This window comes from Streptomyces sp. NPDC037301 (assembly GCF_055602785.1).
In genome coordinates, this window is record NZ_JBVJWD010000005.1 from 1 (window position 1) to 54,568 (window position 54,568).

At 69.5% G+C, this 54,568-nt stretch carries 55 protein-coding genes and 2 pseudogenes (1 of these 57 cut by a window edge); 29 read left to right on the forward strand and 28 right to left on the reverse strand.

From position 1 onward, the window contains the following. The first annotated feature begins 115 nt into the window (after positions 1-115). The 8 genes from ACZ7IB_RS10555 to ACZ7IB_RS10590 all read left to right on the forward strand — a co-directional run bounded on the left by ACZ7IB_RS10555 (position 116) and on the right by ACZ7IB_RS10590 (position 6,994). Positions 116-760 (forward strand): HAD family hydrolase, encoded by a 645-nt coding sequence (locus tag ACZ7IB_RS10555; RefSeq protein ID WP_093898517.1) that lies wholly within the window; start codon positions 116-118, stop codon positions 758-760. Between the two features lie 42 nt (positions 761-802). Next, positions 803-2,008, forward strand: a complete 1,206-nt coding sequence (locus ACZ7IB_RS10560) for an MFS transporter (RefSeq protein ID WP_470911193.1) — start codon at positions 803-805, stop codon at positions 2,006-2,008. Continuing rightward, positions 1,977-3,149, forward strand: coding sequence for an acetoin utilization protein AcuC (locus ACZ7IB_RS10565; protein WP_470911195.1), 1,173 nt, complete (start codon positions 1,977-1,979; stop codon positions 3,147-3,149). The genes ACZ7IB_RS10560 and ACZ7IB_RS10565 overlap by 32 nt, the downstream gene beginning before the upstream one ends. 122 nt (positions 3,150-3,271) lie before the next feature. Beyond that, complete coding sequence (locus tag ACZ7IB_RS10570; RefSeq protein WP_470911197.1) at positions 3,272-4,087, forward strand: phosphatase; 816 nt, start codon at positions 3,272-3,274, stop codon at positions 4,085-4,087. Positions 4,088-4,215: 128 nt separating this feature from the next. Next, complete coding sequence (locus tag ACZ7IB_RS10575) at positions 4,216-4,428, forward strand: helix-turn-helix domain-containing protein (RefSeq protein ID WP_014046653.1); 213 nt, start codon at positions 4,216-4,218, stop codon at positions 4,426-4,428. Positions 4,429-4,538: 110 nt separating this feature from the next. Beyond that, on the forward strand, positions 4,539-4,637 hold the full coding sequence (locus tag ACZ7IB_RS10580; RefSeq protein WP_003948845.1) for a 30S ribosomal protein bS22: 99 nt from the start codon (positions 4,539-4,541) through the stop codon (positions 4,635-4,637). Between the two features lie 188 nt (positions 4,638-4,825). Then, complete coding sequence (locus ACZ7IB_RS10585) at positions 4,826-5,920, forward strand: NAD-dependent epimerase/dehydratase family protein (RefSeq protein WP_470911200.1); 1,095 nt, start codon at positions 4,826-4,828, stop codon at positions 5,918-5,920. 15 nt (positions 5,921-5,935) lie between these two features. Then, complete coding sequence (locus tag ACZ7IB_RS10590) at positions 5,936-6,994, forward strand: lysophospholipid acyltransferase family protein (RefSeq protein ID WP_470911202.1); 1,059 nt, start codon at positions 5,936-5,938, stop codon at positions 6,992-6,994. A 104-nt stretch (positions 6,995-7,098) separates the two neighbouring features. Here the strand turns inward: ACZ7IB_RS10590 and ACZ7IB_RS10595 are convergent, their stop codons facing one another. From ACZ7IB_RS10595 to ACZ7IB_RS10605, 3 genes are all read right to left on the reverse strand, one after another. Beyond that, on the reverse strand, positions 7,099-8,289 hold the full coding sequence (locus ACZ7IB_RS10595; protein WP_470911204.1) for a DUF5667 domain-containing protein: 1,191 nt from the start codon (positions 8,287-8,289) through the stop codon (positions 7,099-7,101). 225 nt (positions 8,290-8,514) lie between these two features. Beyond that, positions 8,515-9,291 (reverse strand): ECF subfamily RNA polymerase sigma factor, BldN family, encoded by a 777-nt coding sequence (locus ACZ7IB_RS10600; protein WP_030928170.1) that lies wholly within the window; start codon positions 9,289-9,291, stop codon positions 8,515-8,517. A 367-nt stretch (positions 9,292-9,658) separates the two neighbouring features. After that, positions 9,659-10,612, reverse strand: a complete 954-nt coding sequence (locus ACZ7IB_RS10605; RefSeq protein WP_470911206.1) for an HAD family hydrolase — start codon at positions 10,610-10,612, stop codon at positions 9,659-9,661. Between the two features lie 170 nt (positions 10,613-10,782). Between ACZ7IB_RS10605 and ACZ7IB_RS10610 the strand changes: the two genes are divergently transcribed. From ACZ7IB_RS10610 to ACZ7IB_RS10640, 7 genes are all read left to right on the forward strand, one after another. Continuing rightward, on the forward strand, positions 10,783-11,058 hold the full coding sequence (locus tag ACZ7IB_RS10610; protein ID WP_470911208.1) for a glutaredoxin family protein: 276 nt from the start codon (positions 10,783-10,785) through the stop codon (positions 11,056-11,058). Positions 11,059-11,330: 272 nt separating this feature from the next. After that, positions 11,331-12,098 carry a redox-sensing transcriptional repressor Rex gene (locus tag ACZ7IB_RS10615; protein WP_470911209.1) on the forward strand — a complete coding sequence of 256 codons (768 nt, stop codon included), beginning with the start codon at positions 11,331-11,333 and terminating at the stop codon, positions 12,096-12,098. Further along, complete coding sequence (locus tag ACZ7IB_RS10620; RefSeq protein WP_470911211.1) at positions 12,095-13,588, forward strand: glutamyl-tRNA reductase; 1,494 nt, start codon at positions 12,095-12,097, stop codon at positions 13,586-13,588. Before ACZ7IB_RS10615 ends, ACZ7IB_RS10620 begins: the two co-directional genes overlap by 4 nt. Next, positions 13,585-14,571, forward strand: coding sequence for a hydroxymethylbilane synthase (hemC, locus tag ACZ7IB_RS10625; protein ID WP_470911213.1), 987 nt, complete (start codon positions 13,585-13,587; stop codon positions 14,569-14,571). The genes ACZ7IB_RS10620 and hemC overlap by 4 nt, the downstream gene beginning before the upstream one ends. Then, positions 14,568-16,238 (forward strand): bifunctional uroporphyrinogen-III C-methyltransferase/uroporphyrinogen-III synthase, encoded by a 1,671-nt coding sequence (locus ACZ7IB_RS10630; protein ID WP_470911215.1) that lies wholly within the window; start codon positions 14,568-14,570, stop codon positions 16,236-16,238. Before hemC ends, ACZ7IB_RS10630 begins: the two co-directional genes overlap by 4 nt. Positions 16,239-16,351: 113 nt before the next feature. Further along, positions 16,352-17,350, forward strand: coding sequence for a porphobilinogen synthase (gene hemB / locus ACZ7IB_RS10635; protein WP_470911218.1), 999 nt, complete (start codon positions 16,352-16,354; stop codon positions 17,348-17,350). A gap of 277 nt (positions 17,351-17,627) precedes the next feature. Then, on the forward strand, positions 17,628-20,477 hold the full coding sequence (locus ACZ7IB_RS10640) for a right-handed parallel beta-helix repeat-containing protein (protein WP_470911221.1): 2,850 nt from the start codon (positions 17,628-17,630) through the stop codon (positions 20,475-20,477). Positions 20,478-20,489: 12 nt separating this feature from the next. Here ACZ7IB_RS10640 and ACZ7IB_RS10645 read toward each other — a convergent pair whose 3' ends face one another. After that, positions 20,490-20,657 carry a hypothetical protein gene (locus tag ACZ7IB_RS10645; RefSeq protein WP_470911223.1) on the reverse strand — a complete coding sequence of 56 codons (168 nt, stop codon included), beginning with the start codon at positions 20,655-20,657 and terminating at the stop codon, positions 20,490-20,492. Between the two features lie 315 nt (positions 20,658-20,972). Here ACZ7IB_RS10645 and ACZ7IB_RS10650 point away from each other — a divergent pair, with 315 nt between their 5' ends. Continuing rightward, positions 20,973-22,034 (forward strand): MarR family transcriptional regulator, encoded by a 1,062-nt coding sequence (locus tag ACZ7IB_RS10650; protein ID WP_470911226.1) that lies wholly within the window; start codon positions 20,973-20,975, stop codon positions 22,032-22,034. 212 nt (positions 22,035-22,246) lie between these two features. Beyond that, on the forward strand, positions 22,247-22,828 hold the full coding sequence (locus tag ACZ7IB_RS10655) for an RICIN domain-containing protein (protein WP_470911229.1): 582 nt from the start codon (positions 22,247-22,249) through the stop codon (positions 22,826-22,828). 92 nt (positions 22,829-22,920) lie between these two features. Here ACZ7IB_RS10655 and ACZ7IB_RS10660 read toward each other — a convergent pair whose 3' ends face one another. The 5 genes from ACZ7IB_RS10660 to ACZ7IB_RS10680 form a co-directional block, all read right to left on the reverse strand. Next, entirely contained in the window at positions 22,921-23,265 is a 345-nt protein-coding gene (locus ACZ7IB_RS10660; protein ID WP_470911232.1) for a hypothetical protein, read from the reverse strand. Between the two features lie 105 nt (positions 23,266-23,370). Further along, positions 23,371-24,162, reverse strand: a complete 792-nt coding sequence (locus ACZ7IB_RS10665) for a DUF4253 domain-containing protein (RefSeq protein ID WP_470911235.1) — start codon at positions 24,160-24,162, stop codon at positions 23,371-23,373. Positions 24,163-24,225: 63 nt separating this feature from the next. Then, positions 24,226-24,888 carry a maltokinase N-terminal cap-like domain-containing protein gene (locus tag ACZ7IB_RS10670; RefSeq protein WP_470911238.1) on the reverse strand — a complete coding sequence of 221 codons (663 nt, stop codon included), beginning with the start codon at positions 24,886-24,888 and terminating at the stop codon, positions 24,226-24,228. Between the two features lie 24 nt (positions 24,889-24,912). Further along, on the reverse strand, positions 24,913-25,164 hold the full coding sequence (locus tag ACZ7IB_RS10675; protein ID WP_470911240.1) for a DUF397 domain-containing protein: 252 nt from the start codon (positions 25,162-25,164) through the stop codon (positions 24,913-24,915). Continuing rightward, complete coding sequence (locus ACZ7IB_RS10680) at positions 25,161-25,985, reverse strand: helix-turn-helix domain-containing protein (protein ID WP_470911244.1); 825 nt, start codon at positions 25,983-25,985, stop codon at positions 25,161-25,163. The genes ACZ7IB_RS10675 and ACZ7IB_RS10680 overlap by 4 nt, the downstream gene beginning before the upstream one ends. Before the next feature lie 112 nt (positions 25,986-26,097). On the opposite strand from ACZ7IB_RS10680, the gene ACZ7IB_RS10685 reads away from it, so the two are divergent. Next, positions 26,098-26,493, forward strand: a complete 396-nt coding sequence (locus tag ACZ7IB_RS10685; protein ID WP_470911248.1) for an ATP-binding protein — start codon at positions 26,098-26,100, stop codon at positions 26,491-26,493. Here ACZ7IB_RS10685 and ACZ7IB_RS10690 read toward each other — a convergent pair. Beyond that, complete coding sequence (locus ACZ7IB_RS10690; RefSeq protein WP_470911250.1) at positions 26,490-26,636, reverse strand: HEAT repeat domain-containing protein; 147 nt, start codon at positions 26,634-26,636, stop codon at positions 26,490-26,492. The genes ACZ7IB_RS10685 and ACZ7IB_RS10690 overlap by 4 nt on opposite strands. A 71-nt stretch (positions 26,637-26,707) precedes the next feature. Continuing rightward, on the reverse strand, positions 26,708-27,718 hold the full coding sequence (locus ACZ7IB_RS10695) for a helix-turn-helix transcriptional regulator (protein WP_470911253.1): 1,011 nt from the start codon (positions 27,716-27,718) through the stop codon (positions 26,708-26,710). 161 nt (positions 27,719-27,879) lie between these two features. Here ACZ7IB_RS10695 and ACZ7IB_RS10700 point away from each other — a divergent pair, with 161 nt between their 5' ends. Beyond that, positions 27,880-29,541: an MFS transporter gene (locus ACZ7IB_RS10700; protein WP_470911254.1), complete on the forward strand. Its 1,662-nt coding sequence runs from the start codon at positions 27,880-27,882 to the stop codon at positions 29,539-29,541. 128 nt (positions 29,542-29,669) lie between these two features. Here the strand turns inward: ACZ7IB_RS10700 and ACZ7IB_RS10705 are convergent, their stop codons facing one another. Then, positions 29,670-30,410, reverse strand: a complete 741-nt coding sequence (locus ACZ7IB_RS10705; protein ID WP_470911257.1) for a DUF4232 domain-containing protein — start codon at positions 30,408-30,410, stop codon at positions 29,670-29,672. Between the two features lie 312 nt (positions 30,411-30,722). Here ACZ7IB_RS10705 and ACZ7IB_RS10710 point away from each other — a divergent pair, with 312 nt between their 5' ends. After that, entirely contained in the window at positions 30,723-32,213 is a 1,491-nt protein-coding gene (locus ACZ7IB_RS10710; protein WP_470911259.1) for a helix-turn-helix domain-containing protein, read from the forward strand. A 56-nt stretch (positions 32,214-32,269) separates the two neighbouring features. Here the strand turns inward: ACZ7IB_RS10710 and argS are convergent, their stop codons facing one another. Next, positions 32,270-34,042, reverse strand: coding sequence for an arginine--tRNA ligase (argS, locus tag ACZ7IB_RS10715; RefSeq protein ID WP_470911837.1), 1,773 nt, complete (start codon positions 34,040-34,042; stop codon positions 32,270-32,272). 157 nt (positions 34,043-34,199) lie between these two features. Here argS and lysS point away from each other — a divergent pair, with 157 nt between their 5' ends. Then, a complete protein-coding gene (gene lysS / locus ACZ7IB_RS10720) occupies positions 34,200-35,960 on the forward strand; it encodes a lysine--tRNA ligase (protein WP_470911262.1) in 1,761 nt (586 codons plus the stop codon). Positions 35,961-36,059: 99 nt separating this feature from the next. On the opposite strand, the gene ACZ7IB_RS10725 is transcribed toward lysS, so the two are convergent. The 3 genes from ACZ7IB_RS10725 to ACZ7IB_RS10735 form a co-directional block, all read right to left on the reverse strand. Beyond that, complete coding sequence (locus ACZ7IB_RS10725; protein ID WP_470911264.1) at positions 36,060-37,397, reverse strand: DUF2637 domain-containing protein; 1,338 nt, start codon at positions 37,395-37,397, stop codon at positions 36,060-36,062. A gap of 181 nt (positions 37,398-37,578) precedes the next feature. Further along, the gene (locus tag ACZ7IB_RS10730; RefSeq protein WP_470911267.1) at positions 37,579-38,358 is read right to left on the reverse strand and encodes a DUF3558 family protein; all 780 of its coding nucleotides are present in this window, start codon (positions 38,356-38,358) and stop codon (positions 37,579-37,581) included. Between the two features lie 188 nt (positions 38,359-38,546). Beyond that, positions 38,547-39,395, reverse strand: coding sequence for a DUF3558 domain-containing protein (locus ACZ7IB_RS10735; protein ID WP_470911269.1), 849 nt, complete (start codon positions 39,393-39,395; stop codon positions 38,547-38,549). A 170-nt stretch (positions 39,396-39,565) separates the two neighbouring features. On the opposite strand from ACZ7IB_RS10735, the gene ACZ7IB_RS10740 reads away from it, so the two are divergent. Then, a complete protein-coding gene (locus ACZ7IB_RS10740) occupies positions 39,566-40,759 on the forward strand; it encodes an RtcB family protein (protein WP_470911271.1) in 1,194 nt (397 codons plus the stop codon). A gap of 141 nt (positions 40,760-40,900) precedes the next feature. Here ACZ7IB_RS10740 and ACZ7IB_RS10745 read toward each other — a convergent pair whose 3' ends face one another. The 3 genes from ACZ7IB_RS10745 to ACZ7IB_RS10755 form a co-directional block, all read right to left on the reverse strand. Then, positions 40,901-41,659 carry an SDR family NAD(P)-dependent oxidoreductase gene (locus ACZ7IB_RS10745; protein WP_470911273.1) on the reverse strand — a complete coding sequence of 253 codons (759 nt, stop codon included), beginning with the start codon at positions 41,657-41,659 and terminating at the stop codon, positions 40,901-40,903. Between the two features lie 54 nt (positions 41,660-41,713). Next, the gene (locus ACZ7IB_RS10750) at positions 41,714-42,049 is read right to left on the reverse strand and encodes a YnfA family protein (RefSeq protein WP_093898485.1); all 336 of its coding nucleotides are present in this window, start codon (positions 42,047-42,049) and stop codon (positions 41,714-41,716) included. A gap of 105 nt (positions 42,050-42,154) precedes the next feature. After that, a complete protein-coding gene (locus ACZ7IB_RS10755; protein WP_470911839.1) occupies positions 42,155-43,063 on the reverse strand; it encodes an FAD-dependent monooxygenase in 909 nt (302 codons plus the stop codon). On the opposite strand from ACZ7IB_RS10755, the pseudogene ACZ7IB_RS10760 reads away from it, so the two are divergent. After that, positions 43,045-43,251 (forward strand): annotated as a pseudogene (locus tag ACZ7IB_RS10760) (TetR/AcrR family transcriptional regulator); the annotation flags it as partial. The gene ACZ7IB_RS10755 and the pseudogene ACZ7IB_RS10760 overlap by 19 nt on opposite strands. 41 nt (positions 43,252-43,292) lie before the next feature. Further along, positions 43,293-43,799: a MarR family winged helix-turn-helix transcriptional regulator gene (locus ACZ7IB_RS10765; RefSeq protein ID WP_470911277.1), complete on the forward strand. Its 507-nt coding sequence runs from the start codon at positions 43,293-43,295 to the stop codon at positions 43,797-43,799. Here the strand turns inward: ACZ7IB_RS10765 and ACZ7IB_RS10770 are convergent. After that, complete coding sequence (locus ACZ7IB_RS10770) at positions 43,773-44,567, reverse strand: Mut7-C RNAse domain-containing protein (RefSeq protein ID WP_470911279.1); 795 nt, start codon at positions 44,565-44,567, stop codon at positions 43,773-43,775. The genes ACZ7IB_RS10765 and ACZ7IB_RS10770 overlap by 27 nt on opposite strands. A 61-nt stretch (positions 44,568-44,628) precedes the next feature. Next, positions 44,629-45,471, reverse strand: a complete 843-nt coding sequence (locus ACZ7IB_RS10775; protein WP_470911281.1) for an NAD(P)H-binding protein — start codon at positions 45,469-45,471, stop codon at positions 44,629-44,631. Positions 45,472-45,620: 149 nt separating this feature from the next. Between ACZ7IB_RS10775 and ACZ7IB_RS10780 the strand changes: the two genes are divergently transcribed. Next, the gene (locus ACZ7IB_RS10780) at positions 45,621-46,058 is read left to right on the forward strand and encodes a GNAT family N-acetyltransferase (protein ID WP_470911284.1); all 438 of its coding nucleotides are present in this window, start codon (positions 45,621-45,623) and stop codon (positions 46,056-46,058) included. A gap of 44 nt (positions 46,059-46,102) precedes the next feature. Here ACZ7IB_RS10780 and ACZ7IB_RS10785 read toward each other — a convergent pair whose 3' ends face one another. Both ACZ7IB_RS10785 and ACZ7IB_RS10790 read right to left on the reverse strand, forming a co-directional pair. Then, the gene (locus tag ACZ7IB_RS10785) at positions 46,103-46,648 is read right to left on the reverse strand and encodes a GNAT family N-acetyltransferase (protein WP_470911287.1); all 546 of its coding nucleotides are present in this window, start codon (positions 46,646-46,648) and stop codon (positions 46,103-46,105) included. Between the two features lie 69 nt (positions 46,649-46,717). Continuing rightward, positions 46,718-47,530 carry a DUF6597 domain-containing transcriptional factor gene (locus tag ACZ7IB_RS10790; RefSeq protein WP_470911289.1) on the reverse strand — a complete coding sequence of 271 codons (813 nt, stop codon included), beginning with the start codon at positions 47,528-47,530 and terminating at the stop codon, positions 46,718-46,720. An 87-nt stretch (positions 47,531-47,617) separates the two neighbouring features. On the opposite strand from ACZ7IB_RS10790, the gene ACZ7IB_RS10795 reads away from it, so the two are divergent. Continuing rightward, entirely contained in the window at positions 47,618-48,190 is a 573-nt protein-coding gene (locus ACZ7IB_RS10795; RefSeq protein ID WP_470911291.1) for a TIGR03086 family metal-binding protein, read from the forward strand. Here the strand turns inward: ACZ7IB_RS10795 and ACZ7IB_RS10800 are convergent. Both ACZ7IB_RS10800 and ACZ7IB_RS10805 read right to left on the reverse strand, forming a co-directional pair. Next, on the reverse strand, positions 48,123-48,440 hold the full coding sequence (locus ACZ7IB_RS10800) for a hypothetical protein (RefSeq protein ID WP_470911295.1): 318 nt from the start codon (positions 48,438-48,440) through the stop codon (positions 48,123-48,125). The two genes, ACZ7IB_RS10795 and ACZ7IB_RS10800, sit on opposite strands and share 68 nt — an antisense overlap. Before the next feature lie 11 nt (positions 48,441-48,451). Then, complete coding sequence (locus ACZ7IB_RS10805; RefSeq protein ID WP_470911298.1) at positions 48,452-48,892, reverse strand: hypothetical protein; 441 nt, start codon at positions 48,890-48,892, stop codon at positions 48,452-48,454. Positions 48,893-49,179: 287 nt separating this feature from the next. Between ACZ7IB_RS10805 and ACZ7IB_RS10810 the strand changes: the two genes are divergently transcribed. After that, entirely contained in the window at positions 49,180-49,485 is a 306-nt protein-coding gene (locus tag ACZ7IB_RS10810) for a hypothetical protein (protein ID WP_470911299.1), read from the forward strand. A gap of 123 nt (positions 49,486-49,608) precedes the next feature. Here ACZ7IB_RS10810 and ACZ7IB_RS10815 read toward each other — a convergent pair whose 3' ends face one another. The 3 genes from ACZ7IB_RS10815 to ACZ7IB_RS10825 all read right to left on the reverse strand — a co-directional run bounded on the left by ACZ7IB_RS10815 (position 49,609) and on the right by ACZ7IB_RS10825 (position 52,226). Further along, a complete protein-coding gene (locus ACZ7IB_RS10815) occupies positions 49,609-50,502 on the reverse strand; it encodes a universal stress protein (protein ID WP_470911302.1) in 894 nt (297 codons plus the stop codon). A gap of 92 nt (positions 50,503-50,594) precedes the next feature. Continuing rightward, positions 50,595-51,596 (reverse strand): Acg family FMN-binding oxidoreductase, encoded by a 1,002-nt coding sequence (locus ACZ7IB_RS10820; RefSeq protein ID WP_470911305.1) that lies wholly within the window; start codon positions 51,594-51,596, stop codon positions 50,595-50,597. A gap of 168 nt (positions 51,597-51,764) precedes the next feature. Then, on the reverse strand, positions 51,765-52,226 hold the full coding sequence (locus ACZ7IB_RS10825; RefSeq protein WP_402002206.1) for a cyclic nucleotide-binding domain-containing protein: 462 nt from the start codon (positions 52,224-52,226) through the stop codon (positions 51,765-51,767). A gap of 196 nt (positions 52,227-52,422) precedes the next feature. Here ACZ7IB_RS10825 and ACZ7IB_RS10830 point away from each other — a divergent pair, with 196 nt between their 5' ends. Next, a complete protein-coding gene (locus ACZ7IB_RS10830) occupies positions 52,423-53,181 on the forward strand; it encodes an HAD family hydrolase (RefSeq protein ID WP_470911308.1) in 759 nt (252 codons plus the stop codon). Further along, positions 53,181-54,568 (forward strand): annotated as a pseudogene (locus tag ACZ7IB_RS10835) (glycoside hydrolase family 65 protein) (its annotated part continues 1,014 nt past the right edge of the window); the annotation flags it as partial. The gene ACZ7IB_RS10830 and the pseudogene ACZ7IB_RS10835, both read left to right, overlap by 1 nt.

Below are 54,568 nucleotides of genomic sequence, written 5' to 3' on the forward strand. Positions count from 1 at the left end.
TACTGCAGGGGGGACCCTGTGGGAGAGTAGGACGCCGCCGAACTCCTTTTACGGGAAAGCCCCGTGCCCTTGTGGCACGGGGCTTTTCTGCGTTCTGAGCGTCTAGGCTCGAACCATGCGCTACGAACTGGTCATCTTCGACAACGACGGTGTGCTCGTGGACAGCGAGCCGATCTCCAACACCATCCTGGCCGAGTACCTCACGGAGCTCGGTCACCCCACCTCGTACCAGGAGTGTCTTCGCGACTACATGGGGGCTGCCGTGCACCGGGTGCACGATCTCGTCGAGGAGAGGACCGGGGAGAAGCTGCCCGCGGACTTCGACGAGACGCTTCACTCGCGGGTCTTCGCTGCGTTCCAGCAGGAGCTGGAGCCGGTGGCGGGTGTCGACGATGTGCTGGGGAAGCTTGTCGCCGACGGGGTCGCCTACTGCGTCGCGTCCTCCAGCAACCATGAGCGGATCAGGGTCGGGCATCGCAAGACCGGGCTCGACCAGTGGTTCGAGGAGGAGTGGATCTTCAGCGCGGAGGATGTGGGACATGGAAAGCCGGCGCCCGATCTGTTCCTGCACGCCGCCGAGCGGATGGGCGTACCTCCTGAGCGGTGCGTCGTCATCGAGGACAGCCCGCTCGGAGTGGAGGCGGCCAGGGCCGCGGGGATGGACGTGTACGGGTTTACGTCGATGATGCCGGCGGACCGGCTCGCCGGGGTGACCGGGCACTTCTCCGACATGAGTCAACTGCGTGAATTGCTCGCCTGATCCATCTACCCATGGGTAGCGACTGGCCCTACGCTCGCGGCCATGACAGATGCTCGTTTGCGGCACGGCAGGGCCTCCCTCGCGTTGAGTTTCTTCGTGCAGGGAGTCACCTTTGCTCTGCTCGTGACGCGGATTCCCGCCATCCAGGACCGGTACGGGATATCCGACGGGCTGTTGCCGTTGTTCCTGGCCGCGGTGCCGATCCTGGCCGGGGTGGGCAGCGTGGTCACCGAGAAGGTGGTCGCGCGGGTGCGGCCCGGGGGCGTACTGAGGTGGGCGCAGCCCGTTGTGCTGCTTGCGCTCCTCGGTGTCGGGGCTGGGAACGCGTTGTGGGAGGCGGCACTGGCGCTAGGTGTGTTCGGGCTTGCCGTCGGGGCGCTCGATGCCTCCATGAACATGATGGGGGTCAGTCTTCAGCGGGCGTACGGGCGTTCCATCATGCTCGGGTTCCATGCCGCGTACAGCCTGGGCGGGATCGCCGGGGCGTCCATGGCGTGGGCCGGGGCGCACTGGGACCTCTCGCTGCTGGTCTCGTACCTGCCGGCGGTTGTTGCGCTGCTGCCCGTCGCGTTCATGGGGAGCCGGTGGTACGTCGACGGCGCGTCGGTGGAGAAGGGGTTGGGAGAGGCGCAGGGGAAGGGGGCCGCCACGGTCTCCTTCAAGTTGCTGATGCCGCTCTGTCTGGTGATGAGCTTCGCGTACATCGGGGACTCGACGGTGTCCAACTGGAGCGCCAAGTATCTGCAGGACGTGCTGGGGAGCTCGGAGCAGCTGTCGACCGTTCCGTACAACGTCTACATGGTGACGACGCTGCTGGGGCGGGCTGTCGGGGACTTCGGGGTGCGGCGGTTCGGGGCTGTGGCCGTGGTGCGGTTCGGGAGTGTGCTGGCTGCTGCCGGGTTCGGTGTGGTGGCGGTGGCTGGTGGGGCGTGGGTCGGGATGCTCGGGTTCACCCTGCTGGGGCTCGGGCTGTGTGTGATCGTGCCGCAGACGTTCGCCGCTGCCGGGCGGATGTTTCCCGGGGCGAGTGATACGGCCGTCGCGCGGCTGAATGTCTTCAACTACGTGGGATTCCTGGTGGGGTCGCCGCTGGTGGGGGCGCTCGGGGACGCCTGGAGCTATCGGGGGGCGATGCTCGCGCCGATGGTGTTGGTGCTTGCGACGCTCGTGTACGCCAAGTCGTTCGGTGCGGAGCCTGCCCGATACGGTGGCGGGCATGAGCGGCCGCACACAGTTGATGTGGGATGACGCAGTAACGGGATACGACTTCGGGGAAAGCCATCCGATGGACCCCGTCAGACTCGCCCTGACGATGGGGCTGGTGCGGGCGTTCGGGCTGGACGGTGCGGTGGATGTGGTGGCGGCCAAGCCCGCCGGGGAGTCCACACTGCGGCTCGTGCACCGCGAGGACTATGTGGCCGCCGTACGCGCCGCCTCGGCGGATCCGAAGCACGCCGACCAGAACTACGGTCTCGGGACGGTGGACGATCCCGCGTTCGCGGGGATGCATGAGGTGTCGGCGCTGATCGCCGGGCAGTCGGTGGCTGCGGCCGAGGCGGTGTGGCGCGGTGACACCGCGCATGCCGTGAACTTCGCGGGCGGGCTGCACCACGCCATGCCGGGCGGTGCGGCGGGGTTCTGCATCTACAACGATCCGGCGCTCGCCATCGCGCGGCTGCTGGAGCTGGGTGCCGAGCGGGTCGCGTACATCGATGTGGATGTGCACCACGGGGATGGGGTGCAGGCGGCCTTCTGGGAGGATCCGCGGGTCCTGACCGTGTCGCTGCACGAGCACCCGCGCACGCTCTTCCCGCAGACCGGCTGGCCGGAGGAGACCGGCTCCGGGGTGGGTGAGGGCAGTGCGGTGAATGTGGCACTGCCGGCCGGTACGGGAGACGCGGGGTGGCTGCGGGCGTTCCATGCGGTGGTGCCGGAGCTGCTGGCGGACTTCCGGCCGCAGGTGCTGGTGAGTCAGCACGGGGCCGATACGCATTTCGAGGATCCCCTCGCTCATTTCGCGGTGTCGCTGGACGCGCAGCGGGTGGTGATGGCGGCCTGTCACGATCTCGCCCATGAGTACGCGGAGGGCGGTCGCTGGGTGGCGCTCGGCGGGGGCGGATATGCGGTGGTCGATGTGGTGCCGCGGTCCTGGACGCATCTGGTGGGGATCGCCGCGCATACGCCGGTGGATCCGGAGTCGGTGATTCCGTCCTCGTGGCGGGACGAGGTCTATGCCCGGACGCGGCAGCTGGGGCCGGCCCGGATGACGGACGGGCGTACTCCTTCCTGGAAGTCGTGGGAGGAGGGGTACGACCCCGCGGACCGGCTGGATCAGGCGGTGCTGGCGACCAGGCGGGCGGCGTTCCCGTTGCGGGGGCTGCTGACCTGAGGCGGGCGGGGGCGGTCGCGGTGTGGCCGTTTCCGTGTGGTGGCGAGGAATGGTTACGCCAACTGTGGGGCGTAACCGGGCTTCTGGCCCCCCGTCCGGGTGATTCGGGGAGCATCGGTGGGGTGTTGAGCACCGGAGCGCTGCGTGCGCATCTGCTGGCGGCCCGGCTGGCCGGGCCCGTGGCCACATCGAGGGAAGTGAGTCTGCGGAGCTATCGGCTCTTCGCGGCCCGCGACCCGCGGGTGATGCTCGGCCTCGACCCCGAACGGGGCTGGAGAGAGCCCGATCTTCTTCGTCTCATGGCCGACAAGTGCGGGGTTTCGGACGATCCCGCTCATGTCTCGGGCCCTGATGTGATCGATCCGGAGCGGACCCTGGCAGGTCTGGATGCCTTTGCCGTGCGGCTGTCGTATGCCGCGGTCCGGCGGGCGCCGGTGCTGTTCGGAACCGGTCATCCGCACCGCCTGCTCGGCTTCTACGCAGAGCTGGCAGACGCCATGTCGGCGGCCGGGTGCCCCGTACTCACCCCCGCGCAGGGGAGATGTATCGACATAACGGCCCGGTTCGGCGTACGCACGTACAGCCTCGACTACGTACGAGGTGTCGCGATGGTGCGCGAACCCGGCGTGCGGGCTCCCGGTGGTGACACCGGCGCACACACCCATTCGCCGTTGCCGGTCCGGGTGGCTCTGGAGGCGGTCGCGGAAGGTTGTGGGCGGCTGCCGGAACTGGTCGTCGGGGACCACGGATGGGTCTGCGGGGCAGGTCAGCTGGGCATCGAGGCGATCGGGCTTGCGGATACGGACGATCCGGCGCTGTTCGTCGGGGAGGCCGAGGGGCGGGTGTCGGTCGCCGTTCCGCTCGACGATGCCGTGCGCTCCGCCTACTACCGGCCGCTCACTCGCTATGTACTCAATCGGGCGTGTCTGTCACAGTAGGCGGCCGATCGTCTCTCCTCTTCCCCACTCGCATCACACGCCCCTAACCTGGGGAGTGAGCGCACAACGACGAAGAGTCACCGGAGGGGAAGCCGGTGCGCGTCTCGTGCGGAAGGTACAGGTGGGTCATGGCTGCTGGCAGCGAGAGGCCTCTCAACGAGGTCAAGTTTCTGACTGTGGCGGAAGTCGCCTCGGTCATGAGGGTGTCGAAGATGACCGTGTACCGCTTGGTGCACAGCGGTCATCTGCCGGCGATCCGGGTGGGAAGGTCCTTCCGGGTTCCGGAGCAAGCGGTTCACGAGTATCTCCGCGAGTCCTTTGTGGGGGTGGAGTCCGCCTGAGGTTCACCTCGGATTACGCCCCTCACGCGGTGGCGGGTAGGCTAGGCCGACGTAGGTCGTGTGGGCCCAGACGCCCCGCACCAGTGAAGAAGAAGTGAGCGAGGGTAGTCGTGGGCTCTGTTATCAAGAAGCGGCGCAAGCGGATGGCCAAGAAGAAGCACCGCAAGCTGCTCAAGCGCACGCGCGTTCAGCGTCGCAACAAGAAGTAAGCGAACGCAGTTCGTGTATCCGCAGCCCTCCCGCCGACATGGCGGGAGGGCTGCGGTGCGTTGTGGGGCGGCACGTACGCGCATTCGGACCAAAGACTTGGTGGAAGGCCGTCGTGCGGTCATCACAGGGCAACATCCACCCGCTACGGTGACGGCCAGGGGAAACCTTTCGACGGAAGGCGCTGATCTTGGGGAAGGTCGTGCTGGTCACGGGAGCGGCCCGGCAACTGGGCGGCCGCTTCGTGCGGCGCATCCAGCGTGATCCGGAAGTGGACCGGGTGATCGCCGTGGACGCGGTCGCGCCCGGACACCAGTTGGGCGACGCCGACTTCGTCCGCGCGGACATCCGCCAGCCCGCGATCGCCAGAGTCCTCGCCGAGCACTCCGTCGACACGGTCGTCCATCTGGACGTCTCCGCCAAGACGGTCGGCACGGGTGGCCGGACGACGGTCAAGGAGACCAACGTCATCGGCACCATGCAGTTGCTCGGTGCCTGCCAGAAGGCGCCGAGCGTGCGGCGGCTGGTGATCAAGTCCAGTACGAATGTGTACGGCTCCGCGCCCCGCGATCCTGCGGTCTTCACCGAGACCACCCCGCCCAAGTCCCTGCCGAGCGGGGGCTTCGCCAAGGACGTGGTGGAGGTTGAGGGGTACGTACGGGGCTTCGCGCGCCGTCGGCCGGACGTCGCCGTGTGCGTGCTCAGGTTCGCGAACATCCTGGGGCCGAAGGCGGATTCGCCGCTCGCCGACTATCTGTCGCTGCCCGTACTGCCGACGGTGTTCGGGTACGACCCGAGGCTCCAGTTCGTGCACGAGGACGATGTCGTCGACGTACTGGGAATCGCCTCGCGAGAGCCGCGGCGCGGGACGCTGAACAGCGGCACCTTCAACATTGCCGGGGATGGTGTGCTGCTGCTCTCGCAGTGTTCGCGGCGGCTGGGGCGGCCGACGATGCCGCTGCTGCTGCCCGCCGTCACCTGGGTCGGCCAGGCGCTGCGTACGGTCGGCATGACGGACTTCTCGCCGGAGCAGATCCGGCTGCTCACCCACGGCCGGGTGGTCTCCACCGTCCAGATGCGCGAGACCCTGGGTTTCCACCCGCAGTTCAGTACCGCGGAGACGTTCGCGGAGTTTGCGCGCAGCCAGGGGCCAGGACTGCTGCCGCCGGAGGCGGTGGGCAGGGCGGTCGACCGACTGGCCGCCATGCCGTTCGCCGGGGCGGCCGGCGATGTTCCGGGGATCACCGGGGCGGGCGACACACACCCGACCCCCAGCGCGAGGTAGAGGAGCGCACCGACGATGGCGGATGCCAAGGTCATTCCGTTCGACGACGACCGTTCGCGGTCGGGCGGCTCGCCGCGCTCTGCGCGACGCCGGTCCGCAGGGGGCGGCAGCCGGGGCCAGGGGCCCTCCGTGGTCGGTGCTGCGGCCGTCAGTGCCCTTCCCGGGCAGCTGGACGCCTCGCTGCCGCAGGAGGAGCCCCAGCAGGCCGGGCAGCCCCTGGAGGGGGTCGAGCGCGGTGGCTGGGACCGGCGGATCGCCGGCGGGCTCGCGTTCCTGCGGCGGCGGGTCACCGGTGAGTACGACGTCGACGAGTTCGGGTACGACAAGGAGCTGACCGATCAGGTCCTGATGTCGATGCTGCGGCCGATGTACGAGAAGTACTTCCGGGTCGAGGTGAAGGGCATTGAGAACATCCCGTCCGACGGCGGGGCGCTCATCGTGTCCAACCACTCGGGGACGCTGCCGCTCGACGGGCTGATGCTCCAGGTCGCGGTGCACGACAACCATCCGGCGGGGCGGCATCTGCGGCTGCTCGCCGCTGATCTCGTCTTCATGCTGCCGGTGGTCAACGAGCTTGCCCGCAAGGCCGGGCACACGCTGGCCTGTGCGGAGGACGCGGAGCGGCTGCTGCGGCGGGGCGAGGTCGTCGGGGTGATGCCGGAAGGCTTCAAGGGCATCGGCAAGCCGTTCGGCGAGCGGTACAAGCTGCAGCGCTTCGGGCGGGGCGGCTTTGTCTCCACGGCGTTGCGGGCCGGGGTGCCGATCGTTCCGTGCTCGATCGTGGGGGCGGAGGAGATCTACCCGATGATCGGCAACTCGAAGACGCTGGCGCGGCTGCTGGGGTTTCCGTATTTCCCGATCACGCCGACGTTTCCCTGGCTGGGGCCTCTCGGGGCAGTGCCGTTGCCGACGAAGTGGACGATCCAGTTCGGGGAGCCGATCTCCACGAGTGGGTATCCGGTGGAGGCGGCGGAGGACCCGATGCTGATGTTCAATCTGACGGATCAGGTTCGGGAGCAGATTCAGCACACGCTGTACAAGTTGTTGGTGCAGCGGAGGTCGGTGTTCTTCTGAGGGGTGCACGCGAGGAGTACCGGGGGTGCCCGGTGGGCGTCACGTCCTCAGTCGCCGGACGGGCTTGGTGTTGCTGAATGCCCGTCCGGCGACTGAGGGTTGCGCTAGTCGTTCAGGTCCTCGCCGTTGATTCCCAGGCCAGGGAGCAGGCCGGGGAGGAGCGGGGGCAGGGTTACGTCCGGGGTGGGCGGGGGGCTGAACCGGCCGTCGGCGGACGGGGTGGTGCCCGGGCGCGGGGTGCCGAGGAGGCCGTCCGTGCCGCCGGCGATCAGGCCGTCGGACGGGGTGTTGCCGGAGTCGGACGGTTGGGGCGAGGCGCTGTCGCCCGTACGGCCCTGTGAGGCCTCCGGTGACGAGGGCGAGGACTGGTCCGTATGGGACGGTCCCGTGCCCTGCTCCGTTTCGTCCGACCGCTGGGAACCGCTGCTCCTGTCCGGGGTGCGGGGCAGCAGCGACTGCAGCGGTTCGACCTCTTCGTCTATGGCGTCGAAGACCGAGCTGACCTGGTCGCCGACATCGGTCAGCTGTACGGGCAGCCGGTCGCGCAGGCTGCTCCAGCTGTCGCGGTGCGAGCGGGAGAAGGACTCCAGGGTCTGGATCGGGCCGATGGCGCCGTCCCGCTGGTAGGCGGAGTGGAGCAGACGGTGGCCCTCGGTGGCGTCGTGCGTCATGCCGTTGAGCGTGCGCCTGACCTCGCCGAGCTGTTCGTGGTCCAGATCGCCGGAGCGGGCGCGCTCCATCAGCCGGCGGGCTTCGCTGAGCCGGGTCGATGCCTGGTCGAGGTAGACCTCGCCGCGGTCGGCATCGCCGCTGGCCATGCCGAGGTGGATGTCCTCCATGCCGCGCTTGAGCCCGTACAGGGAATCACCCGGCAGGGCGTCGGAACTGGCAGCGGCCACTCCGCCGAAGGCTCCCGCTGCCACGCCGACGGTGAGTCCGCCGGCCGCGAGGCCCTTCGTCCAGCGTGAGCGCGGACGCAATCTCCGGAGCGGGGAGGCCCGGTGGGCCCCCTTGGCCCGTTGCTCGGGCACCGTAGGGCCCGCGGACGCACCACCCTCGGCGAACATGGCCTCCATGGCGGCGACGAGCTGGGCTCGCTGCACCACTTTGACTTCGGGATCCAACTCCGGCCGCGGTAGCTCACCGAGGCCGTTCGCCAGGGCCAACAGCGTTCCGTGGTCGGCCGGTTCGGCCGGTTCCTCGGGCTGTACGGCCGCCGCACCGCGGAGCGACTGCTCCTCCAGGGCCTGGGCGAAGGCGTTCGCCCGCCGGTGTGTCGAAACCTTTGCGATCACTGGCGGCACCTCCTCTCGTCATGACGGTCGACTCCCCTGGGGGTCCGGATAGTTGCACACCTTGAGCGCTTCCACACGAAAGAGTGAGTGTCGGCGGACATGGGGTGACGACAGGGGGCCTGCAACCGGCACAACGAGGGGCGCGGCACTTGGGTTACGCACGAAGGATGATCGGACCAGTGCGTGACGAACATATTGCCGAGAGTGATTCGGCCTGGAGCGGGGTCAGCGGGCATCGTCCGGAAGGAGCCGGGCCAGGGTGCGGACGGCGCGGTACTGGAGGGTCTTGATCGCACCCTCGTTCTTGCCCATGACCCGGGCGGTCTCGGCGACCGAGAGGCCCTGCAGGAAACGCAGGGTCACGCATTCCTGCTGCTGGGGGTTGAGTCGGCGCACGGCCTGCAGCAGTGCGGCGTTGGAGAGAGACTCCAGGACGGAGTCCTCCGGGCTGCGCTCGACTTCGTTGGCATCGAGCATTTCGCCGGTGGTCACCTCCAGCCGGAAACGGCTGGACTTGAAGTGGTCGGCGACCAGGTTGCGGGCGATCGTGACCAGCCAGGCACCGAAGTCGCGGCCCTGCCAGGTGAAGGTGGAGATGCGGCGCAGGGCGCGCAGGAAGGTCTCACTCGTGAGGTCCTCCGCCGTCGCCTTGCCGCCCACGCGGTAGTAGATGTAGCGGTAGACGGTGTCGCTGTACTGGTCGTAGAGGCGGCCGAAGGCGTCAGCCTCGCCTGCCTGTGCGCGCTCGACGAGATCCATCATGCGCGCGCTGTCGCTGTCGGCGGTGGGCCGGCGAACGGTGGACGTAGTAGTTGCGCCGCGGTTGCTGCGTCTTCCGACCGCCGCACCGCGTTCGGCCAGGGCGTAGCAAGGGCCGACAGGTGCAGGGGTGGCAAATGCGGGTACGGCGTACGCGGTGGGGACGAAGCCGCGCAAGCGGTCGGCGACCGTTGCGCGCAGCGTAGCCAGGCCCGAGGCGTCAACCCCGACGTGTGGGTACACGGGACTCCCAGAGGCAGAGCTTCCATCACGTGCAGTACGAAACCGTCACTCGTCGTAGTGAGTGGTGGGTTCCGGAATGCGTCTGAGGAGAATAACGCTTCGTACAGGCAGCGCTACACCCAGTTGCTAAAATCACCGATTACGTCGTTTCTGTAGCAACTAATCGATGCATCAAGTAGCACATGGTGACCGGTTATTGATCGGATTACTTCGCGATCTGCCTACGGGCGCGACGGGTTGTGGTCGGGTGCGAGCAATCCGACTGGCGGGAGCGGCCGGTGGGTAAGGGTTCCCGATTGGCGGCAGGCGTCCGGGCGTGGCTCGGCGGCCCCCGGCGGGATCGGGCGGGGGCGCGAACGGGTGTGCGTCAGCGGCGGCGGCGGTGCAGGGCGACGGCGGCCGCGGTGCCGCCGGCGAGGGCGCCCACGCCGGCCGCGGCCGGGATGCCGACCTTGGCCGCCTTGCGGCCCGTCCGGTAGTCCCGCAGCCGCCAGTCGAGCGCGCGGGCGTGCTTGCGGAGTTTGGCGTCCGGGTTGATCGCGTACGGGTGTCCGACCAGGGACAGCATCGGGATGTCGTTGTGCGAATCGCTGTACGCCGCACAGCGGTCGAGGTCCAGACCCTCGGCCGCCGCCAGGGCGCGGACCGCCTCGGCCTTCGCGGGGCCATGCAGAGGCTCGCCGACCAGACGGCCGGTGTAGACGCCGTCGACGGATTCGGCGACCGTACCGAGTGCGCCGGTCAGGCCGAGGCGGCGGGCAATGATCGTGGCGGTCTCCACCGGGGCGGCGGTGACCAGCCAGACCCGCTGTCCGGCGTCGAGGTGGGCCTGGGCGAGTGCGCGGGTGCCGGGCCAGATGCGGTCGGCCATGTACTCGTCGTAGATCTCCTCGCCGATGGACATCAGCTCGGATACGCGGTGGCCCTTGACGATGGACAGGGCGCTGTCGCGGGCGTCCTGCATGTGTTCCGGGTCCTCGACGCCGGCCAGCCTGAACCAGGCCTGCTGCCAGGCGAACCTGGTCAGCTCGCGGCGCTGGAAGAACTTCCGCTTGTACAGGCCGCGGCCGAAGTGGAAGATCGCCGCGCCCTGCATCACGGTGTTGTCCAGGTCGAAGAAGGCGGCGGCCCGGTCGTCGCCGACGACCGGGAAGGGTGGTTCCTCGGGCGTGGTGAGGGCGGCGGTGTCCTGGTCGGTGGCGGAGGACTGATCGTCGGGGAGGGAGGACTTCCGCGCTGCCTCAGCTGCTGCCTCGCCTGCCAGCACGCTCCGTGCTGTCGCGGGGCGCCTACGGGGTGTGAGCCATCCAAGAGCGGCCATGCCGTGAGCATAGCCAGTCGGTTCGGCCCTTCCCGACCTGCTGGGATGCCGTGCCGTGAACTCTCGGGTGTTGATTTGTTGAACGGGCGATTCGGGGCGTTTCGGATCAAGGGCGGAAGTGGCCCCCTTCCGGCCGGAGGAGCGGTCCCTTTCCGGCGCAGAATGAAGGCATGAGTGCTCTGCTGCGACGTGTGAAGAAGAAGCCCGCGGACCGGGTGGTGACCCTGGTCGGGAAGCCCGGATGTCACCTCTGCGACGACGCGAGGGCGGTGGTGCGGGAGGTCTGTGCGGAGACCGGTGCGTCCTGGGAGGAGAAGGACATCACCCAGGACGAGGAGCTGCACCGGGAGTACTGGGAGCAGATTCCGGTTGTCCTGATTGATAACGAACAGCACACGTTCTGGCGAGTGGACCCGGCGAGGCTGCGCAACGCACTGCGTTCGTGAGGAAAACGCGGTTACCATCGTGGGCGTTTTGAGTGCTCTCGGGGGAGTGGTTGTGAGGAGTGTGTACTGCTTTGCCCCCTTCGGGCCTGCAACGGGCTGATGCGATCCTTGGTTCCGGGATCGCACGACGAATGTGCGTGACCCCGGTCACTTTGACCGGACAAAACGGACACCATCTTTGTGCACGCGTTCACAAAGACATAGCCTGCATTCGACGGGGCGGCCTTGGGACATACGGCCGCCTGCAGCCCCGCTCATCCCGCAGGAGCACCGTGGCAACTGGCCGAAATCACCGACCGGCGACCCGTAGCCGAGGAATTCCCGAGGCCACCGTCGCCCGACTTCCGCTGTACCTGCGTGCACTGACCGCGCTCTCCGAGCGCTCGGTCCCCACGGTCTCGTCCGAGGAGCTCGCCGCGGCGGCCGGGGTCAACTCTGCCAAGTTGCGCAAGGACTTCAGTTACCTCGGGTCCTACGGGACGCGTGGTGTCGGGTACGACGTCGAGTATCTCGTCTACCAGATCTCCCGCGAACTCGGGCTCACCCAGGACTGGCCGGTCGTGATCGTCGGTATCGGTAACCTCGGCGCCGCGCTCGCCAACTACGGCGGCTTCGCCTCCCGTGGATTCCGGGTCGCCGCACTGATCGACGCCGACCCCGCGATGGCCGGAACGCCCGTCGCCGGGATTCCCGTGCAGCACGCCGACGAACTGGAGAAGATCGTCGGCGACAACGGTGTGTCGATCGGGGTCATCTCGACCCCGGCCGGTGCCGCTCAGCAGGTCTGTGACCGGCTCGTCGCCGCGGGCGTCACCTCCATCCTGAACTTCGCGCCGACGGTGCTCTCCGTGCCCGACGGCGTCGACGTGCGCAAGGTCGACCTGTCCATCGAGCTTCAGATCCTCGCCTTCCACGAGCAGCGCAAGGCCGGCGAGGACGGAGCCGAGAGCAGCCCGGACCCGGCCGCACCGCCCGTGCGCGCCGCCACCGGCGGCCGGAAGGGACCTGACGGGGATATGCCCGCCGTGATGCCGGCATGAGTCTTCTTGTCGTAGGGCTGAGCCACCGCAGCGCCCCCGTCTCCGTACTGGAGCGGGCCTCGCTGGCTGCCGAGACGCAGGCCAAGCTCCTCCAGGACACCCTCGCCGCGGAGCCCGCGGCCGAGGCCGCCGTGCTGGCCACCTGCAACCGCATCGAGCTGTACGCCGACGTGGACAAGTTCCACGCGGGCGTCGCCGAGCTGTCCACGCTCCTCGCCCAGCACAGCGGCGTCGGGCTGGACGAGCTCACTCCGTATCTCTATGTGCACTACGAGGACCGGGCCGTCCACCACCTCTTCTCGGTGGCCTGCGGGCTGGACTCGATGGTCGTCGGCGAGGGCCAGATCCTCGGCCAGATCAAGGACGCGCTGGCGCTGGGGCAGGAGCTCCACACCGCCGGCCGGCTGCTGAACGACCTGTTCCAGCAGGCCCTGCGGGTCGGCAAGCGCGCCCACAGCGAGACCGGGATCGACCGGGCCGGGCAGTCGCTCGTCACCTTCGGTCTCGAACAGCTCGCCGCCGGTGCGGATGTCGCCGGCTGGGCCAGGGGCAAGCGTGCCCTGGTGATCGGCGCCGGCTCGATGTCCTCGCTGGCCGCCGCCACCCTGGCCCGTACCGGTGTCGCCGAGATCGTCGTCGCCAACCGGACCCGGGCCCGCGCCGACCGGCTCGTCGAGATCCTGGGCCAGCCCGGTGGTACGGGAGTGGCCGCCCACGCCGTGGAGATGGCCGCGGTCTCCGACGAACTGACACGTGCCGATGTCGTCGTCTCGTGCACCGGTGCGACGGGTCTCGTGCTGACCGCCGAGGCCGTCGCCGGAGCGCTCGGCGTGGCCTTCGACCCCGCGTACGAGGCGCCCGCCGCGTCCGTTCCCGCGCCGCCCGCCGACCCCGACCGGCATGCCGCCTGGGTGGAGAACGGCACCGCCGGTACGGTGCGCCAGGCCGTCCGCCGGGCCACCGTGCCCGCCCAGGGCGCCGGCCCCGTCCGCCTCGCCCTGCTCGACCTCGCCATGCCGCGCGACATCGACGGAGGCACCGCCCGCCTCGACGGTGTGCGCCTCGTCGACATCGAGTCGCTCGCCGAGGCGTCCGCGGACGCCCCGATGGCCGCCGATGTGGATCAGGTGCGCACCATCGTCGCCGACGAGGTCGCCGCCTTCGGTGCCGCCCAGCGCGCCGCCCACATCACCCCGACCGTCGTCGCCCTGCGCACGATGGCCGCCGGAGTGGTCGCGGGCGAGATCGCGCGGCTCGACGGACGCCTCCCCGACCTGGACGAGAAGCAGCGCGCCGAGATCACGCAGACCGTGCGCCGCGTCGTCGACAAGCTCCTGCACGCGCCCACCGTGCGGGTCAAGCAGCTCGCCAGCGAGCCCGGCGGCGCCGGGTACGCCGATGCGCTGCGGGAACTCTTCGACCTCGACCCGCAGACGGTCGCCGCCGTCTCCCGGGCAGACCTGAACGACCCGAATAGAGGGCGGTCATGACCGACAACTCACCCCTGGGCGCGGGGGCCACCAAGCCGCTGAGGCTGGGGACCCGGCGCAGCAAGCTCGCCATGGCGCAGTCCGGCCTCGTCGCCGACGCGGTCAGCGAGGTGACCGGGCGCGCCGTCGAGCTCGTCGAGATCACCACGTACGGCGACACCTCCCGGGAGCACCTCGCGCAGATCGGCGGCACCGGTGTGTTCGTCGCGGCGCTGCGCGACGCGCTGCTGCGCGGCGAGGTGGACTTCGCCGTCCACTCGCTCAAGGACCTGCCGACCGCCCAGCCCGAGGGCCTCGTGCTGGCCGCCGTGCCGGTGCGCGAGGACCCGCGCGACGTACTGGTGGCGCGGGACGGGCTGACCTTCGAGCAGCTGCCGTCCGGTGCCCGCGTAGGCACCGGCTCGCCGCGCCGCATGGCGCAGCTCAACGCGTACGCCCGTAACCACGGCCTCGACATCGAGACCGTGCCGATCCGGGGGAACGTCGATACGCGTATCGGATTTGTACGAAGCGGGGAGCTGGACGCGGTGGTACTCGCCGCGGCCGGGCTCAGCCGCCTCGGCCGGATCGGTGAGGTGACCGACTTCCTGTCGGTCGACACCGTCCTGCCCGCTCCCGGCCAGGGAGCACTGGCGATCGAATGCGCTGCGACCAGCGCAGACCTCGCCGCCGCGCTCGCCGAGCTCGACGACCCGTACACCCGGGCCGCCGTGACCGCCGAGCGTGCCCTGCTCGCCGCCCTGGAGGCCGGTTGCTCCGCACCTGTGGGTGCGCTGGCCGACCTCCTGGTCGACGGACAGGCTGTCAATGAACTGCGCCTGCGCGGTGTCGTCGGTTCCACCGACGGTTCCTCGCTGGTACAGATGTCCACCACCGGTCCCGTTCCCACGTCGCACGACGACGCGGCGGCCCTCGGTCGCGAACTCGCGTCCGAGATGCTCGCCAAGGGTGCGGCCGGTCTTATGGGGGAGCGAGCACTTTGAGCCCCACCGGCCCCGCCGCATCCGACTTTCCGGCCCTGTCCGCACAAGGGCACGTCACCTTCCTCGGCGCCGGTCCCGGCGACCCGGGACTGCTGACTCTGCGCGCTGTCGAGGCGCTCGCGAGCGCGGACGTCCTTGTCGCCGAGCCGGACGTTCTCGGCGTCGTTCGCTGCCATGCGCGGGCAGGCGTAAGCACGCCTGAGCTGACGGTTGTTGACGCGCAGTCAACAGCCGCCGGTGTTCCCGTTCTCAGGGATGCGGTCAATCTTGTCATGGAGGCAGCGAAGGGCGGCAGGCGGGTCGTCCGTGCCGTCTCGGGCGACCCGGGACTGGACGGGAACGCCGGCGCCGAGATGCTCGCCTGCGCCACCGCCGGTATCCCCTTCGAGGTCGTACCGGGTGTCGCCAACGTCGTGGGCGTGCCCGCGTACGCCGGTGTGCCGCTGCGTGACGCGCAGGGCGCCGACGTCCGGTTCGTCGACGCCCGCACCGCCTCGGAACGCTGCTGGACCGAGGTCGGCGCGAGCGATGCCACGGCCGTCGTCTCGACGACCCTCGACTCGGTGGCCTCGGCCGCCGGCGAGCTGGTCTCGGCGGGCCGCAAGCCCGACACCCCGCTGACCGTGACGGTGGCCGGTACGACCACCCGCCAGCGCACCTGGACGGCGACCCTCGGGACGATCGCCCAGGTCCTGAAGCAGGCGAAGGTCCTCCCGTCACCGGACGGGCATCAGCCCGTCATAGCCGTGGTCGGTGAGCGCAGCTCCGCCGCCCAGCGCGACCAGCTCGCGTGGTTCGAGTCCAAGCCGTTGTTCGGCTGGAAGGTGCTCGTCCCGCGTACCAAGGAGCAGGCGGCGTCGCTCTCCGACCAGCTTCGTTCGTACGGTGCCGTGCCGCACGAGGTCCCGACGATCGCCGTCGAGCCGCCTCGTACGCCCCAGCAGATGGAGCGCGCGGTCAAGGGCCTGGTCACGGGCCGCTACGAGTGGATCGCCTTCACCAGCGTGAACGCCGTGAAGGCCGTCCGGGAGAAGTTCGAGGAGTACGGGCTCGACGCCCGTGCCTTTGCCGGGATCAAGGTCGCGGCCGTCGGCGAGCAGACCGCCGCCGCGCTCGTCGACTTCGGTGTGAAGCCGGACCTGGTGCCGTCCGGTGAGCAGTCCGCCGCCGGTCTGCTGGAGGACTGGCCGCCGTACGACCCGGTCTTCGACCCGATCGACCGCGTCTTCCTGCCGCGCGCCGACATCGCCACCGAGACGCTGGTGGCCGGGCTCATCGAGCTGGGCTGGGAGGTCGACGACGTCACCGCGTACCGCACGGTCCGCGCCTCGCCGCCGCCGTCCGACACGCGTGAGGCCATCAAGGGCGGCGGTTTCGACGCGGTGCTCTTCACCTCGTCGTCGACCGTACGGAACCTCGTCGGCATCGCGGGCAAGCCGCACAACGTGACGGTCATCGCGTGTATCGGCCCGGCGACGGCCAAGACCGCCGAGGAGCACGGCCTGCGCGTCGACGTCCTGTCGCCGGAGCCTTCGGTGCACAAGCTGGCCGAGGCCCTCGCCGAGTTCGGTGCGCAGCGCCGGGAGGCGGCGAAGGTGGCCGGTGACCCGGTGACGCGGCCGAGCGAGCGGCGTCCGGGGGCGCGGCGGCGTCGTACGACGACCTGATCGGCCCGGTTGACGGTGTCAGGGGTCTGGCTGCTTCGGCGGCCGGGCCCCTGCCCGTTTTTCCGGCACGGGTGTCGGTAAGACGGTGATGTGTGCGGGTCTAGTCTCGAAGCATGACTGTGTACGGAAACTTCCCCGGCTCCCGCCCCCGGCGGCTGCGGACGACCCCCGTGATGCGACGCATGGTCGCCGAGACACGGCTCGACCCGGCGAATCTGATCCTGCCCGCGTTCGTGCGCGAGGGCATCGACGCGCCCGTCGCCATCTCGGCCATGCCCGGCGTCCAGCAGCACACCCTGGACACCCTGCGGAAGGCAGCCGTCGAGGCGGTGTCGGCCGGGGTCTCCGGGATCATGCTCTTCGGCGTCTGCGCGGACGAGAAGAAGGACGGCCGGGGCACGGCGGGCACGGACCCGGACGGCATCCTCCAGGTCGGTCTGCGCGCGGTGCGCGAGGAGGTCGGTGACGATCTCGTCGTCATGTCGGACGTGTGCCTGGACGAGTACACCGACCACGGCCACTGCGGCGTGCTGACCGCCGACGGCCGCGTCGACAACGACGCGACGCTGGAGCGGTACGCCGAGATGGCCCAGGTCCAGGCCGACGCGGGCGCCCATGTGGTCGGCCCCAGCGGCATGATGGACGGCCAGGTCGGCGTCATCCGGGACGCGCTCGATCAGGCGGGCCACGAGGACGTCTCGATCCTCGCCTACACGGCGAAGTACTCGTCGGCGTTCTACGGGCCGTTCCGCGAGGCCATCGGCTCCTCGCTCAAGGGCGACCGCAAGACGTACCAGCAGGACCCGGCGAACGCCCGCGAGTCCCTGCGCGAGCTGGCGCTCGACCTCGAAGAGGGCGCCGACATGGTCATGGTCAAGCCGGCCGGACCGTACCTCGACGTCCTCGCGAAGGTCGCCGACTCGGTGGACGTGCCGGTCGCCGCGTACCAGATCAGCGGCGAGTACGCGATGATCGAGGCCGCCGCCGAGAAGGGCTGGATCGACCGGGACGCGGCGATCATGGAGAGCCTGACCGGCATCCGCCGGGCCGGTGCGCAGATGATCCTGACGTACTGGGCGACGGAGGTCGCGCAGCGGCTTGGGCGGCGCTGAGCCCGGTCTCGTCGAAGTGGCCCGGCCCGTGGACTTCACTACGGGGCCGGGCCTTCGTGTGTGTGGGGGGTCCTGGGCGCGGGACGAAACGGTACCGGTTTTCGTCTTCGGCGTGTCCCTCCGGCGGACTGAGGCGGCCCAACCTCTTGACGGACATCCGATGTATTTATAGCTTTCGGCGCGGTAGTCCCCTGTAATGCGGGAAAGTTGCGCACAGACATGGGATGCCTGGCTTCGTGGTACGTCAATTAGGCCTGACCGTCGATGAGGAGTGCCCGTGCGCACTGTCCCAGGTTCGTGTCCCAGCCGCCGAAACCCGGCCTCGGCGCTGACTGCCGTCGTGGCCACCGCCGCGCTGGGCGCCGGGCTGGCCGTACTGCCGGTCGTCCCCGCCTCCGCCCAGAGCAAAGGCGACGCAGCGGTCGTCTTCCACGTTTCGCCCACCGGCAGCGACCGGGCCAAGGGCTCGGCGGCGAAGCCGTTCCGGACGCTGGAACGGGCCCAGAGGGCTGTGCGTACATCGCTGCGCAAGGGCGTGCGGGAGAGGAGACCGGTCGACGTCGTGGTGCACGGTGGTACGTACCGGCTGCGGTCCGCTCTGAAGTTCACCACGGCCGACTCCGGTACCGCCGGGGCTCCGGTCCGGTACGTCGCGGCGCCCGGCGATCGCGTCGTCATCAGTGGCGGCCGTTCGCTCGCGCCCCGCTGGAGGTCCTTCTCCGGTTCGATCAAGGTCGCGGACATCGGGGCCGGCCTCGACTTCGACGAGCTCTTCGTCGACGGGCAGCGGCAGACGCTCGCCCGCTACCCCGACTACGACCCGAGCACGGCGATCCTCGGCGGGTACGCGGCGGACGCCATCTCCCCCGAGCGCGTGGCTCGTTGGAAGAACCCGACGACGGCACTCGTACGCGGTCTGCACGACGGGATGTGGGGCGGGAACTCCTTCAAGGTCACCGGTGTGAAGGCGGACGGCACACCTGAGCTGGCCTGGGTCGGCGACAACAACCGGGGCAGCGGCCTGCACGCCACGTACCGCATGGTCGAGAACGTCTTCGAGGAGCTCGACGCACCCGGCGAATGGTTCTACGACAAACCCGCCGGGAAGCTGTACTTCTATCCCCCGGCGGGCATCGACCCCGCCCGCGCCCGGGTCGAGACGGCCGAGCAGAACGAACTGATCCGGGTGGCGGGCAACGGGCCGGGCGACGCCGTTCGCCATCTGACCTTCTCCGGCTTCACCTTCACCCAGACCCACCGCACGCTCTTCAACACGCCGTACGAGAAGCTCCAGCTCGGCGACTGGGCTCTCGCGCGAGCGGCAGCGGTCCATCTGAAGAACACCGAGAACGTCTCCGTACGCGACTCACACTTCGACCAGCTCGGCGGCAACGCGCTCCTGATCGACGGGTACAACAGCCACGACATCGTCTCGGGCAATGAGTTCAGCCACTCGGGGGCCTCCGACGTCGCGGTCATCGGCAACCCGGACGCGGTCCGAGAGCCCTCCACCTGGGACAGCATGCGCCGGACCATCAGCGACACCCGGCCCGGCCCGAAGACCGAGAACTACCCCCGCGACATCAGCATCCGCGACAACTACCTGCACGACAACGGACAGTTCGAGAAGCAGACCTCCGGCGTGCAGATTTCGATGAGCCGTCGCGTCACCGTCGACGGCAACACCCTTCACGACGGTCCCCGCGCCTGCATCGACATCAACGACGGCACCTGGGGCGGCCACCTCATCGAGAACAACGACATCTTCAACTGCGTCAAGGAGACGTCCGACCACGGCCCCTTCAACTCCTGGGGCCGGGACCGCTTCTGGCCGCTGGCCGCCGACGACGCGACGAAGAAGTCGTACGCGAAGCTGGACGCGATGGAGACCACCATCATCCGCCACAACCGGATCCGGCACTCCTCGCACTGGGACATCGACCTCGACGACGGCAGCTCGAACTACCTCATCGAGGACAACCTGCTGCTCAACGGCGGGGTCAAGCTCCGCGAGGGCTTCCACCGGACCGTACGCAACAACGTCTTCGTCAACGGCGGCGCGCACTTCCACGTCTGGTTCGCGGACAGCGGCGATGCCGTAGAGAAGAACATTTTCATCACTGACACCCCCTACAGCCTGATCCAGGTCGACATGGCCAGGAGCAGGCCCGTCATCAACGACAACCTGTTCTGGAACAACGGCAAGGCCGTCCAGGGCGTCAACGACGCCTGGCGGGCGAACGGGCTGGACACCCGCTCGGTGATCGCCGACCCGAAGTTCACCGGCTCCTCTCCCTTCGTCGACCCGGCAAAGCTCGACTACACCGTCCAGTCCGACTCGCCCGCCCTGGCCCTCGGCTTCCACAACATCACGATGGACCGCTTCGGCAGGGCCGGTGCCCCCACCCCGCCGCCGCTCACCTGGCCCACGGAGACCCCCGACACCGACACCCTCGACGCCCTTCCGGAGCCGCTGCTGGGCGTGCCGGTGACGCGGATCTACTCCGACGCGATCAAGTCCGCCACGGGGCTGACCGACACCGACGGTCTGCATCTGGCCTCCGTGCCGAGCACCTCGGAGGCGTACCGGCAGGGGCTGCGCGCCAATGACGTCATCCGGGAGATCGACGGCCGGCCGGTCACCGACCGCAACAGTTTCTGGCTCGTGTACAACCAGGCCGCGCCCGGCGCCGATGTCCCGCTGAAGGTCTGGCGCAATCAGTCGTCCGCCGACGTGACCCTGCGCAAGCCCGTCGGCGGCGAGCAGATCAACAACACCTCCGGTGTCGTCTACAGCGGCACCGGCTGGGACTGGAAGAACAAGGGCCGGGGCGGTGCGGGCGGTTGGGCCGACGATGTGCACGCCACCCAGGCCGTGGGGGACTCCTTCGAGCTCGCCTTCAACGGGACCTCGATCGATCTCATCACCCAGGTCAACACCGATGAGGGTGAGATCGAGCTCTTCATCGACGGCCAGTCCGTCGGCACGATCGACAACTACAACGCCACGCGCGTGCATCAGAAGACCGTCTTCAGCAGGACCGGGCTGGCCCCGGGGGCGCACATCCTCAGGGGGGTCATGAAGACGGGCGACTACATGATCGTGGACAGTTTCACGATCGGGTAGCGGACGCCGGCCCTACGCATCGGGCTTTTGGCCCCACGCCGTCAGGATGCGGGCCGCCGCCCGGCCGAGGACGGGGTCCTGGGTGAGGGCGCGCAGTACGGCGGTACGGGCATCGCGCGGGCCCGCCTCCGCGACGGCGGCCAGGGATTCGGGATTCGAGCCTCGGACCCGTTGGTTCACTCGTGCGGGGTACGGGTCGGGGGTGCGGCCGGGCGTTGAGCTTCGGGATTCGGGTGTCGGGATTCGAGCTTCGGGATTCGAGCTTCGGGATTCGGGGTCCGGTATTCGAGCGACTTCTGTAACCGGTGGGTAGAGAAGGGGGGTTGGGAAAACCTCCCCTCCTCCCTGACCCGTCACGGCCAGCAAGTATGACTAATCGTGACCGACTTGCAGCGTGGCGTTGTGACTGCTTACGGTGCCGACAACGAAACGACCCCGACGCGGTGTTAGCGCACCGGGCCGGGGTCTCACCCCAAGATCGAAGAAAGCGATCCTGTGGCTACCCAGAACTTTAGCTCTGCCCTGTGCGCGCCCGCATCCTCGGCTTCGTACCCGATGGCCAAGCCCGGATACGGCAAGCGGTCCGCGCCGGACCAACATCCCCGTAGCGCCGACGACTTCGCGCTGCTGCCCGAGCGGGAGTGGTATGTCGCCGGGTTCGTCGACCACCTGCCCGACGGCGCGGCGATGAATGTGAAGGCCTTGGCCAAGCAGCTGCCGCTCTACGGGCAGCAAGCCGTCAGCAGTGCCCTGACCGCCCTGTCGGTGGCCGGTCACCTGCGTCGTGTGCGTCGCCTGGTGGGCGAGGGCGACCAGGTTCGGTGGGTCTTCCGCACGTTCTGGTCCCGCACCGCGCGCGACAGCGAATGGTGGGCCGACTACCTGGCCGCCGAGGACAACCGGGCCGGGGCCGAGGCTGAGCCCGCACCGTCGACGACCACATCCCCGCCGCCCTGGGCCCCCACGGAGTCCTCGGTTCCGACACCTGGGGCCGCTGCCGACGAGTCGCTTCCGGCCCCCGTGCCGGTCGTAGCGCCCCGGCCCGATGCGGGGCCCGCGCCCGCCGAACCTGCCGCACTCCCACAGCCGGACTCGGGATGTCCCTCGCCCGCGTACCTGGCCTTGGCGCAACTCGGGCGCCTGGACCACAGGTTGGCCCTCTCCGCTGCCGACTGCGAGGCACTGGAGGGACGCGCCACCGAGTGGCTTGCACGCGGCGTGAGTACGGACTACCTCACCCAGGCCCTCACCGCAGGGCTTCCCGGCCGGGTCGACTCGCCCGTCGGTTTCCTGCGCCGTCGGCTCAACGACAAGATCCCACCTGCCTTGCCCGCCTCCCCGGAAGCCCCCGTCGTACCCGCCCGCCGCGCCATGGTCGAGTGCACCCAGTGCGGCACCCCCGGCCGCCCCGACGCGCTTCCCGACGGGCTCTGCCGCCCCTGCCGCCAGGCCGCCCACGGCTCAGCCGTCACCCCGGATGCCGTCACCGAGCCCGCCATCGAGCGTGACGTCCGCGCCTGCGTGAGCGAACTCCGCGACCTGCTCAGGATTCCCTGACACCGTTGTGCGATCGAGCAGGTCGGGCCTGCGGTTCTGCTGGGCGTCGGCAACACGCGTCCGTCAATACCCGTCTCATGAGTGAATGGGCAGTGGTTCTTCGGGTGAACAGGCCATGTCCCGGCCCGATCCAGCGGGTTGGGCTTCCATGATTGCGACGCCCCGGCCTTCCGGTACGGGGCGTCACGTACTCATGAGAGCAGGTGTTCACCATGGCGCGTCGCTATTTGCCCCGCGTTGTCCTGGGTATCACGGTCGCCGTTGTCGGAACGCTCGCGGTCGGGGTCCCCACGGCATCCGCCGACACCGACTCGAACACAGACCTGGTCAACAAGATGAGCGGTGGGCGTCTGGCCCTCTATGGTGACGGCACCGGCGAGGGCAGTGCGGCCATCACCCTGCGCAACCCGGCATGGAAGTACAACACGGAGGCGTGGGACGCGGACTCCACCTGGGCCGTGGATGCGGCCGGTTCCTGGACCACCGTGTACCGGAACAGGGCGGCGAACAAGTGCCTTCAACCCTCTTCGGCCTCCGCCGAGCGCGGCACCACCATCGTCGTGCGCACCTGCAACGGCTCCGACCTCCAGAAGTGGATCCTCAAGGGCGAGAAGGTGGACGGCAAGTACACCGGGTGGTGGATGTGGCGTCCCAAGGTCAACAAGAACGTCGCCATCGCCCTGAACACGTACAACGACGGTAGTTGGGACACCCTGCACCTCGACACCGCGTACCCGAGCTCCGACCGCCTGTGGCGCATCGCCCCCAACGACGCGGCCTGGAACCTGGGCTGATCGTCGGCGGTTCCGGAGTACCGAGCCCCTGTCTGTCCTGATGTCGGGACGGGCGGGGGCCCTTTTCGGCCGCGGACAGGGCGGAACCTTGGTCACGGCCAGTCGACCAGGGCCATGAACGTCACCCACGCGAAGAACACGACGCCGGGCGCGAGCACAGCGAGGGCGAGAGCGGCCGGTGGCCTGTGCCTGCTGAGCGCCCAGCTCGTGACGAGGGCGATCAGCGCCAGCATCAGGCCGAGGGTGAGCACCGTCCACGCGGGATCGAAGCTGGTGTCGAACCGGTCGGAGTCGGCCTCCGAGCAGGAGTCGCAGGCCATCGGTGAGAGCCCGCCGAAGACCAGGGCGAAGAAGGCGAGCGAGAGCGTCACGATCGTGGAGATCAGCGAGGCGATCCAGGTGCGCGGCGGGCGAGGGTCGGCGAGGGTGTCAGTCATGCTCGCCAGCCAACCGGGGTCCCCCGCCGGGCACATGAGTGCGCATACTCACCCGCCGGGCCGTGGCGCGGTCCGATCCCGACGGAGAGAACCCGGCAGGTGCGTTCAGTCCCACCAGAACGACCAGGTCTCCTGGTTCAGCAGCATCTTCTCGGCGTAGACGTCCAGGTCGTACGGCGGGTTCTGGTCGATGTTGTCCGGGCAGAACGCGAAGTGCTCGGCGGCCAGCGCCCGTGCCTCCGCCAGGGTGGTGGGCGGTCGTCCCACGGATACGGTCAGGGTGTCGAAGCCGATCACTACGACCCGTATGCCGAAGCGGTCCTCCCAGGAGCGGAGGACTGCGCAGAGCCGGGCCACGTCGTCCTCGTAGTTGACCGGGCCCGACCAGCCGATCGCCGCCGGGATGTCCGCACTGCGCCGGGCCGGGACGAGCGCCGCCCGCGCACCGGGGAACCAGTCGCCCGGGCCGGTGCCCTCGTCCGCGATCTCGGCCGCCAGGTCGTCCGGGTCGCCGGGCCCGTCGGCGGCCGGGGAGGGCGCCAGCCCCGGCCACTTGGCGGCGGCGGCGTCGAGCTCGTCGGGTGCGCAGTCCGCCCAGTACTCGCCGAGCACCTCCTCGGCGTCGTGATCGCCGGGGTACGACGCATCGTCCGGGATGAGATCCCAGGTCTCGGGCCACTGGTCGCGTCTCCCGCCGTCGATCAGTACGGGAAGCAGCCCGACCGTCCGCCCTGCCTCACGCAGCCGGGCCCATGTCCCGGCGGACGCGGGCTCGTCGGCGTACCAGAGCAGCGGCTCGTGCCACGGCCCGTCGATCGTCGCGTCGACCAGGGTGCCGGGCGGGAGTTGGAGCCCGGAGGTGGCCAGTGAAGGGAGCGGATTCGGGAGCGTCGCCATGACCGCGACTCTAGACGCGGCCACTGACAGCGGTGGGGCGCGGCCGGTGGCGCGGGCCTTGGACTACGGGTGTGCGCGAACGACGACGAACGCGGTGCGAGCTGTGGTGCCGTCGGGCAGCGGTGCGTCCGCGACGACGTGGCCGAGTGCTTGTTCCTCGGACTCCTGACCGGGCTGGAGAACACGGTTGATGTGGAGGGTCAGTCGGCGTCCGTCGGCCGTCTCCATGAGGATGTCGGTACCGCTCGGGTCGTCGGTCACGGTCGTGGAGGCGATCGCCGTCGTGGCGCCGGTCTCCGCGAACCAACCGGTGACGGAGGGGTCGGGGGTGTCGCTCGTGCCCTGCATCTGCGGCTCGGCCTCGCCGACGATCAGCGCGAACAGCTGGGTGACGAGGACCGGGTCACGCGTGCCGTCGTAGACCCACCGCTGCCCCAGCACCCCGTGCTCGGTGGTGCCGATGAGCGCTTCGTCGGCTCCCGGGACCGGTGCGTCGCGATAGCTGAACGGCACGTGATACGTGACCGGTTGGTTTCCCGACGTGTCGGTGGCCGCCATGAACTCGATGCCGACCTCGCCCTCCGGGTCGTCCAGCCGGAATCCGCCGGTCCTGGCCAGCTCGGGCTGCTGCCCCGCCTTGCCGCGGTACCAGGGCTGTGCGGGCAGCCAGGTGGCGAGGAGTTCCAGCTTGGTGGGCGTCAGGGTGGTGTGGTGGATGACAGCCATGGCGGTGGTATTCCTCCCGTGGGCTCAGACGAGTCGCCGGTCGGCGGCGAAGCCGGCGAAGGCCGTCCAGGTGGTGGGCGCGACGGTGAGGGTGGGGCCGTCGGGGTTCTTGGAGTCGCGGATGTGGATGGCGGTGGGGTGTGCGGCGATCTCGACGCATTCGCCGCCGTCGCTACCGCTGTAGCTCGACTTGCGCCAGGTGTATGCGACTTCGAGGCAGGCGCCGCCCTGCTCGCTGCTGTAGCTCGACTTGAACCACTCACGTGCGGTGCTCATTGCTCTCCTAGCAGCCGGTCCAACAGTTCCCTCGTCGCTTCGGTGTTGAGGGCCTGCGTTCGCAGCATCGCATATTTGCGTTCCAGGATGCTTACTTCGTCCGGAGTGGAGATGAGCTGGCTGCCGCGCTGCGTCTCCGTATAGGCGAGACGCTGGTGGTCGGGTGTCTCCAGGAGAATGAAGGGGCCAGAGAGCCCGGCATGTGTTCGGCGGCCGAGCGGCATTACCTGGATAGTGATCCCGGGGATCTCCGTACAGGAACGCACGTGCTGCAACATCTCGGAATGCACGTCGTTCCCGCCGAGTCGGTCGATCAGGATTGCCTCGGAGAAGATGAAGCTTGCGGTCGGTGGCGGCTTTCGAAGCAGGATCTCTTGCCGTTCGAGCCTTGCCGCGATTCGTTGCTCGATGTCCTCTTCGCCCAAAGTCGGGACGTCAGTGCGAAAGACCGCTCGCGCGTAGTTCTTCGTCTGGAGCAGGCCGGGCAGTACCTGGTTCTCGTACCAGGACAGAGCGAGGGCCGCATGCTCCAGGTCCATGTACTGCTCCGCCCACGCCGGGATCAAGTCGATCTCCGGCATGTTCTCCACCGCTGTCTCCAGCGCTTTCTTCGTCTCCAGTAACTGGTCCAACTGGCCGGCCAGTTCCGGCAGCAGCGCGCGTCGGCCCTGCTCGATCGAGGCGATCGTCTCCACCTGGTGGCCCACCCGGTCCGCGAGCTGGGCCTGGGTCAGGCCGGCCGCGACGCGGAACACGCCGACCAGTTTGCCCACGAGTTTCATTGCCGACGCGTTCTTGTGCTGCCGCTTCCTGGGGTGCATACGGATCGAACTCCCACCTACGTGCGTACGTCACGCGCGCACGACCCGTACAAGAAATCTGTACGGGTGCGCATACTGCGGCAGCGTAGTCACAGAGTGTGACTCTCGCCCCATGAACGAGACGATGCAACTCTCGCTGTTGCGTGAGCGGTTCTACCGGCGTGAGCGCCGATCGGTGCCTGCCGCGAGGGAGTTCGTACGAGGAGCTGTCACCGACTGGGGATTCGGCGCACGGCTGGATGACGTACTGCTGTGTGTGAGCGAGCTGGCCACCAACGCGCTGGTGCACGGGGTGCCGCCGGGGCGGGGGTATCTGGTGCGGCTGCTGCTGCGTGAGGAGGGGAAGTTGATGCGGGTCGAGGTCCACGACAGCGGGGACGGGCAGCCGGGCGTGCGGGAGCCGGACGGGGAGTCGGGGCGCGGGCTGGTGATCGTGGCGGCGCTGGCGGATGTGTGGGGGGTGGGGGAGCGGGACCCGGGCAAGGTGGTGTGGTGCGAGTTCGGTTAGGGCTGTTCCTCGGGCGCGGTGAACTCGACGGCCGCCCGGACCTCCGCTTCCGGGTCCTGGGAGAGGCGATGGAGGAGTTCCGTGACGCCCGGTGTCGACCAGTTGGCGACGGCCTCGACGAGGGCCACACGGACCCGCGGCACGCGTCGGTTGCCTTTGGCGACGAGCCAGGCGATGGCGCGTTCGACCGGTGGTCGCCACCGGCGGTGATCTTCTAGGCGGGGATTCCGGCTGACGGCCCTGAGTGCCTGCCAGTCCGGGGTATCTCGACGTCGAGGCGGCCAATCACTTGGCGGGCCGCTTCCGCGAGTTCGGGCGGGCCTTCGACGGTGAAACGGCAGTCGAAGGTGACCAGGAAGCCGATGAGCGCCGACCACGACCAGGCGCCCATCTGAATCCGGGTGATCCGCTCGTCGATCGCTTCGAAACTTGCCGCGCCTGGAGCCCATTTCGCCACCAGTGTCGCGGGACACTCCATCAGGACGGTGCCCCAGCAGGGCCAGGTGTCCGGGGTATCACCGCGATCGGGTTGGCTCTGGACGAAGCGGGTGATGTCCGCCTCGGGACCGTCCCGCCGGCCGAATCGCCAAGCGGTGGGGGCCAGGTGTCTGATGCGGTCGAGCCGGTAGGTATGCCAGGAGTTCCTGTGCTGGTCGTAGGCCACCATGTACCAGCGTCCGGACCAGACGACGAGCCGGTGGGGTTCGGCCAGTACCTCGCTGTCCTCCACCGGGTCGAGGTCGATGGACCGGTAGGAGAACCTCACGAGGTCACGTTGTTGTGCGGCGGTGCTCAGTTGCGCCAGCAGTGCGGGATCGACCTGGGGCGGAGCAAGCTCCCAGGCGTTCTCGATCTGTTCGATGGAGAAGGTCGCAAGGCGGCGGGCCAGATGGGGCGGCAGGAGCTCCCTGATGGAGTTCAGCGCACGCTTCGTGGCGTCCCCCATACCGGTCACTGAGGCCGGCGCTGTCTGGAGGGACAGCGCGATGGCAATGGCCTGCTCGTCGTCGACTATCAGCGGAGGGAGACGTGCTCCGCGGGACAACCGGTAGTAGCCGGAGGGGCCTTTTGTCGCCGTGACGGGGTAACCCAGCTCGCGGAGCCGGTTGATATCGCGCCGGACAGTCCGTGGGGACACGCCCAGCCGCTCGGCCAGCCCGTCGCCGGTCCACTCCTTCTGGGCCTGAAGCAGACTGAGGAGCTCCAGCGTTCGGTTGGCGATCACGGATTGCCCTCCGGATTGGTGTCAGTAGAGGTCAGAACGCGTCCTCTTCTTCTGCCATGGTGCCACTGGGTCGGGGGGCGAGACGCGTCCCCGCGAGCCCCAGTACCTCGCCCTCGGCCACCGAACCGGGTGCGTTGCATCGAACGGAACGGAGGAACGCAGTGTCTGAAAATCCAACTCGGTCCTCACCAGCCAACCGGGACGCTTGGCTGGGCCTGGTCGCCATTTCCCTCGGCGTGTCGCTGGTGGTCGTGGACTTCACCATCGTCAACGTGGTGATGCCGCCGATCATCGACGACCTGAAGATCTCGGCTTTCGGCGCCCAGTGGATCCAAGAGTCCTACGCGATCATTTTAGCCGCCCTGCTGCTGGTGATGGGTCGTTTCTCGGACGTCGTGGGAGCACGCCGGCTGTTCCTGATCGGGACCGTGATCTTCGGGCTGGCGAGCGTCGCCGCAGCGCTGTCGCCCACCGGGGATTTTCTGATCGCCAGCCGGTTCGTGCAGGGCATCGGTGGCGCGATCGTCATGCCGACATCGCTGGCTCTGCTCAACATGGCCTTCCGGGGGCCGGACCGCGGCAAGGCCTTCGCCATCTGGGGATCCACGATCGGAGCGGCCGCCGCGGTCGGACCGTTGCTGGGCGGCCGGCTCGCCGAGTACTCCTGGCGGTGGGCCTTCGGCATCAACATCTTTGTCGTGCTGCTGATCCTTTCGGGCGTCATGAAGTTCGTGCAGAAGTCCCCTCGGCAACCGGGCAAGATCGACGCTACCGGCGGATTGCTGTCGGTGCTGGGCCTCGGACTTCTCGCATTCGGACTGATCGAGGGACGCAACTACGGTTGGTGGCAGCCGCGGAAGAGCTTCGGTCCTTTGGGGGACGGGATGAATCTGTCGGTCGTCCCGGTCGCTCTGGTCATCTCAGCGGTGTGCCTCGTGCTCTTCCTGCTCCTGCAGGTTCGGCTGACCCGAAAGAACGGCACAGCGCCGCTGATGGACACCTCGTTGTTCGGCATCAAGTCCTTCAGTACGGGCAACATCGCGACGCTGATCATCGCATTGGCCGAGTTTGGCATGCTCGCTGTTCTGCCCCTGTGGCTTCAGTACACCTTGGGGTATTCCGCGGTCCAGACCGGGCTGATGGTCTTCGTCGTCGCGATCGGCAGTTTCTTCGCGAGCGGTGCGAGCTTCGGCATGGCCGAAAAGGCCGGCCCTATCGGCCTGGTCCGGATCGGCCTGGTTCTCGAGGCCATCGGTCTGTTGATGTTCGGCCTGCTGGCCAGCAGCGACTCCCAGTGGTGGGTCATCGGAATCGCCCTGTTCCTGTACGGAATGGGGGTCGGTTTTGCCACCGCGCAGGTCACCAACGTCGTCCTGGCGGACGTGCCGCCACAGCAGGCCGGCCAGGGATCCGGAATCCAGAGCGCCGCGCGTCAACTCGGCTCCGCGCTCGGCATCGCGATTCTGACGTCGACGTTCTTCACGGCGCTGGCCTCCGACCTGTCGGATCGGCTTGTCCAGCAGGGAATGTCCGCACCCGGAGCGGACCAGCTGTCTTCGGCAGTCTCTGACAGCGCGGGCGCGATGATCTCCGGGCTGAGTCAAAACCCGCAGACGGCATCGGCCGCTGCCGCTGCCCGTGATGCCATGTCCCACGCGATCCAGATCAACGGCTATACCTGCGCCGCACTGCTGGCGCTCGGAATGTTGGCGACCTTCCTCATCCCCCGGCGCAAGCCGGATGCCCAGCAGTGGGGAGAGGAGCACGCTCCCAGCGGGGCGCCGGATGCCGGCGTCAACGCCGAGCAGTCCCCCGCCTCTTAGAAAGCGCCTCCTCCTCAGTGCCGGACCGGCCGGGCTCGTTCCACGCCGCCTCCTGCAGGTTTCGATCTCCGATCGTACGATCTACTGCCCTTGGGAGACGGCGAGTTGTCGGTTCAGCGGGTGCGGACTCAGTAGGTGAGGGCGTCGGCCATGTTGCTCTGCCAGTAGGTGACGAAGCCGTTGTCCCCCCACTGGGTGCCGGCCGGGAGCGTCAGCTTGGCGGGGGCGCCCGTGGAGCCCTGGTTGCTCTTGCCGGTGAAGTACACCGTGAGGTGGGTGCCCTTGTGCAGTTCCTGTCCGTCCGGCTCGCCGGACAGCCCGATGGAGGCGTAGGCGGACTGGCCCGGCGCAAGGGTGACCACGGCCTGCGGGATGCTGTCGCGGAGGACCGGGAAGGCGGCCTGGGCGTCGTCGAAGCCGAGCGCCGGCGCGTGGTACGCGTAGCAGGGTACGGAGCCGGTGTTGGTCGCCGTGAGCAGCAGGTGGTTGATGGGGCGGCTCACCTTGCTGACGGTGACCTTGGTGTTGGAGCCGGTGCAGGTGACGGGGGAGCTGTTGCCGGTGCCCTTGTTGCCGGTGGCGCCGGTGTTGCTCTTCTGGCCGCCCGTGCCGGAGGTGGAGCCCTTGGAGTTGGCCGCCGTGTTCTTGGCGGGGGTGTTGGACGACGTGCCGCCGGTGCCCTTGGTGTCCTTGCCCGAGTCCGGCGTGGTGGCGGCCGGGGACTGCTGGTCGGTGGTGCTCCCTGCCGGAGCCGCCGCTCCCGCCTTGCCGTTGTCACCGCTGCCGTTGTCGCTGCAGGCGGTGAGTGAGAGGGCGGCCAGGAGGGCGGTCGCGGCAAGGGCGGTGGTGCGGATGCGGTTGCTGCGCATGGTGGTACTCCCCGTGTGTGGGCTGGTGATGTTGTTCGGTCAGTTGTGGCAGATCAGGACCATGACGATCGCGGTGGACACGATCAACACGCCGATGGCCACGGCATCGATGAGCTCGATGCGGAAGTGGATTCGCACTGCGTCGTCCCGGTGGTCGCTGCGGTGTGTCCACAGCTTGCGGGGCGGCGGAATCCGACCGCAACGCCGAACAGCCCATTGGGGAAGCTGGAATGCCTGCGCGTACTGTGACCTGGGCAGATTCCACGTCCCTGGAACGGTGTTCTGGGACGGACCAGGAGGGGGAACGCCGAAGTGGCGACGCCGGAGGCCGGGGAATTCGCGGCTCTGCTGAAGGAACTGAAGGACCGTTCGGGGCGCAGCTACGGGGTTCTCGCCGGGAGACTGCACGTCAGCACGTCGACGCTCCACCGGTACTGCAACGGTGATGCGGTGCCGAACGAGTACGCCCCGGTGGAACGGCTGGCGCGGTTGTGCGGGGCCGGGCCGGACGAGCTGGTGGAGCTGCACCGGCGGTGGATCGTGGCGGATGCGGCCCGGCGGCGCCCTGCCGCGGCTGCTCCCGCTCCTGCGGCTGCTCCCGCTCCTGCTCCTGCGGAGCCGGTCCGGGACGCGGTTTCGGACAAGGTTCCGGATGCGTCTGCGGATACGTCTCCGGATGCGGAGCGTGGCTCTCGGGCCGAGGCCGGGGCAGGGGCCGGGGATTCGTCCGGAGGGCGGGACGGGGAAGAGGGCGGGGACGGCGGCGGCACGTTCGTGTCGGTGCCCACGCCCGAGCCCACGTTCGAAGCCGAGCCCACGATCGTGGCAGGCGGGGCGAGCCGGCCCAGGCGGTTCCTGTCCTCCCGGCGGGCGCGCGTGCTGCTCGCGGCCGTCGCCGTCGTCGCGCTGAGCGTGCCCACCTCGATCGTCGTCAGCAATCTGTCGGGCAAGGACACCGACGATCTCAGCAACGCCCCCGCCGTGGACGGCCAGGACACGGACGGATCCGCGCCAGCCCTGCTCGGCCGCGACAGGAGCCCCACCGCCTCGCCCAGCGGGGCGAAGAAGTCGGGCAAACCCGTACCGTCCGGCTCGGCGACCATCTCGTCCCCGCCGTCCGGCGGCGCCTCCGCCACGTCCCGGGGGCACGGCACGGGAGCCGGGTCGGGTGGGCAGCAGAGCGGGGGCGTACCCCTGAGCGCCACCATCAGCTCGTACAACTGGGAAGAGCCCTGCGGTCAGTACTACGTGCTGGACCAGAAACCGAACGACGTGCCTCCGCCACCCTCACCGCAGGACACCCGCGGCTGGGCCAGGGCGCTCGGCGGGGTGGACGGCGGCAGCATGCTGCTCGAACTCACCGTGCAGGGGAAGTCGGGGCAGGCCGTCGTGCTGAACGGACTGCATGTGCGGACGCTGTCCCGGAAGGCGCCGCTGGCGTGGTCGGCGTACTCGATGGGGGAGGGCTGCGGGAGCGGCATCACACCGCAGTCCTTCGACATCGACCTCGACGACAGCCGGCCGACCCTCACCCCGGTGGCGGGGCAGCAGGGGGACGAGCGGGTGCCGCCGAAGGACTTCCCGTTCCGGGTGTCCTCCACCGATGTGGAGGTGTTCGACCTCAACGCCCATGTCGAAGGGCACGACGTCAGCTGGTACCTGGAGCTGGAGTGGAGCAGCGGCGGCCGGGAGGGAACGCTGCGCATCGACGACGGCGGGAAGCCGTTCCGTACCAGCAGCATTCAGGCGCGGCCGACGTACATGTACCGGTACGACACGGCCCAGTGGGTGACCAAGGAGTAGGACTAGCGGTCACGGCCACCGGGCCGGTGCCTGCGCGTACGGACGGAGCTCGGGGGTCAGAGGCGCTCGGGGGTCCTGATGCCGAGCAGTTCCATGCCCTGGTGCAGGGTGCGGGCGGTGAGGTCCGAGAGGAAGAGGCGGTTCTCGGCCACGTCGCCCGGAACCTCGGGCTTCAGCACCGGGCACTGGTCGTAGAACGTCGTGAAGAGCGACGACAGCTGGTAGAGGTACGAGGCCAGCTTGTGCGGCTCGTACGCGGCGGCGACCTCGGCCACGATCTCGCCGAACTGGTCCAGGTGCAGGCCCAGCGCGCGCTCGGCCGGGGCCAGCTCCAGCTCGGGGTGCGGCTGGGACTTCAGCTCGCCCGCCTTGCGCTTGATGGAGCGGGACCGGGCGTGCGCGTACTGGATGTACACGCTCGTGTCGCCGGTCAGCGACACCATCTGGTCCAGGTCGAACTTGTAGTCGCGGGCGGCCGACGTCGACAGGTCCGCGTACTTCACCGCGCCGACACCGACCTGCGTGGCGCGCTCGGTGATCTCCTCGTCGGTGAGGTCCTTCGCCTTTTCGCGCACGACGGTGGACGCCCGGTCGATCGCCTCGTCCAGCAGGTCCTGCAGCCGGACGGTCTCGCCCTCACGGGTCTTGAACGGCTTGCCGTCCTTGCCGAGCACCGTGCCGAAGGCGAGCTGCACGGCCTTGACGTCCTCGTTCAGCCAGCCGGCGCGGCGGGCCGTCTCGAAGACCATCTTGAAGTGCAGGGACTGCCGGGCGTCCACGACGTACAGCAGGGTGTTCGCCTTGAGGTTCTGGACCCGGTCGCGGATCGCGGAGAGGTCCGTCGCCGCGTAGCCGTAGCCGCCGTTCGACTTCTTGACGATCAGCGGCACCGGGTTGCCGTCCGGACCCTTCACATCGTCGAAGAACACGCACAGCGCACCCTCGGAGCGGACGGCGACGCCCGACTCCTCCAGGATGCGGCAGGTCTCCTCCAGCATGGCGTTGTAGCCGGACTCGCCGACGATGTCGGGGTCGCGGATCTCCATGTCGAGCTTGTTGAAGACCGAGTAGAAGTAGATCTTCGACTCGTCGACGAAGCGCTGCCACAAGGAGAGGGTTTCCTCGTCACCGGCCTGGAGCGCGACGACTCGGTCCCGGGAGCGGGCCTTGAACTCCTCGTCGGAGTCGAAGAGCACCCGCGAGGCCTTGTAGAGCCGGTTCAGGGAGGACATGGCGGCTTCGCCGTCCGCCGCGCCGCCGTCGGTTTCGTGGTTCAGCTCGCCCGGGTGCTCGATCAGGTACTGGATGAGCATGCCGAACTGGGTGCCCCAGTCGCCGATGTGGTGGCGCCGGACCACGGTCTCGCCCGTGAACTCCAGGATCTGCGCCATCGCGGCACCGATCACCGCGGAACGGAGGTGGCCGACGTGCATCTCCTTGGCCACGTTCGGCTGCGCGAAGTCGATGACCGTGGTGCCCGCGGCGCTGTTGTACGGGACACCGAGCCGGCCCTCGTCGTCCGCGTCACGCGCGGCGAGGGTCTCGATGATCGCCTTGTCACTGAGCGTCACATTCAGGAAGCCGGGGCCGGAGACCTCGATGTCCTTGATGAGGCCGCCTGCCGGGATCGCGGCCGTGACCTGGGACGCCAGCTCGCGCGGGTTGCCCTTGAGCTTCTTGGCGAGGGCCAGGATGCCGTTGGCCTGGAAGTCGGCCCGGTCGCTTCGTCGCAGCAGCGGGTCCGCGGTGCCGGCATCCGGCAGCGCTGCCGTCAGGGCGTCCGCCAGCTGCTGCTGGAGCGTGGAAGCGAGGGAATTGACCGAGGCCATGGGCTGGCTGCCGTTTCCGTAGGGGTACAAGGGATCACACCCAGTATTCCACGGCGAGTAAAGCCGTTTTCGCGCTGCCGGTGGGACCTGGGAGAATGGGCGGCGCCCCTATGAGTCCCACAAGGGTGTTCCTACGAGTCCTACAAGAGAGAAGGACGTGCAGACCGTGGCTCAGAGTCAGAGCAGCACCGAGACCGACTGGGTCTCCCGCTTCGCGGACGATGTCATCGCCGAATCGGAGCGTCGTGCGCCTGGCAAACCGGTCGTCGTCGCGTCCGGTCTCTCCCCGTCGGGCCCGATCCACCTGGGCAACCTCCGCGAGGTCATGACCCCGCACCTGGTCGCCGACGAGATCCGCCGCCGGGGGTACACCGTCCGGCACCTGATCTCCTGGGACGACTACGACCGCTACCGCAAGGTTCCGAACGGTGTCCCGGGTGTCGACGAGTCCTGGGCCGAGCACATCGGCAAGCCGCTGACCTCGGTGCCCGCCCCGGCCGGGTCCACGTACCCGAACTGGGCCGAGCACTTCAAGGCCGCCATGACCGCCGCGCTGGACGAGCTGGGCGTCGAGTACGACGGCATCAGCCAGACCGAGCAGTACACGGTGGGCGCGTACCGTGAGCAGATCCTGCACGCGATGAAGCACCGCGCCGACATCGACGCCGTCCTCGACCGGTACCGGACGAAGAAGGACCCGGCGGCCGCGGGCAAGGGCAAGAAGCCGCAGCAGCAGAAGAAGGTCGACGAGGCCGAGCTGGAGGCCGAGGCGGGCTCCGGCGCGGCCGGTGAGGACGACGGCAGTGGCGGCTCGGCCGGCTACTTCCCGTACAAGCCCTACTGCGGCAACTGCGAGAAGGACCTCACGACCGTCACGTCGTACGACGACGACAGCACCGAGCTGAACTACACCTGCACCTCGTGCGGCTTCGCCGAGACCGTCCGGCTGAGCGAGTTCAACCGCGGGAAGCTGGTCTGGAAGGTCGACTGGCCGATGCGCTGGGCGTACGAAGGCGTGATCTTCGAGCCGAGCGGCGTGGACCACTCCTCGCCGGGCTCCTCGTTCGTCGTCGGTGGCCAGATCGTCCGCGAGGTCTTCGACGGCGTGCAGCCGATCGGCCCGATGTACGCCTTCGTCGGCATCTCCGGCATGGCGAAGATGTCCTCCAGCAAGGGCGGCGTGCCGACCCCGGCCGACGCGCTGAAGATCATGGAGGCGCCGCTGCTGCGCTGGCTGTACGCGCGCCGCAAGCCCAACCAGTCCTTCAAGATCGCCTTCGACCAGGAGATCCAGCGGCTCTACGACGAGTGGGACTCGCTGGCGCGCAAGGTCGCGGACGGCTCGGTGTTGCCGTCCGACGCCGCCGCGTACGCGAGGGCCATCGGCACGGCCGCCGGTGAGCTGCCGCGTACGCCGCGCCCGCTGCCGTACCGCACCCTCGCTTCGGTCGTCGACATCACGGCCGGGCACGACGAGCAGACGCTGCGCATCCTGAGCGAGCTGGACCCGGAGAACCCGCTGACCTCGCTGGACGAGGCCCGGCCCCGGCTCGACCGCGCCGAGAACTGGATCACCAGCCAGGTCCCGGCCGAGGCCCGCACGATCGTCCGCGACGAGCCGGACAAGGAACTGCTCGGCTCGCTGGACGAGCAGGGCCGCCAGTCGCTGCGGCTGCTCCTGGAAGGGCTGGACTCGCACTGGTCGCTGGACGGGCTCACCACGCTCGTCTACGGCGTGCCGAAGACCCTGGCGGGCCTGGAGCCGGACGCCAAGCCGACGCCCGAGCTGAAGGCCGCGCAGCGGTCGTTCTTCGCGCTGCTGTACCGGCTGCTGGTCAGCCGGGACACGGGGCCGCGGCTGCCCACGCTGCTGCTGGCCGTGGGGGCGGACCGGGTGCGCAGGCTGCTGGGCGCGTAGGGGGTACTCGATACGGAGGGCCGTCACCCGGTGATTCGGGTGACGGCCCTCCGTCATTGCCGGTTCCGTCCTCGAACGCCGGACGGGCCGGGCGGGGTGCTACGCGATGTGGTTCTCCGCCATCTCGTTGTCGAAGCGCTGCTTGAATCCCGGCAGGAGGCGGCGGAGCAGGGCCGCGCTGCGGGGGTGCCGGACGTTGTGGCCGTCCGAGAGGTGTATGTCCAGGACCTCCGTACTCGGGTAGTCCTGGTGCGCGTGTGTGTACGCGGTGAACACCTCGTAGGCGATCTCGCTGAACTCGACTTCGGCCTCGGCCCATTCGGAAGGGTCGGGCTCCTGCTGCTGCACGGGCCGGGGTTCCGGCTCCGGCTCCTCGGACCGGGGCTCCGGCTGGGGTTCCGCGGCGCGGGGGCCCGGGACGGCGCCGATGGTGCCCACGTTGCCCAGGGGGCGGGTGCGGCCGCCGGGGCCCGACGGGACCATGACCGGGGTGGGCTCCAGGCCCTCGGCGTACGTCGGGTTGTACGCACCCTCGTACGTGTCGTCCGGCGCCTGGGACGCCGCGAACCACGGGCTCTCGTGCGAGCCGGGGCCCTCCTGGGGCCACTCCTCGGCGGCGGCCGGGTCGGAGGGGTGGGTGTGCTGCTGCTGTTGCTCGTACTGCTGCTGGGGGTGAGGCTCGGCGTACGGCAACTCGGGCTGGAACTCGGCCGGTTCGACCAGGGCCGGGGCCGGGGGCAGCAGGGCCGGTTCGATGCCTGCGGCGGCGAGGCCGGCCGGGCCGGTCTCGGCCAGCGGAACGCCGTACTTCGCCAGGCGCAGCGGCATCAGGGACTCGACGGGTGCCTTGCGGCGCCAGTTGCGGCCGAAGCGGGCCTGGAGGCGGGCCTGGTAGATGAGCCGGTCCTGTTCGAGCTTGATGACCTGCTCGTACGACCGGAGCTCCCAGAGCTTCATCCGCCGCCACAGCCGGAACGTCGGCACGGGGGAGAGCAGCCAGCGGGTGAGCCGCACACCCTCCATATGCTTGTCGGCCGTGATGTCGGCGATCCGGCCCACGGCGTGCCGGGCGGCCTCGACGGAGACCACGAACAGCACCGGGATGACGGCGTGCATGCCGACGCCGAGCGGGTCGGGCCAGGCCGCGGCGCCGTTGAAGGCGATCGTCGCGGCGGTCAGCAGCCAGGCCGTCTGGCGCAGCAGCGGGAACGGGATGCGCAGCCAGGTCAGCAGCAGGTCCAGGGCGAGCAGGACACAGATGCCCGCGTCGATGCCGATCGGGAAGACCAGCGAGAAGTTCCCGAAGCCCTTCTGCAGGGCGAGCTCGCGCACCGCAGCGTACGAACCCGCGAAACCGATCGCGGCGATGAGCACCGCACCGGCGACCACGAGCCCGATGAGTATCCGGTGGGTGCGTGTCAGCTGCATCGCGGCCACCCGCGTTCCCCTCCCCGTTTCCCTTGTCCGACGTCCTGTTCCGACTTCTGGCGGGCACAGCCTGGCACATGAGGGGGCGGCGTGTTGCGTGGGGAGGGGCGAAGCCCGGTACTCGGGGGAGGACCGGGCTTCGTGAAACTGCTTCCGGGCAGGGGCGTTGAGGCAGGCCCTGGCGCGTCGGCTAGCTCGTCTTCTTTTCCGTGGCCTTCTCGCTGGGCTTGGCCGACCCGCTCGGCGCGTCCGGCTTCGTGCCGGCGGAGGCGACCGAGGCCACTGCCTCCTTGGCCGCCTTCTCGGCACCCTTCAGGATGTCGTCGGCGGACGGAGCCTTCGCGCCCGCGTAACCCGCACCGTTGTAGGTGAGGGTGACGACGACGTTCCCCGTACGGGCCACGACTGTTGCGTACTTGAAGTCCTCACTCGTCTTGGCGAGGTCATACGTGATCTTGGTGGCCTGCTCGCCGATGCCGGAGACGGGCGCCTCGGCGGCCTTCTTCGCGCCCTCGGTCGCCTTGGCCTTGGCGACCTGCTTCGCGTAGTCCTGCTGCGCGCGCTTGGCGCCGCTGCCCAGGGACTGGTCCGAGTCGAAGCGGGTGAGGCCGACGTCGATCCAGCGGTACTGGGAACCCTTCACTCCGTTGTCGTCGAGGCCGTTCCAGGAGCAGCCCGCGCGGTATGCGGTGTCGCTGGAGCCGGCAGGCGTGCCGCCCTTGGACTTCGCCTTGGGGACCAGGGAGGTGACCGTCTTCGCGCTGATCGACTTGCACGGGTCGGGCAGCGCGGCGAACTTCGCAGGCTCGACGGTCGCTTCCGACTTCTTCGCGCTCGGCGCGGCGGACGACGAGGACGAACCCGAGTCCTTCTTGTCGTCGGAGTCCGACGAGCAGCCGGCGACGACGAGCATCACCGGAACGGCGGCGCAGGCGAGTATGCGGGAGAGTCGCGGGGCTGAACGGTGCATGGTTCCTTCACTCGGGTGGCGCGGCGGGCGGGCTGCCAGGTGGTCGGCTCGGGCGGGCGGTCGGGCGTCGGCGGGTGGTTCGGCGGGTGTTCCGGAGGGCCACGGTACGACGGACGGCGACCGGATGCCGCCTCGGTCGGGCACTCGGCGGGCGTGGGCGGCACCGGTCCGGGGTGCCCCGGGCGGGGCTATTCGCTGAACTTGTCGACCAGCTTCCGGGCCAGCGACTGGGCCTTGTCCTGCAGTTCCTTGCTGTCGGGGCGCACGGTGGAGACGGTCGGCTGCTCGGCGTACTCGATGGTCACGATGACGTTCGATGTGCGGAATACCACGCTCACCGTGCGGTTCTGTGCGGTGGAACCTGCCCGAGTGAGCTGATCGTCCAGAAATGCACCGTCTCCGAGGTTGTCGAGGGTGCGTGGCAGAAGGCTCTCGTCGGTGCTGCCTGCGCTGCCGTTCTCGCCTGCGGGATCGTCCGCGTTCCCGGCTTCGGAGGCCGGGCCGGACGGGGCGTGCGAGGCGGAGTCCGAGGCGGAGTCCGCTCCGGACTCCGCGGAGGGGGGTGCCTGCTTCTCCGCGTCCTTCGTGCTGCTGGGTGTGGGGGAGGACGAGGACAGACCGGCGGCGGTCTCCTTCTTCGCGTACACCTCGCGGGCGCGGTCGTCATCGCTCACCGAGGGGTCGTAGGACACGACACGCTCGAAGTCGATGAAGAGGGTGTGCGAGGAGTCGGGGGCCTCGGACTTCCAGTGGCAGCCGACCCTGCGGTCGGTGTCGTAGGTGACGGTGGCCGTGCCCTCGTACACCTTCTTCTGCTGGTCCTCGGGGAGTTCGGCGGCGACCGGGAGCAGGTCCTTCAGCGCGGACGGCGCAACGGTGCGGCAAGGGTCGGGGAGAGTGCGGTACTTGCCGGGGGCCGCCACGGCGACGGTCGCCTCGCCGGGCTTGCTGTCGGGGGCGGAGCCACCCGTTCCGGTGCTGGCACTGCAGCCGACGACAAGCGCTGCCAGTAGCGCGGTGCCGGGTACGTACGCCATTCGTCGCACGGTCCTGGGCTCCCTTCGTGCGAAAAACGGTTGCCGCTCGATGGCGACCGGTTGACACAATGTGTATCGCACGCGCCGCTGTGAATGCCGGTCGACCGACTCATTTGCCGACCTTGGCACCGGTTTTGCGCTTTCAGGCTTTTCGGGGGAATCGAGGAACTATGTCGTATGTAGAGGTGCCGGGCGCGAAGGTCCCCATCCGCATGTGGGCCGACCCGGCCTCGGTCGAGGACGTCGCGATGCAGCAGCTGCGCAACGTGGCCACTTTGCCCTGGATCAAGGGTCTCGCCGTCATGCCGGACGTCCACTTCGGCAAGGGGGCGACGGTCGGTTCGGTGATCGCGATGCACGGTGCGGTCTGTCCGGCGGCGGTCGGCGTGGACATCGGCTGCGGAATGTCCGCGGTGAAGACCTCCCTGACGGCCAATGACCTGCCGGGCGACCTGTCCCGGCTGCGGTCGAAGATCGAGCAGGCGATTCCGGTGGGCCGCGGCATGCATGACGAGGCCGTGGAGCCGGACGGGCTGTACGGCTTCCGGGCGCCGGGCTGGGACGACTTCTGGGGACGGTTCGACGGGGTCGCCGATGCGGTCAAGTTCCGTCAGGAACGTGCCACGAAGCAGATGGGAACGCTCGGTTCGGGCAACCACTTCATCGAGTTCTGCCTTGACGAGTCGGGTTCGGTCTGGCTGATGCTGCACTCCGGATCGCGGAACATCGGCAAGGAACTGGCCGACTTCCACATCGGGCAGGCGCAGAAGCTGCCGCACAATCAGGATCTGATCGACCGCGACCTGGCCGTGTTCATCGCCGACACCCCGCAGATGGCGGCGTACCGGAACGACCTGTTCTGGGCGCAGGAGTACGCGAAGCACAACCGCGCCATCATGATGGCGCTCTTCCAGAACGTGGTCCGCAAGGAGTTCAAGAAGGCCAAGGTCACCTTCGAGCCGGTGATCTCCTGCCATCACAACTATGTGGCGGAGGAGCGGTACGAGGGCAAGGACCTGCTGGTCACGCGGAAGGGGGCGATCCGTGCGGGTTCCGGGGACTTCGGGATCATCCCGGGCTCGATGGGCACCGGCTCGTACATCGTGAAGGGCCTTGGGAACGAGAAGTCCTTCAACTCGGCCTCGCACGGCGCCGGCCGGAAGATGAGCCGGAACGCTGCGAAGCGGCGCTTCTCGACGCGGGACCTGGAGGATCAGACGCGGGGCGTGGAGTGCCGCAAGGACTCCGGCGTCGTGGATGAGATTCCGGCCGCGTACAAGCCGATCGAGCAGGTCATCGAGCAGCAGCGGGACCTGGTGGAGGTCGTCGCCAAGCTCAAGCAGGTTGTGTGTGTGAAGGGTTGAGGCCTTTTGCGCGCGACTGAACGGAGGGCCTCCGGCGGGAAGGACCTCTGAACGGAGGAGCCCCGGACGCGGGTGGTGTGTCCGGGGCTCCTTCTGGTTTCCAGGCTCTTTCGGATCTTCGCCGGGCCCAGGCGGTGCGGGTCAGGTGGTGCGGTGGACCTTGGCGTTGGAGGCCTGTGCGCGGGGGCGGACCACCAGGAGGTCGATGTTGACGTGGCTGGGGCGGGTGACGGCCCAGGTGATGGTGTCGGCCACGTCGTCTGCGGTGAGGGGGGCCTCGACGCCCGCGTACACCTTTGCCGCCTTCTCGGTGTCACCGCGGAAGCGGGTTGTGGCGAACTCCTCCGTCTTGACCATGCCGGGGGCGACCTCGATGACGCGGACCGGGGTGCCGACGATCTCCAGGCGGAGGGTCTCGGCCAGTACGTGTTCGCCGTGCTTGGCCGCCACGTAGCCGCCGCCGCCCTCGTAGGTGGCGAGGCCTGCGGTGGAGGAGAGGATCACGATCGTGCCGTCCCCGCCCGCGGTGAGGGCGGGGAGCAGGGCCTGGGTGACGTTGAGCGTGCCGATGACGTTCGTCTCGTACATCTGGCGCCAGTCGGCAGGGTCGCCGGTGGCGACAGGGTCGGCGCCCAGTGCGCCGCCGGCGTTGTTGACGAGGACGGCGAGGGTACGGAACGCCGTGGCGAACTCGTCCACCGCATTGCGGTCGGTGACATCCAGGGCGTAGGCCGTTGCCTGGTGGCCCGCCTCGTTGATCTCGGCGGCGAGCGCCTCGATGCGGTCCTTGCGGCGGGCGGTCAGGACTACGCGGTAGCCGGCGGCGGCCAGCTGTCGGGCGGTCGCGGCGCCGATGCCGCTGCTCGCTCCGGTGATGACGGCGATCGGGATGGCGGCCATGACGGACTCCTCGGGCAGCTGATCGGTACGGGGCCAGGATAGGCAGGCGCGCGGTCAGTGGTTGCGCGGGGCGTACATGATCACGGCCATGCCGGCCAGACAGATCAGCGCGCCGATCACGTCCCAGCGGTCGGGGCGATAGCCGTCGGCGACCATGCCCCAGGCGATCGAGCCCGCGACGAAGACACCGCCGTACGCGGCGAGGATGCGGCCGAACTCGCCGTCCGGCTGGAGCGTGGCGACGAAACCGTAGGCACCCAGCGCGATGACACCCGCGCCGATCCAGATCCAGCCCCGGTGCTCGCGCAAGCCCTGCCAGACGAGCCAGGCGCCGCCGATCTCGAAGAGTGCGGCGATGACGAACAGAGCGACAGAGCGGGCGACGACCATGGAATCAGCGTGCCATGGGCGGCGAGGGGGAGTGCACGCCGAACCGGTTGGTGGATATGAGCAATTCGTGATGATCTGTATCTTCCCCGGGCCCTGGGCACGCGCTCATCGGGTGAGTGCGGCCTGCAGGGCCGCCGGGTCGGCGTGGTCGCTCGCCCAGGCGATGTAGCCGTCGGGGCGGACGAGCAGGGTGGTGGTGCGGTCACCCCTCCAGTGGGTATGCAGCAGCGGGGCCGGTGATGCCGGAGTGGCGGCGTCGTCGGGGGTGACGAGGACGAACGTGCCGTCGTGCAGCAGTTGGTGGCGGCGGCCCTCCCGCAGGCTCAGGTCGGGGGCTCGCTTTGCGGTGAGGGGGTGGGCGCCGCGCGGTGCCGCGTAGGCGATCGAGATACCGGAGATCAGGCCGATGGCCTTGTCGGAGGCGGGCCGGATCGTGGACAGCACCTTGGCGGCGAGTGCCCGGACCGTTCGCTGGAGCGGGGTGCGGGCCATGGCGAGGCGGACGAGGGCGCCGCTGGAGCGGAGCACCCTGGCGCCGACCGGGTGCCGTTCCGCGTGATAGCTGTCGAGCAGCGCCTCCGGGTCGGTCGTGTGTCCGCGCAGTACGGCGGCGAGCTTCCAGCAGAGGTTGGCGGCGCCCTGGAGGCCGGTGTTCATGCCCTGGCCGCCTGCGGGTGAGTGGACATGGGCGGCGTCCCCGGCGAGGAAGACCCGGCCGGTGCGGTAGACGGGTACCTGGCGTTCGTCGCTGTGGAAGCGGGAGATCCAGCGCGCCTCGCCGGGGGGCTCTTCGGCGAGCCGGACGTCGGCGAGAACGATCGACCGGATCACGGGTTCGCCGGGGAAAGGGAGGCCGAGCGCCTGACGCACCCGGCTGCGTACTCCGTCGGTACCGACGAGGTAGCGGGCGCCGAGCGTGGTCAGGCTGCCGTCCGCCTCGCGCAGTTCGGCGGTGACGGTGTCCGATGCGTCGCTCTGGTGGAGCGCGGTCAGCTCAGCAGCTCGGTCCGGCAGCGGCCGGCGTCTGCCCCGACCCGGCCGACGCCCCGCGCCGTGCGGCCCTCGTCGCCTCGCAGATCCTGGGGATGGCGCTCGCGCGCTACGTCCTGCGCATCACGCCCGCTGCCTCGATGTCGCGCGAGGAGGTGATCGTCTGGCTCGCGCCCACCGTTCAGCGCTATCTGACCGCCGAGCGGCCGTAACGGGACCGCGAGGGCTGCTGTCTGCTTCGTACACTCTCTGCATGCCGCAGAAGTCCCGGGCCCGCCGCAGTGTGCTGATGGCCGAGCTGACCGTCGAGTCGCGCCGCTACATGGCCGCGTACGCCCTCTTCAACCAGGCCGTCGCGGACCATCTGCGGCTCCACCCGACCGATCTGCAGTGCCTCAATCTGCTCAGCCTGGAGACGGTTCCGGTCACCACGGGCCGCATCGCGGAGCTGACCGGGCTCACCACGGGGTCGGCGACCCGGCTGGTCGACCGGCTTGAGCGGGGCGGCTATGTGACGCGCGAGCGTGACACGGCCGACCGGCGGCGGGTGCTCGTCACGACCGTCCCGGAGCGGATGGCGGAGATCGGTGCGGTGTGGGAGCGGCTGAACGGGGCATGGGCGGCGATGTTCGAGGCATACGACGACGACGAAGTGGCTCTGCTCATTGCCCATATGCGCAGGACGGTCGAGCTGAGCGCACTGCAGGTCACGGCGTTGCGGGAGGGTGCCCCGTCAGTCTCCGGCCCCGGACGGGCTTGACGGCGCCCGGTCGTGGCCGTTCTCCTCGGTGTCGTCCGGGGAAGTGGGCGCGAAGTCGTGGAGCGCCTTCGTGACGATCGCGTCCAGGCGGGAGTGGTGGGCCCCCCGCCAGTAGACGCGGTCGCACTCCGTGCACTGCGCGAAGACGTCGTACGAGTGCCGGGTGCCGTGCTCCAGGTGGTCGCTGACGGAGTCCTTGTCGGCCGCCTTCAGCGGGCCGTTGCAGGCGGTGCATCTGGTCCAGGGGGCCAGATGCGGCGTGAACCGCTCCAGCACGTCCCGCAGTTGGTCATCCGGCCGGTCGCTGTAGACGTACGCCCCGGCCCAGATCTCCCGCCGGTGCAGAAGTCCGCGGTCCCGGGAGAGCAGTACGCGGCGTTCGTCCGCCGACCGGGTGGCCAGCGCGGCATCACCGATGTCCTCGCTCTCGTACGCCGCATCGACACCCAGCAGCCGAAGCCGCCGGGCGAGCGTGCCGAGGTGGACGTCGAGCAGGAACCGCAGGGGTGCGCCCGGGACGCGCTGGGGGCGTTCCACGGCGCGTACCTCGACCAGCTCGCCCGCCCCCGGGATGTGAGAGACGGATACGGGGCGGCCGTCGACCAGGAGCTGTCCGGCCTCCGTGAGCGGGATGCCGAGCGACTCCACGACATGACCGAGGGTGGAGGATCCGTCGGTGGTCACGGCAGAGCGTCCCCTGCGGCGTTCATGGGCGACGAAGAGCCGCAGTTCGGGGTCGACTTCGAGGTGGATCTCCGGTCCGTTCACCTCGTCAGGATGTCATTGCGCGGGGTGCGTCAGCCAGGGGTTTCGGCGCCGGGCGCAGGGCTCAGGGGCGGAAGGCGGCCGCGTGTTCCTCGGCCCAGGTGGCGAAGGTGCGGGCCGGGTGGCCGGTCAGCTTCTCCGTGTCGCCGGTCACCTCGGCCGGTGAGCCGTCCGTGGCGGCCGAGTAGGCGAGCAGCGCGTCGGCGATCGGCTCGGGAACGAAGGGGGCCACGGATTTCTTCCAGGCCTCCCCGGTCACGGTGTCGACGGCGATGGGGCGCCCGGCCGCCGCCGCCAGCAGGCCGATCTGTTCGGCGGCGGTGAGCGATTCGGGGCCGGTCAGGTGGTATGCCGCGCCCTGCAGCCGAGGGTCGGTGAGAACGGCGAGGGCGGCCTCGGCGATGTCCGTCCCGTGGATCGGGCTGGTGTGGCTGCGAGGGTGGGGAAGGCCGACGGAGCCGCGGGTTCGTACCGACTCCGCCCACTGGTACGCGTTGCTCGCGAAGGCGCCGGGGCGGAGCAGCGTCGCGGTGAGGGGTGAGGCGCTCAGAGCCTGTTCCACCGCGTGGTGGGAGGCGGCGATCGGGTTGCCGTGGGCGTCCGGGCCGAGGACCGAGCTGGAGGACAGCAGCACGATGTGGCCGACCCCGGCGGTCTCGGCCGCGGAGAGGAAGGCTTCGATGCCGGACGCCTCGGCGTAGAGGAAGACGGATCCGACACCGTCGAGAGCGGTCGCGAAGGTGGTGGGATCGCCGAGATCGCAGGCCACGATCGGTACGCCGGCGGGCAGGGTGGTGAGCGTCTCGGGGTTGCGCGAGGCGGCACGTACGGCGTGGCCGTCCCGGTGCAGGAGTGAGACGAGCGTGGAGCCGATACGGCCTCGGCATCCGGTGACGAGAGTGAGCATGGGGTGGAGTCTCCTCTGATCATTTTTTATCTGTGATGCGCATAAGCTGCGCGACGCAGATAAATATCCTGGACGAGAACCCGCCCGTCAAACGGTTTCGTGCGGGCCCGGGGGCAGGGCTCCGCTCGATCCAATGGTTTTGTTCCCGCATGAAGATCCTCGACCTCGAACCCGGCGATGCCCGACTGGCCGCCGACCTGCTTCCCGTCCTGCGCGAACTCCGCCCGCACCTCACCGAGGACCTCTTCCGGGAGGTGTACGAGAAGGGGCACGCACAGGGGCTGCGGTTCAGCGCCGCCTACGACGACGAGGGCGCCTGCGTGGGAGCGGCCGGCTGGCGCATCGTCGACAACACCAGCCAGATCCGGATGCTGTACGTGGACGACCTGGTCACCGCCGAAGGCGCCCGTTCCACCGGCGTCGGCCGCCGGCTCCTCGGGCATCTCGAAGGGCGGGCCAGGGAGGCCGGCTGTCTGCACCTCAACCTGGACTCGGGCACGCAGCGCACCGACGCCCACCGCTTCTATCTGCGGGAGCGGCTGGGCATCGTCGCGTTCAACTTCGACAAGGTCCTTGATCTGGACTGAGCTCAAGGCCCGGGCCCGGCATGGGCCTGAGCGTGGGCCGAGGTTCAGCGTCCCGCGTCCGGGGCGTCCGGAGTGAGGTCCAGCTGCCAGTCGTTCGTCAGCAGCACATTGCCGGGCGGGTACTCGAAGTCGCACTTGCCGATCAGGGTGAAACCGGCCTTGCGGCACACCGCGTTCGACGCGCCGTTGCCGACGGACGGATAGGCTTGCAGACAGCGGTGCTTGTGCTCGGCGCGGGCCTGTTCGGCGACGGCCGTCGTGGCAGCCGTCGCGATGCCCAGGCCCTGGTGTCCGGGGAGGACGGCCCACCCCGTCTCGTACACCTCCCGGCCCTGCCAGGTCCGCTCCCAGAAACCGATCGTGCCCACGGCCTCGTCCCCGTCGGCCAGGGCGATGCGGAACATCCTGCCTCCGCCCGTCCGGTCCGCGCTCATCGCCACGTAGCGCTCGTGACGCGCTATGAGCTGCTCCTCCGTCTCGGGGCCGCCCAGATGGTCCATCAGCTCCGGTGCATTGGCGCGGCGGAGCAGCTCCAGGTCGGCGTCCGACCAGGGCTCGATCCGTACGGATGATGAAGCGGTGCGTTCCATGCCAAAACTGTAGGACGCGGCACTGACAGCCGGATGGGGCTTGGGTAATCAGAGGGGGCCCTCCGGTAATCAGTGTGGGGCGAACGCCGTCGGCGGGACACCGACCGTGGCCGTGAAGTCTCTGATCAGGTGGGCCTGGTCGCTGTAACCGAGCTCCGCGGCGAGTGCCGCCCAGTCCACCTCCGGGGCCGATTCGGCCCGCTCCAGTGCCTCGTGGATGCGGTAGCGGAGGATGACCCACTTGGGGCCGACGCCGATGTACGCGGCGAAGAGCCGCTGGAGCGAGCGCGACGACAGCCCTTCGATGCGGGCGAGCTCGTCGACGCGGCGCACCGTGCGGTCCGTTCGTACCAGGTCGACCAGGGCCATCGCACGTTCGGCCTGCGGGTCCGGTTCCGGGCCGAGCCCCAGCAGATACGCGTCGAGTGCCGCCACCCGCGCGTCCTCGTCCGCCGGGTCCAGCACGGCCGACGGCGGGGCGGGCGGGGCGAACACCTCGTCCGCGGGGAGCCGCCGCCCCGTCCACTGAGACACCGGCCGGTCCGGTGCGAACGGGCGGAATCCGCCGGGCCGGAACTGCACCCCGCAGACCCGCCCCCGGCCCTCCAGCTTCTGCGTGAAGAGCTCCAGACCGATGCCCGAGACCTCTGCGAACCCGGCACCGTGGTCCTCACCGGTCCCGTACCGCTGGAAGACCAGATTCACGGACGGGTGCGGCACCAGATGGGAGGCGTACGGCTTCGGCAGATCCCAGTCGATGAGCCAGTAGTGCTCCAGGTACGGCCGCAGTACGGGGGCGGGCTCGCGGCGGCGGAAACGTACCCGCGCGAAGAGTTCGGGGGCGTCGACGATGCCCCGGGTGTCGCGTCGAGGACCTGCCATGGCGGCGATTCTATGACGCACGGAACTCCGTGGGGCAGTGTCGCGTTTCTTCAAGCGCCGGGCAGCTCCGGCATGCAGGGTCGAAGCATGAAGAAGATCAGCGAGTTGCTGGAAGCGGCCGCCGGGCGGGCCGTCCCCGTGATGCACGGGATCGACGACAACAGCCTGGGAGACCCCACGCCGTGCGCGGAGTACGACGTACGGGCCCTGGTCAACCATCTCTTCCAAGTGGTCGTCAACTTCCAGGCCCTGGCGGCCAGGGAGCAGGCCGACTTCGGCGCGGTGCCGGACGCCGTCACGGGGGACTGGCGGGCCCGCTTCGGCGAGGAGACGGCCGAGCTGGTGGCGGCCTGGGCCGTGCCCGGCGCCGACGAGGGGACCGCGGGGTCCATGGGTCTCCCGGCCAGGACCGTCGGGAACATGGTGCTGGGCGATCTGACCGTTCATGCCTGGGATCTGGCCCGTGCCACCGGTCAGGAGTTCGTTCCGGACGAGTCCGTGCTGAGCGAGATCGGTCCCGGACTGGCCGCGATGGCGCCGATGGCCCGGGAGGCGAAGGTGTTCGGCGAGCCCCGTCCCGTACCGGACGGGGCTAGCCCTTTCGAGCAGGTGCTGGCGCTGACCGGCCGGGATCCGGGCTGGCGGCCTCCCGGCGCGTGACGCCGGGGGCCGGAGGGTGCGTGTCCGGCGAACCCGGGCTGTCGTAGAGGCCGCCCAGCCTCGTGTAAGCGCCGTCGACGATGTCCTCGGCGTCCACCAGCATCGCGCGCTCGGCCAGCCGCGCCGCCTGATGCGTGTACGGGGACGGCGGCGCTGGGTGCCGACGCCGCCACCAGCTCTCGCACGCCGCGTAGATACCGCCGGCGAAGACCAGCACGGGGATGGACAGGGCCAGCAGGGTGTCGTCCATGGCAGGCCCTCTCACGGCGCGGAACAACGTGGATGTCTTCTGCATCGGCAGGATCGGCAGGTCAGCTGGAGATCATTCTTCGGCCAATGAATGGCCGAATGCGGGTGATTGGGGGTGGGGACCCTGGGCCGACGCCCCCGGTCCGGCCTACCGGCTCCGCACGTACGTGGTGTGGACGTACGGCAGTTGCCGTCCCGGCAGCCGTGCCGGAGCTCCCGGCGCACCGCGCCCGTCAGGTCCACCGCGCGCAGCGAGTGCACCCCGGCGAAGACCGCGAGATCACCGCTCGGCGCCACCGTGCAGGTACCGAAGCGGCGGGGCCAGGGCGCGGGGAAACGGATCGCCGGGGCGCCCTCGGTGTCCGGGTCGACGGCGGCCAACTCGGTGTCGCCGCGCTGGAGGAGCAGACGCCGGCCGGGGGCGGGCTGCTCGTCGCCGGATGCGGGTCGCATGTCCTCCTGGTGCGCGGGCCACCGCAGGAGGTGCGGGGCGTCCGCAGCATCCTGCCTGCGGTCCAGCGGTCCAGCGGTGCGGCGAGCGTGGTGACAAGACGTGCGGCGGCAGCCTTGGGCATGGGTCGGCCCTCCCCCTCGTACATGAGTACATCGACTCGCACATGAGTGCATCGGTACGAGGTCAACCGCACGGCCGGGGGCCGGCAGTCGCTCGCGCCCATGAGGTCGGTCACGCCGTTCCCGAACTCCTCGACTGCTCAAGTGTTCGACGTAGTATCCGGTTTGTGGACCGTGACGATGAGCCAGTCTTCATACGGAGCAAGTGGGGGACGAGCCGCTATGTCTACAACCCCCGGAACCCCATCGGTCTCGCGCTGATCCTGATCACCCTGCTCCTGGCCGTGGTGGTGCTGATCCTCATGCAGGAGCGCGTGGGCCCCTTCGCGCCCCCCGAACCCACGCCGTGGAGCACCGTGCCGGCGTACGAGCCCTGGCCGGCTTCGACGTACGTCCCTGACACCGACCCCACGCCGAGCGTGCAGGAGTCGAGCGCGGAGGAGTCGAGTACGGGCGACCCGTCGGGGCCGTGAACCGGCGGGTGCGGCCGGGCGGCAGTTGCTTCGAATGCTTCGATCGGTATCGGTGTCCCCGCTGCCGGCTCCGGCCGCTGCCGACCGCAGCGCTTCCCCGACCGGCGTCAGGTCCGGTACGTCTCAGGCTCGGGACGAAAGGTACGCATCGGGGACGACGGCGACCGGGCAGGGCGCGTAGTGCAGCATCGCGTGGTTCACCGGGCCCAGATGGAATCCGTGCCATCCGCCGGTCCGCCGGGCGCCGACGACCAGCAGTTCGGCACCTGCGGCGGCGGCGATCAGTTCCTGGTGCGCCGGTCCCTGCACCACCGACCTGTGGATGGTGACGTCGGAGGAACCGGTCCGGTCCAGCGCCGCCAGTACCTCTTCGAGGTGTTCCTCGGCCTGTTGGTGATGTGCGGAGGCCGGGGAGCCCGCGAGGAGCGGATGGCTCATGGCCTCGTGGGCGGGGGAGCGCCAGGCCCGTACGGCGATCAGCTCGCCGTGGCGCGACGCCGCCTGGCCGAGTGCGAAGGCGGCGGCTGCCGAGGGTCCTGCGGCGCTGCCGATCCCGACGACGACGCGGCCGGGCTTCGGCGGGGTGCTCGGCGCCGTTGCCTGGACCACCACGACCGGGCAGTGGGACCGGCCCGCGAGCGCGAGGCTGACGGACCCCAGGAGCATCCCGGCGATCCGGCCCCGGCCGCGGGAGCCGAGGACGACCAGGGCTGCCTCGTGGCTCTCCCTGACAAGTGTGGCCACCGGGTCCTCGGGCTCCACGGACGTCACCACGCGCACCTCGGGGCCGAGCCGTTGCGCGCGTTCCCGGGCCTCGGCGACGAGACGCTCCGCGAGGACCTGTTCGGTGGGACGCTCGGTGTCGGAGGGGGAGTGCGTGCCTTCGTAGCGCTCCCACAGCGACGCGTGGACGACGCGCAGGGGAAGCCCCGATCGTGCCGCTTGTGCCGCTGCCCAGTCCAGGGCACGGAGACTGCCCTCCGATCCGTCCACTCCGACGACTACGGGGAGCTGCATCGCTCCCACCGCCTTCCGTGCTCGGTTCACCTCGGGCCCGGGTGAATTGCTCAATAGCTCGGGCGCATGTCCGGGCGTGAGCCCGGATGTTTCTACGGTTCGATCGTCAGCACCTGGTCCAAGGGGCGGCGTGGCGTGTGCGGTCCCGTGGGCCCGTATCCCAGGCGGACGATCATCTGTGCGTGCCCCGTGCCGAAGACAGGGTCGCGCAGGAGCCACCGCAGGTCCGGCCATTCGATGGGCTGGGTCGCGAACGAGGTGGACACATTGTGGAGCGTGGCGGTGAGCAGTACGCGCTCCAGCGCCTGTCCTGCGCTCAGCCAGTCCGTGGGGTGATCGCCCGGGGTGCTCAGCAGGGCCAGTTGCGGCCGCTTCTCGAAGCGGACGCGTGCCCGGCCCGGGAGGAGGCCGGTTCCCGCGAAATCGCGGGTGGTCGCTCGTTCGGAGGCGTCGCGGGGGCCGAAGGCGTAGTCCGGGATTCCGTCGACGGGCGCACCGGTCTTCGTGTCCCGGGTCCAGTGCTGCTGCTCCGCCTCCCGTGCCGGATCCCCGCGGTCGTATCCCTCGGCGTCCCGGATCAGTTCGAGCACGGTCTCCAGATGCGGCGGGGCCAGGAACGCGAAGTCCGCGCCCTCGATACGGGCCGCGTCGGCGAACTGCGCACGGATGTCCTCGGGGATCGGCTGCTCGTCGAACGGATAGCGGCTGGTGTGCCGGTCCCGGATCGCGGGGTGGAGAGCGGCGAGCGCTTCATCCGCGGGTTCCCGTGGAGCGTCGGGGCGGACGCCGAGACGGACGGTGGCCAGTACGGCCGGGGCCGATGGTTCGGGCAGCAGCGCGGTGACCGCGTCCAGGCCGTGGTGGGCGGCGGACACCCGCAGGTTCAGCAGGGCCGCGCCGCAGCCCACGTGCAGTGCACGGGTGGCGGGGTCGGCCTCCGGCATCGCTCGGTCGAGGTCGGCCATGAGGGTGAGGGTCCGGCCGGCGCGTGTGTAGCGGAACTGCCAGGGCTGGGCGTTGTGCATGGACGGGGCGGCGGTGGCATCGGCGACGAGGCCGGCCAGCGTTGCGTCGTCGAGAGTCTGGCTGGGCATCGGAACTCCCGGAGATCGGGAACGGTCGATGGTCTCTTCAGCATGGAACAGATGCCGGCCGGGTGGTATGGGCCTTTCGTCCCTCGGGCATGCCGCAGAGGGTCCCGCTGCGGAGGGTCCCGCGCCCGGACGGTCCCGCCCCCGGAAGGTCCCGCGCCCCGGAACGTTTCAGTCCTCAAGGGACGCACCCCGGGGACCGTACAGCTGCAGCAGCCTTTTCCGTGTTCCGTACAGGCGCTCCGCCACCGTCTCGGCGACGTACTTGTACACCGCCCGGCCCAGCTTCGCATCGGCCTCGCACAACGAGCGGACGGCAGCGGCATCGAATTCCACGGCCTGTCCCGCCCGGATCACGTGCGCACCCATGTGCCACACGTGCGGGGTGAACAGCCAGGACCAGCCCAGCAGATCGTCCTGGCCCAGCGTCTCGATGACCGCCGCACGACGGCCGGGCACACGGATGTCGACCTCGACCTGTCCGGAGCGGATGATCCAGAAGTGGTCGGCCCGTCTGCCTTCTTCGAAGAGGCGTTCGTCGAGGGCCAGAGGCACTTCACGGGCAGCCTCGTCGAGCAGGCGTGTCCGGCCGTCGGGCGGGATCGCGTCGAGCAGACTCCTGGTCGTTGACATGGAATCCTCCGTCCGTGGCGGGTCCCTGGAGGGCTGCGGCGGCCGCGCGTGCCCGGACGCGGCTGCCTGTTGTGAACGATATGCGCGGTTTCGGGGGGACGCTCGGCCGCGATGCCGTGCGAAGTCCACGACGCGCCCGTGCGCCGGAACCGTGGTGCCATGGAGAGGAGCCCCTGACGAAGGGACCGCCCCGGTCATGGCAGCCGCACAGTCCCTGGCACCGTGCCTGCGCTCCGTGCGGGCCGTGGTCTTCGACACCGACGGAGTGATCACCGACTCCGCCGGGAGACACGCCGCAGCCTGGAAGAAGGCGTTCGACGCCTGTCTGTCGGCCGTCGAGGGGCAGCGGCCGTTCGACGACGACGACTATCTGCGCCACGTCGACGGCCGGTCGCGGAAGGACGGTGCGGCGGCCTTCCTGGCATCGAGGGGACTGGACCTTCCCGAAGGCAGCCCCGACGACCCACCGGGAACCGCGACGGTATGGGCGATCGCCGCCCGCAAGGACGAGCTGTTCACGCAGAGCCTGCGCACCGACCCGGTCGACGTCTGGCCCGGCACGGTCCGTCTCCTCGGCGTGCTGCGCCGTGAGCGGGTGCCCTGTGCCGCCGTCTCCGCGTCCCGGCACGCGACGGAACTGCTGGCGCGGGCCGGCCTCATCGACCGGTTCGACGCCGTGGTCGACGGAAACGAGGCGCGTCGGCTGCGGCTGCCCGGGAAGCCGGACCCCTCGCTCTTCGTCGAAGCGGCGAGGCGTCTGCGGACCCCGGCCCGGGATACCGCCGTGGTGGAGGACGCGCTGGCCGGGGTCGAGGCCGGGCGACGCGGCGGCTTCGGACTCGTGGCCGGCGTGGACCGTACAGGCACCCCCGCCGGCGCCGCCGAGCTGCGCCGTCACGGTGCCGACATCGTGGTGCCCGATCCGGGGGACCTGCTGACGGCCGGGGACGACTGATGGCGCGTGCCTGGACCTGGTCGTACGAGGGGTACGACCCGCAGGAGGAACGGCTGCGCGAGGCGCTGTGCACGCTCGGCAACGGATACTTCGCCACCCGCGGAGCCGCGTGCGAGACGTCCGAGGGCCGGTCGCACTACCCCGGCACCTATGCGGCGGGCTGCTACAACCGGCTGGCCTCCTCGGTCCGGGGCCGCCGGGTGGAGAACGAGGACCTGGTCAACCTGCCGAACTGGCTGCCGCTGCGCTACCGCATCCACCCCGCCGGTACCGCCCCGGGACCGTGGCTCTCCCCGGATCACGAGCACCTCGTGGAACACCGCCAGTCACTCGATCTGCGCGGGGGCACGCTGACCCGCCGGTCCGTCTACGAGGACGGGGCGGGCCGGCGGCTGCTTGTGGAGCAGTGCCGCCTGGTGCACATGGGTGATCCGCATCTCGCCGCCCTGCACACGGTGTTCCGGTCGGAGGGATGGACGGGCGCGATCGAGGTGGAGGCGGGGATCGACGGCGACGTCCGCAACTCCGGCGTCGCGCGGTACCGGGATCTGTCGAACCGGCACCTGACCGGCTGGGTGACCGCGGCGGAGGAGGACGGTGCGGTGTCGCTGAGGTGCCGCACGGTGGAGTCGGACATCGGTGTCGCGCTGGCGGCCCGCACGCGGGCCGGGTGCGGCGGTGAAGGGAAGGAACAGCGGGTCGGCCCGAGTTCCCGGCACACGTCGAAGGCGGTCTTCCAACGGCTGATGCTCCCGCTGAGCCCGGACTCCGACGCCGTCGTCGACAAGACGGTGGCGCTGTACACCTCGCGCGACCGCGCGATCGGCAGCCCTTTGCGGGCAGCCGTGGCCGAGGTCCGAAGAGCCCCGGACTTCTCGCATCTGCTCTCCTCGCACCAGCGGGCCTGGGCCGATCGCAGGTCCGGCTGGAGGTCCCGGGCGAAGCGGGTCGCATTCTCCGGCTGCACCTCTTCCATGTACTGCAGACGCTCTCCCCGCACACCGCCGGACTCGATGTGGGGGTACCGGCGAGAGGACTGCACGGTGAGGCGTACCGGGGCCATGTCTTCTGGGACGAGCTGTTCGTACTGCCGTTCCTGAATCTGCATCTCCCGGAAGTCTCCCGAGGACTTCTCGACTACCGTCACAGCCGGCTGCCCGCAGCGTGCCGAGCGGCGAGCGAGGCGGGCAGGGCCGGGGCGATGTACCCCTGGCAGAGCGCCGACAGCGGACGTGAGGAGACCCAGGAACTCCATCTCAACCCGAGCTCGGGGCGCTGGCTGCCCGACCGCTCCCGGCTGCAGCACCATGTCGGCTCGGCCGTCGCGTACAACGTCTGGCAGTACTGCCAGGCCACCGGGGACACGGAGTACCTGCACTCCAAGGGC

What these genes read in the sequence shown, in the direction of transcription:
- ACZ7IB_RS10555 (WP_093898517.1), top strand. Translation starts at nt 116, where the DNA reads ATGCGCTACGAACTGGTCATCTTCGACAACGACGGTGTGCTCGTGGAC.
- ACZ7IB_RS10560 (WP_470911193.1), top strand. Translation starts at nt 803, where the DNA reads ATGACAGATGCTCGTTTGCGGCACGGCAGGGCCTCCCTCGCGTTGAGT.
- ACZ7IB_RS10565 (WP_470911195.1), top strand. Translation starts at nt 1,977, where the DNA reads ATGAGCGGCCGCACACAGTTGATGTGGGATGACGCAGTAACGGGATAC.
- ACZ7IB_RS10575 (WP_014046653.1), top strand. Translation starts at nt 4,216, where the DNA reads ATGGCTGCTGGCAGCGAGAGGCCTCTCAACGAGGTCAAGTTTCTGACT.
- ACZ7IB_RS10590 (WP_470911202.1), top strand. Translation starts at nt 5,936, where the DNA reads ATGGCGGATGCCAAGGTCATTCCGTTCGACGACGACCGTTCGCGGTCG.
- ACZ7IB_RS10605 (WP_470911206.1), bottom strand. Translation starts at nt 10,612, where the DNA reads ATGGCCGCTCTTGGATGGCTCACACCCCGTAGGCGCCCCGCGACAGCA.
- ACZ7IB_RS10610 (WP_470911208.1), top strand. Translation starts at nt 10,783, where the DNA reads ATGAGTGCTCTGCTGCGACGTGTGAAGAAGAAGCCCGCGGACCGGGTG.
- ACZ7IB_RS10620 (WP_470911211.1), top strand. Translation starts at nt 12,095, where the DNA reads ATGAGTCTTCTTGTCGTAGGGCTGAGCCACCGCAGCGCCCCCGTCTCC.
- hemC (WP_470911213.1), top strand. Translation starts at nt 13,585, where the DNA reads ATGACCGACAACTCACCCCTGGGCGCGGGGGCCACCAAGCCGCTGAGG.
- hemB (WP_470911218.1), top strand. Translation starts at nt 16,352, where the DNA reads ATGACTGTGTACGGAAACTTCCCCGGCTCCCGCCCCCGGCGGCTGCGG.
- ACZ7IB_RS10655 (WP_470911229.1), top strand. Translation starts at nt 22,247, where the DNA reads ATGGCGCGTCGCTATTTGCCCCGCGTTGTCCTGGGTATCACGGTCGCC.
- ACZ7IB_RS10660 (WP_470911232.1), bottom strand. Translation starts at nt 23,265, where the DNA reads ATGACTGACACCCTCGCCGACCCTCGCCCGCCGCGCACCTGGATCGCC.
- ACZ7IB_RS10665 (WP_470911235.1), bottom strand. Translation starts at nt 24,162, where the DNA reads ATGGCGACGCTCCCGAATCCGCTCCCTTCACTGGCCACCTCCGGGCTC.
- ACZ7IB_RS10670 (WP_470911238.1), bottom strand. Translation starts at nt 24,888, where the DNA reads ATGGCTGTCATCCACCACACCACCCTGACGCCCACCAAGCTGGAACTC.
- ACZ7IB_RS10675 (WP_470911240.1), bottom strand. Translation starts at nt 25,164, where the DNA reads ATGAGCACCGCACGTGAGTGGTTCAAGTCGAGCTACAGCAGCGAGCAG.
- ACZ7IB_RS10680 (WP_470911244.1), bottom strand. Translation starts at nt 25,985, where the DNA reads ATGCACCCCAGGAAGCGGCAGCACAAGAACGCGTCGGCAATGAAACTC.
- ACZ7IB_RS10685 (WP_470911248.1), top strand. Translation starts at nt 26,098, where the DNA reads ATGAACGAGACGATGCAACTCTCGCTGTTGCGTGAGCGGTTCTACCGG.
- ACZ7IB_RS10705 (WP_470911257.1), bottom strand. Translation starts at nt 30,410, where the DNA reads ATGCGCAGCAACCGCATCCGCACCACCGCCCTTGCCGCGACCGCCCTC.
- argS (WP_470911837.1), bottom strand. Translation starts at nt 34,042, where the DNA reads ATGGCCTCGGTCAATTCCCTCGCTTCCACGCTCCAGCAGCAGCTGGCG.
- ACZ7IB_RS10730 (WP_470911267.1), bottom strand. Translation starts at nt 38,358, where the DNA reads ATGCACCGTTCAGCCCCGCGACTCTCCCGCATACTCGCCTGCGCCGCC.
- ACZ7IB_RS10735 (WP_470911269.1), bottom strand. Translation starts at nt 39,395, where the DNA reads ATGGCGTACGTACCCGGCACCGCGCTACTGGCAGCGCTTGTCGTCGGC.
- ACZ7IB_RS10740 (WP_470911271.1), top strand. Translation starts at nt 39,566, where the DNA reads ATGTCGTATGTAGAGGTGCCGGGCGCGAAGGTCCCCATCCGCATGTGG.
- ACZ7IB_RS10745 (WP_470911273.1), bottom strand. Translation starts at nt 41,659, where the DNA reads ATGGCCGCCATCCCGATCGCCGTCATCACCGGAGCGAGCAGCGGCATC.
- ACZ7IB_RS10750 (WP_093898485.1), bottom strand. Translation starts at nt 42,049, where the DNA reads ATGGTCGTCGCCCGCTCTGTCGCTCTGTTCGTCATCGCCGCACTCTTC.
- ACZ7IB_RS10765 (WP_470911277.1), top strand. Translation starts at nt 43,293, where the DNA reads ATGCCGCAGAAGTCCCGGGCCCGCCGCAGTGTGCTGATGGCCGAGCTG.
- ACZ7IB_RS10775 (WP_470911281.1), bottom strand. Translation starts at nt 45,471, where the DNA reads ATGCTCACTCTCGTCACCGGATGCCGAGGCCGTATCGGCTCCACGCTC.
- ACZ7IB_RS10780 (WP_470911284.1), top strand. Translation starts at nt 45,621, where the DNA reads ATGAAGATCCTCGACCTCGAACCCGGCGATGCCCGACTGGCCGCCGAC.
- ACZ7IB_RS10785 (WP_470911287.1), bottom strand. Translation starts at nt 46,648, where the DNA reads ATGGAACGCACCGCTTCATCATCCGTACGGATCGAGCCCTGGTCGGAC.
- ACZ7IB_RS10790 (WP_470911289.1), bottom strand. Translation starts at nt 47,530, where the DNA reads ATGGCAGGTCCTCGACGCGACACCCGGGGCATCGTCGACGCCCCCGAA.
- ACZ7IB_RS10795 (WP_470911291.1), top strand. Translation starts at nt 47,618, where the DNA reads ATGAAGAAGATCAGCGAGTTGCTGGAAGCGGCCGCCGGGCGGGCCGTC.
- ACZ7IB_RS10800 (WP_470911295.1), bottom strand. Translation starts at nt 48,440, where the DNA reads ATGGACGACACCCTGCTGGCCCTGTCCATCCCCGTGCTGGTCTTCGCC.
- ACZ7IB_RS10805 (WP_470911298.1), bottom strand. Translation starts at nt 48,892, where the DNA reads ATGCGACCCGCATCCGGCGACGAGCAGCCCGCCCCCGGCCGGCGTCTG.
- ACZ7IB_RS10815 (WP_470911302.1), bottom strand. Translation starts at nt 50,502, where the DNA reads ATGCAGCTCCCCGTAGTCGTCGGAGTGGACGGATCGGAGGGCAGTCTC.
- ACZ7IB_RS10820 (WP_470911305.1), bottom strand. Translation starts at nt 51,596, where the DNA reads ATGCCCAGCCAGACTCTCGACGACGCAACGCTGGCCGGCCTCGTCGCC.
- ACZ7IB_RS10825 (WP_402002206.1), bottom strand. Translation starts at nt 52,226, where the DNA reads ATGTCAACGACCAGGAGTCTGCTCGACGCGATCCCGCCCGACGGCCGG.
- ACZ7IB_RS10830 (WP_470911308.1), top strand. Translation starts at nt 52,423, where the DNA reads ATGGCAGCCGCACAGTCCCTGGCACCGTGCCTGCGCTCCGTGCGGGCC.